The organism is Veillonella parvula, from assembly GCF_040094895.1.
GTDB lineage: Bacteria > Bacillota > Negativicutes > Veillonellales > Veillonellaceae > Veillonella > Veillonella parvula_L.
Window position 1 is genome coordinate 287,867 of record NZ_JBBNGV010000003.1, and the last position, 57,671, is coordinate 345,537.

Consider the following 57,671-nt stretch of genomic DNA (forward strand, 5'->3'; position numbering starts at 1 on the left):
TAGGTCATTTACAGGGAAAATCCGCCTGGATCATCACCACCCACAATACTCCCGCCTTTTTGACGCCGTTTATTCAGGACTATGGCAAGGTGTTAAAAAATCAAGTTCTGAAATCCTGTGGCATTAAACCGGTTACACATACCCAGTTGGCGGGCACAGAAAACAGCTCGGACGAAAAACGCCGGCGCTTCTTAGACAAAATCGCTAATATCGCCGGCAGTATTTAACATTTCTAGTATACTATGATTTTTTACCAAAGATTACTTGGTTACCAAAATCACAAATAAATTTACATTAGACTGCTTACAGTTTGCTCTAAGTCAAAAACAAGCTGTATACGAAAACCTCCCAATTACATAGATATTACTCTTCAAATCTCTCTTCTACATTGTAGAGAACCTCGCAGTCACAACCGCCACCTTCGTTGACGATCCAGTCTAATACGATTTCTACATCTACCTTTTGTTTTTCCAAGAATTCTCTAGTGAAAGTCAAACTATGATCGCAACCGTCATTTTCCTCTAATTTCTCGTCTACATAATCAAAGAGATTCCAAAACAACTCTTCATCCATAGGTAAACTATCTTTAAACGATTGTCTCTGCTTATCTGCATATGATTTTAACAATTCCTTTTTACGTGCTTTATCCATAATAATAATTTCCTTTTATGAACTTAGCAAATCGATACAAGCACGTTCCCATTAGCGTCTAGTACTTGTTTGTAGAAACGTTTCATTTGCTCGAAATCATGAAGAAGTTCGTCTTTGATTTCCTCCTCTTCCTCATCGTAATCCCAAATATCTGGATATAGCTCAGCCTCTTTGCAAGCTGCCATATCAAAAGATTCAAGAGCCTCTTCCATATCAAACTGCTCTAGAGCCGCCACGATATCTGCTAACTTATCGTGTTCCGTATACGCTAAGTAATCCGATAGTTCTTCAACAGCTGTTATGCCAAGCACAGCTTGGCTAAGAGGATTCTTATCGTCCTTATGGTCAGTGCCTACGCCAGTTAGCACAAAGTGAAGTACATCCCACATCTTATCGATATCAAGCAATAATTCATCATCGTCATTCCACTCTTCAACGCTTTCAAGAATTTCCTCTTCTTCTGAGCCCATGGCTTTAATTTCTTTTAAATTCGCATCGCTTAAACAGCTATAATTTGCAATTAGTCCCATAATCTAAAATCTCCATAAACACTTAACAATCTATAATTCCCTTAGATATTTATGACTCTATCTCTGTCAATAATTCTAGCAAAATAGCCTCTTGCTCGTTATTTTTATCTAATAATAGCCTACCTAGTAAAAGCACTTGCAGTGAGTAGTAATAAAAGCTAAAGAATAAATCATCAGGGAATACGTCTTCTTCCTCATATCTAAGAACATCTTCGTCTTCATCGTATTCTTCAGACCAAAGATATTCTTCGTTGAGCATATCCTCAAAACACGGTAGAGGATCAGCATGTTCCAGTAGAAGACCATCTCGGATACACTCAGCAATCACAGAAAATAGGTCTACCAATTGTTCTGCTAAATACTGAGCTACTTTATTCTGAGTTCTCTCTTCCTGGGCTTTCTTAAAAATACGAAACAAGAAAATCATGGCAAATGGTGTAGCATGCCACAACGTCGATTGATGCTCAATATTCTGTGCTAGCTCTTCACCAGCCGCATTAATAGTTTCTATACTTTCCATATTCCACAATACATCAAGCTCTGTAGGAAAGTCTGTAGCACGGCCATAGGTTGTGGTTAACCGGTGCCACGGTATATCACTGACTTGTACAGTTTCTATATATATTTGAGTGGCTACATCCATCACATCTACTCCCTCTTATTGACACAGTAATTATTGATGAACAATGTCTTTCACCAATTCATACGTTTCTATAAGGCGAAGTCTACCTATTCTTGGCTCATCTGTAATCTCCTCATAGATATCCTCTAGCGTTCCCGCTGGTGCTAGTTTCCATAGTTTGCACGGATATAGTTCAACGGTCCCAATAATTTCCAAATTATTCAGTAACAAACCTAAATCCTTATGGTTAAACCAGCAATCTGTATCGATACCGAAATTTGTATTATCTTTCCGGCAGGCAATTTTGCTGTTTAGAAACTGTTCCATTGTAGGTTTTTCTTTTTGTAAAAGCCGCGTACAAGCTAAATGGTACTCAATTTTCCGCGGTGATTGATCCACCTCAGAAACAAAAATAGTACCATACTCGTTTTCAAATTTAACAGCTAATACGTCGCCCACCTTAAAATAAGGTTCTCTCTTTGTTTTAGATTTACGAACCTTAAGCGGCTTTGGATTTTTGCTCTGTAGCTGCAGGGCTAACTTATCTAATACCTTTTGACGCTGTTTAAGGGCCTTACTATCGATGTCTAGCCAAAACTCATGAGGGCCCTTAGCAATTACGTTTAATGCCTTCTCTTTAACGTCATCTGGCAGATGCCCTATCTTCCACAGCGAATAGGCCACAGCAGTCCAATAAATTTCTGTGTAAAACTCATCAGTACAAAAATTTTCTTCCTCACCTAAGATTTCAGAAATTATAGTATCGACACTGATACCATCCTTGTACCGCTCAACAATAGCATTATAAATATCATGACCGTCATCGCTGTCTATGATCTTTACTCCATCAATTGCCATACGATTCTCCTATTACAACACAAAACCTCTTGAAACACTCTTTTATTGCTGATTATTTTCCCATTTTACATATTAAAAGAATAGACCTTCATAAGGCGTAATACTACCATCTTCTTCATGGTAAAAGCCTTGGTATACAGGTTCTCGATGTGCCGCATCGTAAAACTTTTGCAGTACAGCAGCCAAGTTTGCTTCAGAAGGCATGCCTAGCGCCTTAACAACTGTTTCCCATTCGTCCATTTCTGTATAAGATGTAATTTGAGCATATCGCTCCTTAGCATACGATTCAAGAATTCCTACATCCGTATATTGGCTAGAGTCACAATAGTCATGCCAGCAAATGCTATACACCAATAAACAAATTAAATCGTCTATACTTTCAGCTATGCGACCGCATTCACCTTCGCTACTCATATATCCAATTGATCCATCCTCTAGTTGATGATATTCACCGCCTGCACCATCACGAGCAAAGGCTACTCCATCCACGGAAAAGGTACATCGCCCCTCTACCTCATCACGTTTTGTAGGTTCATCAAGCAGAAAGAAATCAAATAGTGCATCAAAATCTGCTGCCAAGTTAGAATCTTCATGTAATATTTTTAAATAATCCATATTGTTACCTCTTATAGATTCGTCTATTCTCTCTATTTCATCTCTTATTTTCTCGTAATTCTAACAACGCAGAAACCTCGCTCATACTGAGATTAAACATGTTGCTTTCTAAATCAATAGGTACAAAATAATAACAAACTATATCTGCACCAAACTCATCTTCTAGCTTTAGCCATTCTGTCCCTGAAAGCACGGTAAATCCGAGCGTATCATCGCCAAGGCTTTCAGCAAACCAGCGCACCTCATAATCAGGTTTAACGAAGTCGTTGAAATATTTGATAGTCACATCCCGGTCTTTCTCATCACCATAGGGAATTAGCAATTTTTTATTGCCCTTTTGTAGTACAATATCGTCACCATACTGCTTTCCATTGCTAACGGTTTGAATGTCGATAGGCTCATCCATCATGTCATTAAAATAGTTCACCACACCTTCGTCATCCTCGCGCCAGTCAATCCAGATGATAGCTTCGGAATCAAATAAATCATCTAAATCCATATCATGACTAAAGAAATCTTTGACTAATTTATACATATCTTCCATAGTCTCTCTCCTGCATATCACTTATATTTTTAGGTAGAATACAACACCAGTATCACCACTTTAAAACAACTCTATAAGGTTTCGTATATCACATCTTGTTGAGCCGTAAAGTTTTCATCAAAAGGAACCAAAACATATAGATGTCCTGCTGGGGATTCTCCCACATCATAGCCTAGTGCAAATGCATCGTAACAACCTGATTTATCCAGCATTATATCCGTTAGCGTTAGTACAACAGACTCTTCTTGCGGTATTCCCTTTTGTATGAGCCCCTTCGCCAGTTGGTCTAATTCATCTAATTGAACATATAATTGCTCCCATATTAATAGTGAAAGTACATCATCTTCAGTATAACCGGTACAACTAATATTAAGTTTTTTAAAGGCTTGTCCTTCATTCTTTAAACGATTAATGCCCAATCGGCGAGATACAAAGTAAACGCCATACGGTTCCTCAGACCAGCTTTCAACATTCCATAATGTCATTAATTCCGATTTTCTCATTAGGACTCTCCATTAATTGGTTATCCTGCAATATCTGCATCAACAGGGGTCCCATCCGCATCAATATGAGCTATGATACAGTGCCCCCAGAAAATATCATCATCGTCATAATAGACCTCTATGGAGCCATCGTTACGAAACGCCAATTCGCTTATCGTAATACGCTTGGCAAATACGTCTGATGTAATCGGATCTTGGTCATCATTGTCGAGCCAATCATTAGCAAGGTCTAGCAATTTTTCACTAATATAGGTACTAATTCGTTGTTCAAATGCTTTGAAATTATCGATTGTATTGAAAGCAGCCAATGCTACGGTGCAGCTTTCATCAGAGCCCTCATCCACATCAAGGGTGAATGCATAATCATCAATTCTGGCTGTGTAATATTGATACTCTCGATTTAAAAGGAAGTCACCCCTGTCGGTATGAAGGTATTTAGGGGTTTTCAAATACGTCGACAACGCCTCTAACTCACTATGTTTAGCATGCTCCTCTAACACCTCAAGCACATAATAGCGATTATTCCAAGAAGGACGCATATAACCCAAGTCCTCTATAGGTTTTGCTTTCTTAACCAACAATTTGTAAACGCCATGGGGCTCAAAACTATACCCCCAACCATTATCAAAACCTTCAATAATCCACGTCAAAATGCCTTCGCTACGGTCAAGCACGCCAGTTCGAGTATCTAAGATAGCATCGGTAGACACTAGTGGTCTATGGTACTTCTCTAAATAAGGACTAGCCCCATTCGCATCACTGCGCGGCAATGCATAGATTTCAAACTCTTCCGGCTCAAACTCTGCTTCATATTCTGGTAGACGTACAATACTCATATGACTCTCTCCTACATTATAATCACGCTACTCATCATAATTTCTGTTATATCATGAGCGTTCAGCTACATCGATTCTATGTAATAATTCTTTCGCTAGTGCTTGGGCTGTTTTGAATTCCTCATATGAAAGCACCATGATCACAAAGCTATCGGTTCCAATATCCATGCCTGCTAACGTATAGTTTTCCCATTTAGAATTAAGATCAGCACACCAGTCCATAATAACTTGATCTTCATCTAATGCTGATAGGTCAATAGTTAGATCTTCGCCGGTATCTAAAGACTTGTTACGTATTAATTTCTGTACATTATAAATAAAATCCTCTAATTCACATTTACAGCTTAACTCTACGGCATACCCTTTAGAGACTAGTTTCTCATAGAGGTTCCACCAGCTATCTTCTAATTCTTCCATGGAACGTAACTTAGCCTTGGTCATAAACGATTTAGCTTGTTTAGCATCGCCTAGCAACAACGTTGCTAACTCTGTAAATGTCAGTTTCATCTGATCGATATCTAGATACGCTGCTTCTACACACAAACTACAATCAGGTACTCTGCGTTTTTTCACAAAGGCCCGCATCATCTTCACTGCATCAGGATAACTTACATCAGCCATACGATACGTCTTACCATCTATGTCTAAGAATATATCTACTGCATCTGGTGTTTTTCCTACACGCGCTTTCATCGCAGTGCAACCATCGATGGCATGAGGTGGATACAATTCTATATACATGAAAAATCCATCATGCATAGCCTTTAGGGTATTATCTATTCCTACTATATTAAAACCATTTCGATTATAATCAGGGCACCTCAAACGCCATTCTTCGTAATCATCAAATAGTTTTTCTTGAATCCAATTGTAAATACTCATATAGACTCTCCACTATACACTGTTGCTTCCATATAATGTTTAACTGAATATGTAACTAAATATGTAACTGAATATATATCTTAATTATATCATTATTAAGGAATACTTATCATAAAACTTATGTTTAATTAGCATATGAATAATTTCCGATAAAAGCAGGTTTTCAAACCTATTCTGCTCTATAGAAACGGTGTTTTAAATTTCAAAACCTAAAAAGAGCCAAGAATTAAATCTTGGCTCTAAAAAAGATCTAAAAGATATATATAAGGTCCATAATATAACGCTAAGATATCTTGCCCCCTTATCATTTACAAGTTCAATTCACTTATAGACATCTTTTTTCTTTGCAAATAATATTCAAACATTCTATGTGCAGGAAGTTCTCGTACTTGAATACTTTCCAAACCCATTTGTCCTAACATCTCTACTTGAACATAGCCTACAGAAATAATGTCATTTTTTTCGGTAGGCATCAAGAAACAATTTTTTACCTGTTGTATTTCATTTAATTCAATAAAGGTTTTATAGGCTAATTGGTATAAATATTGTTTTGTAATATCACCAATACCTGGTTGACCCTCTACCTTATTATTTTTTAAACACATTGTATAATATTTAGCATCTAAAATAACAAAAACACATGCATTCCCATTTCTTTCTATAGAGATCAAATCTGGTATTAAAGTATCTGAAAAAAACGTCTTGCCATCTTTAGACACCCATTTGGGACGTTCTATTATGTCTTTTAACGTCTTAGGGTTATTGTTCATCATATCACTAGGAATTTTTAATGGCTCTAATAATGGTAATGATAACAAAGAGGCCTCTAGCTTATTATCAAAAACATCTGCACAAACAGTTTCCCACACTAAGTTAAAACTAGTTGTTCCAAATAGAGAGATACTATCCGTGTCACTTACTGATGTATTTTCTAGTAGCAAGGCGGACATAAGTTTTAGTACATACTGTTTTCGAGAGTTAAATTCAGTATTAAGTTCATTAGAAATACGATGAAGAAGGTATTCTTTATCGCCAAAGTCATCTAACGAAAAGTCTGTTAAATAAACTCCATGCATGTCCAATAGTTCCATCAAGGATATTTCTTCTAGTTCACGACTACACTTAGTAAGTAAACACTCATGAAGTCTCTGAATAAAATTATCATCATCAATGATATTCTTTCGTGTCCAGAAATTTATATAATAAGGCTCCCCCTCTTGCCAGAGGGGATGAAGAAAGTTAATTGTTCGATTCCAATTAATTTCTCCATTACCATTGAGTTCATGTGTATTCTGTGTATTCGTATAAATCCCATTTTGAAAATAGTCATCTAATAAAGCTATGATTAGTGCTATTCTGTTAAGCGATGACAATTGGTCATTCTCACTATATAGTTGTATGAATTGAGTATTTGTATTATATCGATATAAAACCTTAAGGACTTGTTTTAATAACTTTCTACATTCAATTTTGTCATCTATATTATCATGTGAAAATAAGTATTTAGGATAACAACATAGCAAATACCCCTCAATGATTACAACCCCTACATAGTTAAATACATAACAAGAGTTATCTTGACTATCAATTCCATCGACTAAATTGTCATCTAATGTAACAAGATTTGATAACTCTAAATTCTTAGGCATACCTTTAATCGACTTTAAAATCCCATAAACCTTGAGATTTCTGATAAATACATTTAATTGATTAGTATCTATCTCAGAAAATAATGCCATCAACTCTGACTTTGTATAAGGTTTCCTTTCACGGATATAAACCGATTTCATACCTCTGCGACCTTCGTTTCACTATTTTCCGATATAATTTCTTCTTTATTTTCTAACCATTTAGAATTAACAATACCCTCTGGGAAAATTCCTATCCCAATTTCATCAAAAGCACTGCAAATAGATGAGTACCGGCAATTATCTTCACATTTAAAGAATAGTCGCCGTTTTTGTTTAACTACATCATCAAATAAGTACATTAACACCTTATTTTTAAATACTTCTTTAAAACTATCATTATCTTGTAATGCGGCTTCTTTCAAAAAAAACGGTCCCATTAATTTATCTTCGTTAATATTATAACTTTCTGTAGATAACTCATCATTAATTGCCTTACGTAATCCATTCCAAGAAATCAATTTATCCGATTGTCCAAGTTTGAATCTTGGCTCTATGGCAAGAGTAGATAGTTTATCTTCTCCAGTATCAAGTCCATAATAAGAAAACTCCCAACGCCGTTTAAATGCTGTATCCATAGGGTATACACCTTGGTCTGCGCTATTCATAGTTGCCCATATAAACATATTTGATGGTATCTTGATAGTAGTAACATCTTTATCCTTCCCTAATTCACGCTGTAAATAAACTCTCATATCAGCTGTTGTAGTTATACTATATTCACTTTCTCCATCGTTATTTCTATCTAATAGTTGAAAGACATCACCAAATACCGCTGCAACATTAGCTCGATTAATTTCTTCAATAATCAATACATAAGGTTTATCTGAATTTTGTAACGCTTTGACTAAAAGCCGTATAAATGGTCCTGGTACGTATTCATAAGCAATCTTTTCTTTATAAGGCTCTTCGGATAGTAACTGAACATATTTTCTTAAGGCACGTCCATGGTTACGCTCAACGGAATTATTATTAGAAGTTTTAGTTCCATCTTCTTTTTTAGTCTCAAAACTATCATCAAAATATAATCCTAATATTATTGGTAATCTTGTTAAGCCATCATTACTTTTAAAACTTTCATATAATGCATCGTATTTTGCTTGTGTTGTTTTAGTACTATCGTGTAAAATCGAAAGAACTTCTTTAGAATCATCATCTAAACATGCTATATCACTTTGTTTCATGATTGGTTTATAGGAACCTACAAAATTAGCATATGTATAATCGGGATAAAATGTTACACGTTCAATTTGATTATTTTCATTGCCCACTAAAGATTTAGCCGCTTCATTAAGCGAATACGATTTACCAGTTCCTGGTGCACCAAAGAAAATACGTTGGAGAGGCTCATTGGGAATATCACTCGATGTTATTATGCTCAATTTATTATTTTCCCCAATAAATTGATCACAATAAGTAAAATAGCCCTTCCTTAATGTATTGAAGTCTTCAGATGAAATATTATCTACATCTATTTCACCATATTTCCAATATTCATTAAACATAATGATTTCTAATAAGTCAGCCTTATATTGTAAATCATCTTGTCTCGGGATTACTAATCTTATAACCCCATCCTTATCTATATCAATAAATCCTGACCAAGCCATAATGCCTAAAAAACAGTTTAATTGACGCGACTCATAATTCCAGTCTCGTTCATCTTCTGGCACAATACAAGAGGGTAATTCACTAGATGCTCTATAAGCCTCAATATCATTTATAACTTCAACCCTATTTGGAGTCTTACAGAATGCTATTTTTTCATTAAAAAACACAAAATGCCGAATTTCATCGATAGTCAGATATGCCTTATCCGGAAATATTTGATTATATAAGAATAATATTTTAATGATTTCTCTCATTGGTGCTAACTGGATACCATCTCTTACCGTCGCGATAAAGCTATCTTTTGTCCTAGGGTTAGGGTATTGAAAAGTTTTTATAAAATTCAAAACAACTCTTCTTATATCTCCATTCGCAGCAACTAAAGTAACATTACCTTTATTTATTAAATTAAGATAAAAACCAATCGTATTTGCACTATTATTAAGGCTTTTATTCTCATTAGCAGATGGAACAGTATCATTTAGAAACATACATGCAAACTCTTGAGCTTTCGAATCTAACACTGAGTCTCTCATATCATTTGTAAACAGATAATGTGCTCTTACATCCCCCATATCATATTCCCTCCAAAAAATCTCTTACAGCCAAACCTATTGCATATGCTAGTCTAGGTGGCACTGCGTTTCCAATCATTTGATATACACTTCCTTGTGTACCAATAAAACTAAACTCATCATCAAACGATTGTAGCCTAGCAGCCTCACGTGGAGTTATGCTTCTAGCTTGCTTAGAGTCATAGTGAATAAACCTATTACCATCCTTATACAAATGCGCAATAATTGTCGTACTTGGTTCATCCCTTCGCAATACGTGATATCTATGTATTGGTGACTTAGAGCCAATGGCCTCCTCATAAACCTTTGTTATAGCCTCCGCATTTGTATATTTGCATTCTCCAGTCTCAATATCTTCAGCTAACATTTTATATATCTTCATATCCCTTAGATTATGATATCTAGGAATGTGCCAATCAATTCCAGACTCATAAAGGTATGATTTTTTTCTAGTTCGTTTTGATTCCTCCCATATAGGGCAAATTATAGGCAAATCACCAATTGCCTCTTCCACCGTAATTATAGGCTTTTTATATTGCGGTAGCAGATGATTATAAAATCTATCTATTCTAAGTTGTATATCTTCATTTTTAAATAGATCTTCTCGTACCCCTAAGATAATAACCCTCTTTCTTTTTTGTGGTACCCCATACAAAGAAGAATCAATTAGTCCTATTTTAGCTAAATTATGACTAATAATATATCCATTTCTTCTAAATTCAGATTCAATAATATCAATAATTTTTTTACCACTTGGTTTTGCACTTAAAATTCCTGGCACATTCTCAAAAATGAATATCTTTGGTTGATAGCGATTAACTACTGATAAGTAATGTTCAAAAAGATAATTTCTATAATCATCACGCATTCCATTTTCATCTCTAACTCTTCCGGCAACCGAGTATGCTTGACATGGAGGTCCACCTATAATCAGATCAATTCCATTTGATTGATTTACATGGTAATCTAACCCTTTAGACTTGCCAAATGAGCTATCATCCCAGCCTTCAAATAACTCTTTTTCTCTTTGAATATCAAAGTGCAGTACTTTCTCATCTGCATTTCTCATCTGATACTTATCCATTAAGCGCTTCCTCAATGTTTCAACTTGAGGTTTTAACCATTCCACAGATGCAACACATTCAAAAAAACCGGTTTGCAAAAAACCATCTTCCAAGCCCCCACAGCCAGCAAATAAGTCAATAAACTTATACTTTTTCATATCTATCTACCTTTCTAGGTAACTTTTTAATTTCTTAGCCAGTGCGTATCCAAGCTTTGGTGGGACTGCATTTCCAACTTGCTTATATTGTTCAGATTTATTCCCATAAAAAATAAAATCATCAGGGAACGATTGTAATCGTGCGCTTTCTCGTACTGTGGGAATACGATTATATTTATAATGAAAATGTGATCGATGTCCAGTATTAATAGTCAATGATGGCTTTTTACTATGATACCTTGTAAGAGCCTCATTATATTTATATAAACTTCTATATTCCTCTGGTAATGCCTTATAATTTTTACCTTCAGGTACGAGAGAAATCATTTTCACGGTTTTCTCAGAATGAATAGTTCCTATATGGTTATATATCTTCTTGGAATTTTTCCGCATTTCTTCTTGATACTTTGTCTTAGGTTTTACTTCATAGTCTTGAACATCTTCACCATAAATACCTTCCAAGGCAGGTAAATCACCAATTGCATCTTCACAGGTAATAAATTCCTCTTGTGAAAGTATTGGAGCCGGAAACTCAAAAGGAGCTTCTGCATTTAAAATACCCACAAAAAAAGCTCTTTTACGAATTTGCGGAACTCCATACTCAGGAGCATAAAGTACCTTTACAGACATCTTATAACCCAAATTTTCAAAATCCATAAAAATACGTTTTTTCCCAGCGCCATTATATAAAGACAACATACCTGGAACATTCTCTAATACAACAGCCCTAGGCTTCATAATTTCCGCTAATCTAACCATTGCTTTATATAACTTATTTCGCTCATCATCTGCTTCTCGTTTTCCTGCTAGTGAAAATCCTTGACATGGTGGGCCCCCAATCAAAACATCTAAACTTTGGTATTGCTTAGAAAACTCGTTCACGATATATTCTACATTATTAATATCAAACAAATCTAACTTTAATGCTTTGGTATCACCGTGATTACATTCGAAACTTCTCAACGCACTATCATTAGAATCTATTCCTAATACTACATTATATCCGGCATCCAAAAAACCTTTAGATAAACCACCTGCGCCAGAAAATAAATCTATTACAGTAAACTTAGTCACAAAAACTTCCTCCAGATTCTATAGTAATACGTTTAATAACTACCTAAACTAACAACGTATACTCAAATGAAAACTCTATATTTTACGTAGAAGATAAAAAATCCACAAATCCTATAGGTTAGATTTAACAGATTGAATTCATATCATACTACCACTTTTTTAATTTATTACCTTTATATTATACGAAAATACGACTAATCTTTCTATAATATAGAAAATTTACTATAAATACAAGGTATATTATTCATCTGAAACTGAGTAAAGTAAAGCCGTAGCAGTTGTTTCAATAATAATTCATATAAAACGGAATCCACCATTTTACACCCTTTCAATATATAGTAAAGAGGATGATGATACAGTCTGATAATTTTTTAACAGATTATACATAAAGATATATGCTAGCGTTGTTTTGAGAAATTAGATACCTTATGCGATATAGTATAGCCACAATATACACCATGTAAATCATTAGTAACAATATTTTAGAGGAAATATCTCTTTTTCTTTTTGTTAGATACATTATCCTGTAATGAAATTTGAGTATTAAGGTCAATACTAGTATTCTCTTCAAAATTATTATCTGTAGCAATACAGAAGCCCAATATATAGGCATCTTTTATATCGACTATTTCAAACTTCATGATTGCCTTATCGCAACGGTCTTTTCCAGAACCTATACCGCTAATCTGTACTGATTCACATGACCCTATATCAACAATTGAATTTGTAACACTAATTGTAGAGTACTTATCGATGTCCCCTTTGACTGTTTTTATCTCTTGCTATAACCTCTCAATGAATAGATCATATAAGAATCAATATTATTGAAAATATCTAGCCCCCACCACAAACTAAAACAAAGAATCAATTTAACCAAAAGGTTATTTGCATAATTCAAATGATAGATTAGCATACCTTTTTTTTACTTGTAACAACTTATACTAGCAAACTCTTTTTGCCAACTACTATTTTTTACAAATACAAAAAGGCATAAGGCTCCCAAAAGCCTTATGCCTACTATATTTATACTGGTGCGCCTAGAGGGAATCGAACCCCCAACCTACAGTTTAGGAAACTGACGCTCTCTCCGGTTGAGCTATAGACGCATGTATACTTTATTATATCGTTTTTAATAAAGTATACGCAAGACATCCTTATTGTTGTAGGTATTGGTTATTCACTTGTTTTTGTTCTTCTGGGCTTAGGTTTTGATAGCCTTTCGCTAAAGAACTTACCCAGGATCCATAGGCAGGGTTTGGGAATACGACAAAGGTAGTACCAAAGTCCTCTTTATGATTGTCGATGATGGCATTTCTTTCAGCTAAGGTCTTACCTTTTGTGCCAATAGGGAAATCACCGGCGTTATCGCCCATGTATACAACGACATAATATTTTTTAGCAATCATATCAAAGCGTGGTTGTTTGTCTGAGTCTTTTTCGAATAGTAGTACATGATCTTTATCGACAGATGGGAATCCTAGTTCTTTAAAATTCTGTATCGTTACGTCAAGGTTTACAGGTGCGTAGCGGTTTGAAACATAGAAGATTTCTACCCCTTGTTTATGTACTTCATTTAGGAATTCAACGGCTCCAGGCATGGCTTGCGATTTTCCTTGATGCACGGCTTGACGCCACCAAGGAGCATCAAAACGACCATTACCATTTACAATGCTTTCACCCATCAACTTGGTATTATCCACTACAGTTTCGTCCGCATCAAGAACGATAGCTAAAGGTTTTCTTTGATGAGATGGATCAGTAACGGCCATCTTAACGGCATTCATTGCCACATTGTACCCTTGATACGCCAAAGCCCTGTACTCTGCAGAGGTGCGCATCCATAGCAAGCCCATCGTTTCAGTTTCGGCTTGGTACTGTTGCTTTTGCTTGAGGGCTTCCTGTGCCACTACATCATTAGCTACTACATTATTAGCTACTGCATTATTAGTTACTGTATGATTTGCTGTAGCACTAACCATATCACTCTTAACTGCTGTAACAGGCTGAGCTGCTTTAGCTTGCATTACAATAGCTGCGGGAACAAAGTTATTTGATTTCACCGTCACGGGAGAATTCGCCTGTACTACAGATCCAACACAAAGGCTACCTCCCATGCAAGCCACCGCCACATACCATGCCAAACTACTAGATTTCATAACTGCCTCCTATTCACATGTAACATTTCGTGCAAATTCAACACATCATATATTTCTACATAGTTATACTAAAATCCTTTTAAAATTTGTATATTACTAACACAATAAAAGAGCCTTTGCTACATATCTTTAATAACATTTAGTCTAGATATGATTAGCAAAGGCTCTTTCAAGGGGTTTATTTGTTTGTGTTTATAAGATAATTGGTATCAGTGTATAAAAATTTTGTGTGAATTTAGATTTTTATAGATTAGTATTTTGTATAAATGTGAAAGTGTTATTAGTTAAGAAAGTTCTTTTCAATCGTTAGTATTGTTTAGATAAACTATTTTAATATTGTTTAAATAGTATCGTTAGTTTTATTTTACATCGCTGAAATCGATGTTCATGCCCAAGGCTTTAGCAACGCCTTCACCATAAGCAGGATCGCATTGGTAGCAATGTTTTGCGTGACGTTCTTTGATAAAATCAGGTACGCCATTCATAGCTGCTGCGGTGTTATCAAATAAGACTTGTTGCTGTTCAGGGCTCATGAGGCGGAACAGTTTACCTGGTTGTGTAAAGAAGTCAGAGTCGTCTTCATAGAAGTCATATTGGTAAGCTGGACCAGATACATCGAGAGGAGGATTTTTGAATTCTGGTTGTTCAGCCCATTCACCAAAGCTATTTGGTGCGTACCCAATTGTTGACCCATGGTTTCCATCTATACGACCTTGACCATCGCGATGATAGATATTTACAGGGCATTTAGCGGCATTAACAGGGATTTGATAATAATTTGCCCCTAGACGATAGCGTTGCGCATCGGCATAGGAGAACAAACGACCTTGAAGCATTCTATCAGGAGAGAAAGATACGCCTGGAATGATAGTTGTTGGTGCAAATGCAGCCTGTTCTACATCTTGGAAATAGTTTTCTGGATTCCGATTAAGTTCCATCACACCGACTTCAATCAATGGGAATTCGTCATGATACCATACTTTTGTTAAATCGAATGGATTGTATGGCATATTGTTAGCTTGTTCTTCCGTCATCACTTGGATGCATAATTTCCATTTCGGGAAATCACCTCTTTCAATAGCCTCAAAGAGGTCACGTTGGTGACTTTCACGGTCACTAGCTACCACATTAGCCGCCTCAGCATCGGAAAGATTTTCAATCGGTTGTTGGCAAACCCAATGGAATTTAACCCATACGCGCTCATCGTTTTCGTTAATAAGGCTGTATGTATGACTACCGAAACCATGCATTGTGCGATAGGATTTAGGAATACCACGATCACTCATAACGATTGTTACTTGGTGGATTGCTTCTGGTAAACTAGTCCAGAAATCCCAGTTTGCTGTCGCATCGCGAAGATTTGTTTTCGGATTACGTTTTACAGCACGGTTCAAGTCAGGGAATTGCAATGGATCGCGGATAAAGAATACAGGTGTATTGTTACCTACGAGGTCCCAGTTCCCTTCTTCCGTATAGAACTTTACGGCAAAGCCACGAATATCGCGCTCTGCATCGGCTGCACCGCGTTCACCGGCAACTGTAGAGAAACGCACGAATAATGGCGTTTGCTTGCCCACTTCAGAGAAAATTTTTGCTTTCGTATATTTTGTAATGTCATTGGTTACTGTGAAAGTACCAAATGCACCGGATCCTTTAGCATGCATACGGCGTTCAGGAATCACTTCGCGCTCAAAATGAGCTAATTTCTCCATGAGCCAAACATCTTGCATCAATACAGGACCACGTTTACCTGCTGTAGCAGAATTGCGATTATCTGGTACGGGAGCACCAAAGGCTGTTGTTAGTTTCTTTTCATTATTCATGTTACAAACTCCTACTTAGAGATCCAAATGAAAGTAATTTACTTTACATAATTTTTTAGATTATACATCTCAATTAAGATAAATATTATTAACGGATAATTATTATCCATTAATCTATAATTAGAATAACACAAATTTTTTAACATAACAACCCTAAACCTTTATAAATCTTGTATACACGATATCATTTACAAAAGCCCAAATGAGAATTATGGCATTATATATTTAAATGCTAGCTAAATCTTTCTACCAAAATAAGCAAAAAAACACCTTGTTTCTACTAAGTCGTAGATCACAAGGTGTTTTCATTCAATTTATGCTGGACGACTCCAGTCGACTTGTACGTCGATAGCTTCCCACATACGTGTCAAAGCTAATTTAAAGTTATCCAAAGATTCCAATGGTTTTACGTTCAACCGTTCATACGTATCAAGACCTGTAGCATGTTCGATAGCATGTTCATTATTCAAGTAAGCGATTACCTTATCAACCCACTCTTGTTCAGGTAAATCTACGGACACTGTTTTTGTTTCTGTGTCATAGGACAAGAAACCATTGCTGTTTATGCCATAATGGATGGCCACACGAAATAAACTCATATCTATACCTCTCTTGCGGTAATTTATTAACACTACACCCATATTGTAACATGAACAATTATATTAGTGAAAGTATTCAATATAAACTTTATAAGTCCTTTTTGACGATCTTTTTAGATTCTTCAATAGATGCCTCTGCATCCACGGCCGCTTTCAACTCTGACCGTTTCCTACGTATTCCATTGTCTCCGTGAAAGCGCTGCCATAATGCACCACTCATAACAGCAGTCTCACCAAATTTAGACTCTAACGAATCTAACACGCTAGCAAGCTTATCCTCTGTTTCATCCTGTGGGGAATCAAAGAGACTATCCTGCATAGGAACCTCCTCATCGAGACCACTCACAGTGAGACCTAATAGTCGTATAGGGCCAGGCGGATCCATACAGGTAATCCCTTTAGAACTACTACATTTAAAATTCGTAGAATTTACCTTTGTAGTGGCCCCTAACGGTTCCGTATCTTTCTTAGACTCTTTAGGCCGCTTACTCGTCTTATCCTGCATCAATTTATTCCACAGAATCAATGCTGTTTCAAAAAATACATATTCCTGGTCTGATGGTATATCTAGCCGCTTCTGCCGTGATACGGTGGTAAAATCATCATACCGAACCTTGATAGATACAGTATGTCCATGAAGGTTACGCCTCCGAAGCCGTTTCGATAGACGGTTTGCAAAATACCTAAATTCTAATTCAATAGCACGACCCTCTGTGAGGTCTTCTTCGTAGGTTTCCTCCGCTCCAATCGATTGTATCTTGCGATCTGTTTCAACAGGTCTATCGTCGATACCATTCGCCAGTTCCCATATGCGTTTTGCCTGATTCCCCACGAGAGGAATTAAACTACTTTCATCAGGCAAAGACTGAATATGACGCATCAGGTGAAAGCCACCGGCTTTCAAAATTTTCTCTGTCCGAGGACCAACACCCCAAATACGTTTAATCGGCAAAGGCGCCAGCACCTCTTTTTCACGACCGTATGGGATGACTACAAGACCATCAGGTTTATCTAAATCAGAGGCCAATTTAGCAAGAAATTTATTGGGTGCTAAGCCTGCAGAAATAATAAGTCCTGTTTTCTCGAATACACGATCTTTAATGGCTCGCCCTAGCGCTTTAGGGCCACTATACATGGTAGACATGCCACTCACTTCAAGAAAAGCTTCATCAATAGATAGAGGCTCAATGTAAGGGGTAAATTCGTTCATAATGGAAAAAATTTGGTTCGACACCTCTTTATAGCGATCCATTCGAGGATATACATAGATCCCATCAGGACAGAGTTTCTTAGCCCTCGAGATTGGCATCGCAGAGTGAACACCAAATTTTCGGGCCTCATAGGAACAGGTAGCTACGACACCACGTGAAGAAAGACCACCCACGATTACGGGGTGGCCTTTATACTCTGGATGATCCAGTTGTTCTATGGACGCGAAGAATGCATCCATATCAACATGCATAATCCAACGTCTCATTGTTACGCTTCTTTTTCGTGCTCAGAAATGCGGCAGTATTTAATTTGCGCGCAAATGCACTCATCTTTAGTTTTGTATAATTGAGGGAGAATATCTAAAATATCCGCAAATGTAGCTTCATTAATGGAGTAACGCGTCCATAAACCATTACGTTGAGAGTTAACTACACCTGCATCAATTAAGATTTTCATGTGGTAACTCAACGTAGATTGAGACAAATTGAAGCTCGCTAAAATATCGGCTGCACATAATTCATTGCAAGACAACATATCGATGATGTGTAATCTTGTTTCATCGCTTAATGCCTTAAAAATCGTCGCTAAACGTTCGTAAGAAACTTCAACCATATCTTTAACTCCTCAGATCCTTATCAAAAAATATCAATCTACTTCTTGGTACTATTATATACTATTTCTTAATGTAAATCTATTTTTTTCTTTATATTTGTATCTTAATAATTTATTATGAATACAAAAAAATTATAGATAAGTAAATTTTGCCTCATTGTAAACTAATTTAAGCACGTAGCTATTTGTATAAAATGAATATTTTAAACAAATTTTTATTTGATAGATTTATTTGAATATACATTTTTCTGCATATATAATAATTATACTCTATTATTTGTTATATATTTCTCGATATACTCACACTCTAATAACTATAAAGCATACTTCGATATACCGCACTACTGTAGCAACCTAAAGGATTAGATATAGAGGATCCACGTTTGTATTCTGCATCCATTCAATACAAAAGACCCCTCTGTGAGGGGTCTAATCTGTATAATTCTATAAATCGATTGCATAGCGAAAAATGTTAAAATATATAACACTCTATCAATGCTACCAAATGCAAATTTTCTATTATATCAAATTAGTATAGCTTAGAATACATTTACTAAATCGATAGTTTGGCTGCGGTTAGGACCAACAGATACAATGCCTAAAGGCACGCCTGTTACTTCTGCAATACGTTCTACATATTTACGAGCATTTTCAGGCAATTTATCATATTCACGGATACCAGAAATATCAGTTTCCCAACCTGGCAATGTTTCGTAAACTGCTTCACAAGCTTCAAGATCTTTTAAATTAGCTGGGAACCCTTCTACGTCTTTACCATTCAATTTATAACCTACGCAGATCTTCAATTCTTTAAAGGTATCAAGAATATCCAAACGTGTAATAGCTAAGTAATCAAGGCTGTTAAGACCTGCTGCGTATTTTACAACCATGAGGTCTAACCAACCACAACGACGAGGACGACCCGTTACAGTGCCGAACTCATGACCAAGTTCACGGAGATTATCGCCAGTTTCGTTAAGAAGCTCTGTAGGGAATGGACCTGCACCAACACGTGTAGCATATGCTTTTACAACACCAAAAATATTTTTTAAGTAGTTAGGACCCACACCAGCGCCTGTGGAAGCACCACCTGCAATTGGATGAGAGGATGTTACGAATGGATAGGTACCATGATCAAGGTCGAGCATAGTAGCTTGAGCACCTTCGAATAATACCTTTTTATCCTCTTTTACAGCTTTAAGGACAGCCGCATTAGTATCTGTTACATAAGGTTTCAAGGCTTCAGCGTATTTGATGTAATCCGCTAAGATTTCATCGTAGCTAACAGGTTCAGCATCGTATACCTTAGTAAGCATTTTATTTTTGAACTCTACATTGTACGCTAATTTTTGTTTGAATGTTTCCATATCATACAAATCGCAGATACGGATGCCGATACGATTGATTTTATCAGCGTAGCAAGGACCAATACCATTTTTAGTAGTACCGATTTTAGCATCCCCTTTAGATGCTTCTTCCGCAGTATCTAGAGCGATATGGTATGGCATAATAACATGTGCACGGTCGGAAACTTGAAGGGATTTAGCAGATCTGCCTTGCTTTTCAAGGCCTTCAATTTCTTGTAGCAGAACTTTAGGGTCGATAACAACACCAGTACCCACGATATTTTGTTTGTTATCGTATAAGATACCACTTGGTAAAAGGCGAAGTGCAAACGCTTTATCATCAACTACAACAGTATGACCCGCGTTATTACCACCTTGACTGCGCACCACAACATCCGCACGTTCTGCGATCCAGTCAACAATTTTACCTTTCCCCTCGTCACCCCATTGAGTGCCGATAACCATACTAGTTGCCATATCTATATCCTCCATATGAAAGTCTAAATAATTCAATATCATTATACAACAATGTTCGGATTCTGTGAAAGTATTTATACAAATTCAATCTTTAGTTTCTTCCCAAACGCATGGGCTATTTTGGTTCTTTTAACCAAAAACTCATCAATAAGCCTATAACACCTACCGGTATCAAGGTCATCAATGCCGTTTGTACGTCATAGATATCTGCTAGATGTCCTACATAAGGTGCCACAAGGCCACCTAAGGTAATACCAAGACCTAGCGTAATACCTGATGCAAAGCCTGCATTTTTTGCAAGGTATTTTTGACCTAGTACCGTAATTGGTCCGTATTGTGAGAATACACCAAAGGCCATTGGAATCATGGCACCGAAAAAGCCACAGATGTTAGGCACAAAGATAAATACTAAAACAGAAGGCAAGAAAATCAGATTACCTAAGCGCACAGTTTTAAGAAATCCCAGACGGTCAGATAAGGCCCCGCCCATATAGGTAAGAACGGCACCCATCGCAAAGTACGCAGTAAGGGCCAAACTAGATGCACTGGCTTCACCTTTAATAACGGTAATATACAAAATAGGAATAAAGATAGCCAATACAGAGAAGAGTATAGATCGAGAAGCAATCACAAAAAATAACTTACCGAAGCTCACCCAATCATTTGTACCCGCACTAAGAACCTTAGCACGGCTTTCACGGTTACCAGTATCAGCAGAATCAGCAATATCAGTATCATCGGTATCAGCTTCACCCTCGCCCATAAAGGCATAGAGATATAGCAATACGCCGAGTAGCGCGATAATCGTAAATACCCAAAGGAATTGTCCCCCAAAGACATATACACCCCCAGCGAGGAGAGGTCCAAGTGCAAAGCCAGCGCTACCACCGACTGCAAAGCGCCCCATGGCGTTACCGATTTCATGAGATTGCGTACGATTTACCAGTAGAGCTGCCTCAGGATGGAATAACGCAGCACCTACCCCGGCCAAGAGCGACAAAGCAAGAATCATTTCGTAACTCGTAGCCAATGCCATAGCGCTAATCGACACAAGAGTCACCGTAAACCCAACGGGAATAAACCAGGGTACGCGCCACCGATCTGCCACATAGCCCAATACGGGCTGTGCCACGGAAGCCACCACGGTATTACAGAAAATGATGGAAGCCGATTGATAATAATTAAGGCCAAAGTTAGCGATAAAAAACGGTATGAGGGCCGCCAGCGAACCTTGACCAAAGTCATTAATACAGTGAAAAATAGGCGGTCCGTACTTCCGTATAATACGTTTCATATAACCTCCTAAAACAAATAGATGGTTTCCTAATGTAAGACGAGTATATAAAAGCCTGCTAGAAAACTAATTTATAATTATCTGTTAAAATAATATACTTCTATCTAAAATGGCATATTGCTTTCAAAACCAAAAAGGTAGATATAGCCAACACCTAATGCATGTACCATAGGCTTACTGGTCTATACCTACCCTAGTCTTTCATATGTTATGTGGGAAGTACCCTACAATTATAGGCCAAAGCGAGCCATGATTGTATCTACATGTCTTAGCAATTTATACGGATCAAAGCATGCATCGATTTCCTCATCAGTCATGTACTTCTTAATGTTTTCATCAGCTTTTAAACCTGTTGCGAAATCTTTGCCTTCAAGCCAGCGTTCCATAGCATGTTTTTGAACCCAACGATATGCTTCGTCACGTACCGCACCTTTGTCTACAAGGTGTGTCAAAATTGTTTGGCTAAATACGAGGCCCCCTGTAAGGTTAAGATTTTTAAGCATAGTTTCAGGGTATACCAACAATTTATCAATGGTTCGGATTGTTAGGTGCAACATATAATTTAACGAGATTGTCGCATCCGGCAAGATAACTCGTTCTACAGAGCTATGAGAAATATCGCGTTCATGCCACAATGCTTGATCTTCGTAAGCAGATTGTGCATAGCCACGAAGTAAGCGAGCCATACCGCAAATTCTTTCACATGTGATAGGGTTGCGTTTATGAGGCATCGCAGAGGAACCCTTTTGTTTAGGGCTAAAATATTCTTCTGCTTCGCGCACCTCTGTACGTTGTAAGTGACGGATTTCTAAAGCGATTTTATCCAATGTGCCGCCTACAACAGCAATAGTGGACAACAATTCAGCGTGACGGTCACGTTGCACCACTTGTGTAGCAATTTTAACAGGTTCAAGACCTAATTTTTCACACACATATTGTTCTACGAATGGATCGATATTGGAGTATGTACCAACAGCGCCAGACAATTTACCAACGGCAACGCTTTTACGCGCATGTTCCATGCGTTCAATATCACGTTCTACCTCTGCCATCCACAACGCCAATTTCAAGCCGAATGTAGTTGGTTCGCCGTGGATACCGTGGGTACGGCCAATCATAGGTGTGTATTTGAACTCAGCTGCACGACGACGCAATACTTCGTGCAAACGCTTTAAATCATCAATTAAGATATCACAGGCTTGTTTCATCATATACCCAAGCGCCGTATCTTTCACATCTGTAGAGGTAAGACCAAGATGGATGTATTTAGCCGCTTCAGGACCTACGTATTCGCCCACTGCTGTTACGAAGGAAATGATATCATGATTCGTTTCCTTTTCGATCTCATGAATGCGCTCAACGTCGAAATTGCCCTTTTCCCGAATTGTTTTCGCCGCTTCTTTAGGAATGACGCCCAACTCAGCTTGTGCCTCAGAGGCGAGGGTCTCCACCAATAACATTGTGTCGAATTCGTTGCGTTCGCTCCAAATATGGCCCATTTCTTCTCGTGTATAACGTGGTATCATGATGTCTCCTTTGCATGATAAAAGCTAGATTTATAGGATTATTGTACCATATGTGAAAGCTCCATTCAACGAACGGAACTAAATTTTCCGAATGATAATTATATTAATTTTACTTATTGTTCGTATTTATTAAATTAATTATCACTTTAACGATTTTCTTTAAGACTTTGCTTGAGATTATATACCTCTATCCCTTCATTGATACGTTGTATTCGCTTAATCATTTTTGGATGAGTAATAAACAAGCGACTGAAAAATCCTGTACTTTCACAATCATATAATTCACCATTCTCTAGAATACCAATTTGTTCAGTAGCAAGTCCTAATGAAACTAGACCATCACGCAGCTCCCGCCCCAAACCAATCGAAACGGCATAGGCATCAGCAGCATACTCTCGACGACGGCTATCAAAATAATAGGTAATCCACTTCGGTAATAGAAGTACATATTTCACGATTGCAATCATAACGATAAGAATTAATTGAATAATACGTACTACGATATTAACAATTGGTATAATAGCCAGTATATTTAAAGCAAAATTTAGATATATTACAAGATTTAAAATTAATTGCCCTAGTCGATCCATAGCATAGGTAATGGTTAAATAGATAGTATCACGATGCCGTAAATGGCCTAATTCATGGGCAAGAACACCTAATAAATGCCGTTTATCTAACGAATACAAGGCTCCTATATAAATCGTAATGTGATTTAATCCAGATGCAAAGGCATTAATTTCCTCATCTGTACGCATGCGCAATATCAGTGAGTTACGTGCTACACCGCTAAATGCACATAATTCCTCAAACAGCGGTTCAATATATTCAGATTCTTCTGCATTTGGTTTTCTTTCACCTTGCAATACATGGACAATCCAACTAAAAGGTGGCAAAAATAATCCGATGGCCACAATAATAGGCAACGCAAAGGATATAATAATATATACATCGAGCTTATCCACTAAATGTAGCGGTTTTATAAGCCAGTCCCATGAAAACGGATACACATATTGAACTACAGATTCTAAAATAGGAAAAAATACAAATACAATAATAACATTAACAATATAGGTAAGAATAACTTGAATCATAATCTCTCACTTTGATTTCTCATATAGTTATATAGTAATAAATTAATTTATAATATATCATAGCTATACATTGTGATATATAATAAACATACAGACTAAATGTACTGCGAATAATTGCTCAATCTATACACGAGCTTTATACTAATAGTAACAAACATTTCTACTATGGGGGAGGCTTTCATGGCAACTTTAAATCGTAAGGAACGCCGCGCACAGCGCAACGAATCTAATACTATAGGTATTCTATTACGTCTATTCTTTGGGCTCAGCTTTATCGGCTTGGCGGTAGTCCTTTTTGGCGAGTTTGATTATAACTTTATCTTCTCCATCTTTACGGCAGACATCGTAGTATCTTTAATTTACGTAATGACGAATAAATCGCGTATTACTACATCCTTAGCAGTAAACACAAATGTACGCGTTATCATCGCATTTCTCATCATGTTGATTACCATGTTCTTCTATGCTTTTGCATTGTGGCGAGCTGATCAATTCAGCACTCCTATGCAAGTCACATTATTCATCGGCGGCGCCATCGTATATCTAGCCGTCTTCAACTCCACGAAAACAATACTTACCAATCAAAATTAATACAATACATATAATTAATCCTTGAAATATAACTCAACATGACTCAGATAGAACAAGTATTTCATAGTAATACATAGTATCAATCAATACAATCATTTTTTACAACCATAACAAAGAGGCATATCCCATACTAATGTATGTAAGATATGCCTCTTTATTGTCCTAATACAACAGGAACTGCTAGATATACAGGTTCCCCTCTTCGATTGATAATAGAACCACTGCTTTTAACGATGCGCATTGCTTCCTCTTTGACTGGTTGCGGTACATCCTCTGCGATGAGCGGTGTATGTTCTCCTACGATGACATGTCCATTAACGTCAAAGTTAACGCGCACTACAACCTTACCTGTTACAATTGACCCCTTCCCCTGTTCTTGTACAGTTCGTAAATATTCTTGGGGGTTGATATCCGACTTTTGTAAAAGCGCTTGTTGCCCTGGTGTTAGGAGCCCCCACGCAAGATCAGATAGGAAGGATAAATCACTAGCTTCGGCAAAGCCGTTTCCATTCGCATTCGGATCAGATGTTATATCCTTACCTATAGGAGCATTGTCAGGCTTAGAGGATTTCCCGTCTTTGGAATCATTTCCACCCGTAACTACAGCTTGTTCATTATTAGTCGTTTCCGATTCTATGGCCTTGGGAACGGCCCATTCACGACGAGCATTAGATGTAGTCTTATTGGCATTTAAATTGTGAGCACTTTCATCACCTGTATTTTCCGTTACAAGAGGATCTGCCTTAGGCGCAGGCCCTTCTGGAGTCGGAGGTTCAACCGGTGGCTTATCCTTAGGTATAGGCTCAATAGCGGTAGTTTTCGCATCACTTTCACTATCCTCAGGCAGATGAAAGCTAACCTCTGCGGCATCATAAGCCACACCGGTTCCAACGATACCACGCAAGGAAAGCCCCATGCCAGAGATAAGCATGATGGTAATGCCTAAAGATATAATAAAAGGTTTCAGATAATGTGATTCAAACATGGAATCACTTCCGTTCCGTAGCGACGCTAATATATTTAGCACCGTTCACCTTGAGCATGTCCAAAAGCTCGATAACATCGTTATAATATACATCTTTTGAAGCACGAATCACAAAGGCTTGTTGAGGTGCTTGTGTAACGATAGATTTGACCTCTTGCGCCAAGCGATCCGAAGAGATTTCCTGATTATCGATATACAGCGTGTGCGTTGTGGTCAAGGTAATGGTGATAGGTTCGATAGATTTCGCTGTAGACGTCGATGCAGATGGTAAATTAAGCGGAATTTGTTGCTCTGTATTCATGTACAGCGTGCCTACCATGAAAAATACTAATAAAAAGAATACGATATCAATCATGGGAATAATCATGATGGTAGGCTCTTTTTTAACCCCTAACGTGCGTCGTCTCATATATCATGTTCCTCGTTGTACGCATCAAGAATGTTGCCGCACTCATGTTCTAATGTCGCCACAGAATCATTGACCTTTGCCGCACAGTAACTGTGAAAGCCAAGGGCAATAATGGCCACGGTCAAACCTGTAGCCGTTGCCACTAAGGCTTCAGAAACACCACCTGTAATAATGGTCGGAGCCCCAATGTCGCCACCTACCACAGCAAACGCACGAATCATACCGAGGACCGTCCCTAGCAACCCCAATAACGGAGCCATTGTTACAATCATGCTGAGCCAACTAAGGCCGCGTTTTAAACGTTCATCAGCGTACGACACTACATCTTGAAGGCGGTTTTCCAAGCCATTATAATTCTTTGCATTGCGGATAGCACGGGCAAATAAAGAACCAAGTTCCTCTGTATCCCGTTCCAAAACACTTGGTAACATAATCCAAGATTGATTCTTCTCTAAGACCTTATTAAAACGGCGCAAATCCTTTGTAAACTTGCGATATAGAAAGATACGTTCAATGCCAATCATCAAGGTAAACAGTAAAAAAATCACCAGCGGATACATAACAAATCCACCAGCTACAAATAAATGCGCTATACTACTCATACTAACCTCCAAAAGCCACATACTTTTAGGCTCTATCCGAGTTAATTATACCACGTTTTATCCCACCGAAAACAGATATAGAGCGTAAAACCACAACATAAATAGATATAGGATGACTTGCAAGATAAATATAGACTAATTCGCTAGATAGACATAAGCTAGCTAAAGTCCACAGGATAAAATTAGGGTTATAGGGCAAAACCAACACGTTTTGTCCTATAACCCTAAAATTAAAATACAAAAAGGCTGCACTAGAAATGATATACATTCTAGTACAGCCTTTGATACGTTCCTAAATAGATTAGTCTTTTTTAATAAAGCCTACAATGAAGCCACCTACTGACAGTGCAATGCCTAAACCGCTACAGAACATACCAATAGAATACCACAATGTGTAAGATTGGTTATTCTCAGAAATCGCCTTTGCTGCCGCTTGAGCATTTGTAGCATTTCTCGCAATTTCCAAATTAGCCGCCCCTGGATCTGGATTTAATAATAGAATCGCAATACCAATAATTAGAACGACTACACCTACAGGTAATAATAATTTTTTGTTCATTTGAATGCCCCTCTCGTAACATTAAACGATTAATAAATAATATAACTTAATTATACACTGATTTTTGCATTTTAAAAAGATGAACTTATATATTAATCATCTTTTATTAGACAATTAATAGCAAATAATTAGTCGCAATTAGTTATTATGACATAGAAAAAGGCATAGTATGCAACTACTATTGGTCCAAATCCAACAGTGAACATTGATACTATGCCTTTTACAAATACATCTGTAGTTATATCGAAATGCATACGATTGCTAGTGGAGTGCGTATTAAGATAAGTTATGCCGGCTTATCTAATATATATTTAGCAATACGATTATATTTAATAATACAATATGTATTTACCGATCTACTTATTGTAAAGACTTATCGAAAACGCCAATAAGTTCTTCAACGGCTTGAGATTCGCTCATTTCACCGTCTAAGACAGCGGCTTCGACTTCGCCCATGCGACCTTGAATGACTACATTGTTAAAGAATAGGTTGTGCAAGTGTTCGTCAATCATATCGCGTACCCAACGGAGGGATTGTTCTTGACGACGTTTTAAGAAGACCCCATTTTCTTTGCCTTGTTCAGTAAACTCTTGGATAACATCCCACAATTCATCGAGGCCATCCTTTGTAACAGCTGAACATGTATAGGCTTGAGTCTTCCATTTTTCCGTAGCTGGACGGATATAATGTAACATCCGATCGTAATCACTACGAGCAATGAGTGCTCGTTTGAGATTATCTCCATCAGCCTTGTTGACCACAATAGCATCAGCAAGTTCCATAACGCCTTTTTTGATGCCTTGCAATTCATCGCCTGCCCCCGTTAAAACGATGAGCATAAAGAAGTCTACCATGGAACGCACGGTAACTTCGCTTTGCCCAACCCCAACGGTTTCAACGAGAATAATATCGTACCCAGCAGCCTCACAAAGTAGCATAGTTTCTCTACTTTTACGAGCCACACCGCCTAGTGTACCACCAGCTGGCGATGGACGAATATAAGCCTCTGGGTGTTTCGTCAACGTTTCCATCCGCGTTTTATCACCCAAGATACTGCCTTTTGTGACTTGGCTCGTAGGGTCTACAGCCAGTACGGCAACCTTGTAACCCGCTTCAATGAGCATGTTACCGAAGGCTTCAATAAACGTACTTTTACCAGCCCCAGGCACACCAGTAATACCGATGCGCAATGCCTTGCCCGTGCGAGGCAATACGGCTTGCAACACCTGTTGAGCTAGTTTGAAATGGTCCTTATTATTACTTTCTACTAATGTGATAGCCCGTGAAAGTATAACGCGGTCCCCCTGCTCGATACCGCGTACATAATCAGCGACAGTCAATTTCTTTCGCCGCTGTACGGGACGTACCGCTGGAGCCAGATGAGCTGAACTAGATAAGAGGCCGTCATGCATTTCCTTGACGCCTTTCATTACGTGACACGCGTAAGTATCATCTTTCTTCGCTTCTTCTGGCACCCAGTCGGGACGATAGGTACTACCCTCGGTGCTTGCGTTTTTTACACCTAATTCAGGGGCTTTGCCTTCACCAGTGGTGAAAGTTGCATCCTGTGTATTGCGCAATTCATCCGGAGTAGGCCGTTTGTTATCAGTCATGAGACTCGTCTTGAACGTGACTAGTCAATGTTTCTAGTAATTTTTTCGCCGCTACTGGCAAAACTGTACCAGGGCCAAAGATAGCCACTGCGCCATGTTCGCGTAGGAATTCATAGTCCTGAGCAGGGATTACGCCGCCGATGGCAACTAAAATATCTCCGCGGCCCCGCTTGTTGAGTTCCTCTACAAGTTGAGGCAATAATGTCTTATGCCCCGCCGCAAGAGAACTAAATCCGACAATATGAACGTCATTATCCACCGCATCTTGTGCTGTTTCTTCTGGAGTTTGGAACAAAGGTCCGATATCCACGTCAAAGCCCATGTCCGCGAAGGATGTCGCGATAACTTTGGCACCACGGTCATGACCGTCTTGGCCCATCTTCGCAATCATGATACGAGGACGACGACCTTCGAGTTCTTCAAAGTTATCCGCCATTTGGCGTACTTCTTTGATTACATCGTCATCTTCAAATTCGCTGGAGTATACACCGGAAATAGAGCGAATAACCGCTTTATGACGACCGCATACCTTTTCAACAGCAAAGGAAATTTCACCCAAGGATGCACGAGCACGAGCCGCTTCAAGTGCAAGAGCAAGTAAGTTGCCTTCACCCGATTCTGTAGCCTTTGTGATCGCTTCAAGACAGGATTGAACCTTTTCTTCATCCCGGTTAGCACGCAATTGTTCGAGACGACGAATTTGCGCTTCCCGTACAGCTGTGTTATCTACGTCGAGGATATCCAATGGATCTTCTTTATCTAGACGATATTTATTGATACCAATAATTGCTTCACGACCAGAGTCGATACGAGCTTGGCGACGTGCGGCAGCTTCTTCGATACGCATCTTAGGAAGCCCTGTATCGATAGCTTTCGCCATACCGCCAAGGGATTCGATTTCTTGAATATGACCCCAAGCGCGACGAATCAATTCATCTGTCAACGCTTCTACATAGTAGGAACCGCCCCATGGGTCGATAACCTTACATACCTTAGTTTCATCCTGGATGTAAAGCTGAGTATTACGCGCAATACGTGCAGAGAAGTCCGTAGGCAACGCAATGGCTTCATCAAGCGCATTTGTATGTAGAGATTGCGTATGACCTAACGCAGCACCCATCGCTTCCATACATGTACGAGCCACGTTGTTGAACGGATCTTGTTCTGTAAGAGACCAACCAGATGTTTGGCTATGTGTACGAAGTGCCATGGATTTAGGATTTTCAGAGCCGAAGCTATTGATAATCTTAGCCCACAACATACGAGCTGCACGCATTTTTGCCACTTCCATGAAGTAGTTTTTACCGATTGCCCAGAAGAAGGACAACCGTGGTGCGAACTGGTCAACATGAAGACCTGCATTAACACCGGTACGGATATATTCGAGACCATCGGCCAATGTGTAACCTAATTCAATATCCGCAGTAGCGCCCGCTTCTTGCATATGGTAACCAGAAATGGAGATACTGTTGAACTTAGGCATATACTGGGATGTATACGCAAAGATATCACCGATAATACGCATAGATGTAGCTGGAGGGTAAATATAGGTATTACGTACCATGAACTCTTTCAAGATATCATTTTGGATTGTACCAGCCATAACCTTTTTATCTACGCCTTGTTCTTCACCAGCCAAGATGTAGAACGCCATTACTGGCAATACGGCGCCGTTCATTGTCATGGATACGGACATTTGATCAAGAGGGATACCGGAGAATAGAATTTCCATGTCGAGGATGGAATCTACCGCAACACCCGCTTTACCAACGTCACCTACTACACGAGGATGATCAGAGTCATAACCACGGTGAGTAGCAAGGTCAAAGGCGATAGACAAGCCTTTTTGGCCCGCTGCCAAGTTACGACGATAGAACGCATTGGATTCTTCCGCTGTGGAGAAACCAGCGTACTGACGTACTGTCCAAGGACGAGTAACATACATTGTGGAATAAGGTCCACGCAAGAATGGAGGTACACCTGCCATATAGTCAAGGTGTGTCATTCCTTCATAATCCATCTCTGTATAGAGAGGCTTTAGTTGGATTTGCTCCATTGTTGTATTATATAAATCTTCAAAGCTTTTTCCTGTTTCTTTTTGAAGTTCAGCAAGCCATGCATCGCGAGATGTTGCTGTCTGAGATCCCAAGCCAAGAGAGGAGAAGTCTGGATTTTTAAACATGAGCTCACATCCCTTTCTTATCTTGTAACGTATTCAAGATTTCGTAACAATTTGCACGAACAGAAATGAAGTCGTCCACGCCAGCTTCACGGTATACAGGTTCTAAGTCCTTAGGAGGTGCCCCTGCTAAAATAACCGTTACATGCGGCATAGTTTCTTTCAATTCCTTAGCGAGTGGTGGTACCAATTCTGGATAGGTATCATCTGTAGAACAGATAACAACTACATCAGCACCACTTTCACGAGCAGCTTTCGCCGCATCAGCCGTTGTTTCATGGCCATCATTTTTGATAACTTCAAAAGCCCCTACTTCGAAGAAGCCTGTGGAGAAGTCCGCACGAGGTTTATGTTGAGGGATTGGGCCCATGTTAGCCAAGAATACCTTCACATTATCTTTCGTACGTTGTTTATAATTCTCAGTGCGCATGCGAAGTGCTTCAAACTGTTCAGTCCAGCGATGAGCTGCAATAGATTCAATCGTTTCGGAAGCAATATCGCCAGCATCTAAAGCCTTCCGGATTTGACGTATTGTTAATTTTTGTAATGCACCGAGTTCAATAAGGCCAATCAAAGCGCCTGGCTCTGTCGTACCTGCTTCTAGGGTAGCCTGTGCTTTCACAACAGCATCTGGCTCCGCACTCGCCAAGTACTCTTCGATTTGAGCAACCCGTTTTTGACGCAATGTTTCTTGATTTTCTGGTTTTGGATCAAGCAATTCTTCAGTCATGTTCGCATACATGTTGTTACCTACAGCCACATCTTTGCGGAATGCAAGGTTTTTGAAGCGTTCATCAAGAACTGCTTTAACTTGAGCTTGTGGATAGCCTTCTTTCAAAGCTGCTATGATACCACCTTTAGCCTCAATAGTTTGGAATTCAGCCCAAATTTTTTCGCATAATTCAGCAGCTAATGTTTCCACATACCAAGAACCACCTACAGGGTCCACTGGTTGACGCAACTCGAATTCAGTTTGCAACATAACTTGAATATTACGGGCAATACGACGAGAGAAATCGTCAGCTTTGCGAATTGGTTGGTCGAATGGGGATACTTCAAGGCTATTCAAACCGCCTACAACGCCAGAGAATGCTTGTGTTGTATTGCGCAACAAGTTTACATATGGGTCGTATACAGTTTTTGTGAAAGCCGATGTTCTGCCGTGTACATGAACGGCACGGTCAGCTTCTTCTGCACCGAAGGCCTCCATAATGCGCGCCCAAAGCACACGTAATGCACGTAATTTAGCAATTTCCATGAAGAAGTTTGCACCCAAGGAGAATGTAAACATCATGCTGTTAGCAATAGTGTGAATATCGATGTTACGTTGTGCTAATTGACGAACATAACAAACTGCTGTTGCCAATGCATACGCAACCTCTTGCACATCATTAGCGCCACCATTAGCGTATACATCGCCAGATACGAGTACAGTTTTAAGCTCTGGAGCTTGTTCTTTAGCCCATACAACAGTATGTGCCATTTCATCAAAGGCTGTATCTAAAGACATATGCAATGTACCATCTTTAGCCCAAACACCAATAGGGTCTGCACCAACGAGACCTTTTAAGTCAGAGGTTTGTTTTTTAGAGCCTTTCACCGTAGCAGCTAACATACCGAGCAAGATAGCTGCAGAAGCACCTGTTTCAATGTATAAAGGGTTTTCCTTCAAATTAAAACGCTCAATCAATTGGCTACAATCATCCATAGTAGACAGAGATGTACCGCCGATACCAACAGCTGCGCCTACTTGCACATCTTGATCATGGCGTGTTGCTTCATCAAGGCGAATATTGTGAATAGTGCCACCTTTTACAATTTCGTATAAACTTGCATGGTTAGCATCCTTAGGAAAGGATTCGTCTACATATTGGGATACGCCCCAAGAGTCTTTAATATAACCACTTGCCTTTGTGCCACGTAGGAACTCACCTGCTCCAGGGTATACACCCTTTGGAATTTTTTCTCCATGCAATGCAGGCGTGTAAATTGGTTGTAACGTAATTCCCTCATAGGTTTTAGTGAACATCTTCTTATGGAAGTCGCCACCTTTTAACGCTTTTTCAACCTCGGCCTGCCATTGTTCATACGTAGGTTTCTTAAACTCATCAAAAGATACAGGTGCTAATAAATCGCGTTCAGCATCCTTTGAAGTCTTTTTGTCAGACATATATGTGCCTCCTTTTCAACTCGAAACCATACCGAGAAACAGCGCACCGTACCTGCGAATTGTTAGATATATGAATCACTCGAGCTTTATCTTATTGGACCACATCAACCTCAAAATGTGTCCATCTGTTTAATATCTATAAAACCTGATTCCTATACTCAACATCCACTCTAAGGGCAATAAAAAACGTGCCACCTAAAGTGACACGTAAGGTTTCTTATTGAAAGGTACACTAAAAAATACTGTAGCCAGCATACCCCAATCCCCTTCCTATCGCTCGTAGGTACATAACGGTGATTATCAAATAGGCAGTTCTCCTGGCTCGGGATCATCACCTCGCTTTCGCCTTCCCAGATTACTCCAGTGACATGTATGAAAGCAGGCTCATCCTTACAGTGGCGGGACCGCATCGGCTTATACCGATTTCTCTATTAAGTCTTGCGACACCTATTCTCTATATTCGTTGTTCTAAGTCCAATATAGTGTAACAATATGCACAAAGTCAATGAACATAACATTTAATCATAAGTGCCAAAATCAAAGTTATAACTGAAAATCATATGCAATAACTAAAACGCATGACTTGAGTATTAGTGATATAATAAGTACTATCACGAGGAGGCATTATGGAACATACAAGTAAAAAAGGGTTAATCACAGCCCTTAGTTGTTATATAATTTGGGGCTTACTCCCTCTATATTGGGCATTATTAAACCATGTTTCACCGTATAATATACTGGCACAGCGCATTATCTGGTCAGGTGTTTGCATGGCTATCGTTGTATTTGGCCTACACTTTAAACAATTCAAAAAGGACTTTCAATTACTAAAAGAACAACGTTCACAATTATTCCTACTTTTAGTTGCGGCAGTCATCATCAGTGTAAACTGGTTCACCTACATTTGGGCCATCGCCAATAATCAAGTTATGAACACGAGCCTTGGCTATTACATCAACCCACTCTTCAATGTAGTATTAGGTGTCATCCTATTTAAAGAGGTTCTATCGATACCAAAAAAGCTGAGTGTCCTTATCGCTACCATCGGCATCGCCTTACTCACCTATCAGGTAGGATCCTTGCCATTAGTATCGATGATCCTCGCCGTTTCCTTCGGTCTCTATGGGGCTGTAAAAAAGAAACTGCTCATCTCTCCCTTTACGAGCATCGCCTTTGAGGCCTGGCTATTAACACCGCTAGCCTTACTATATACGACCATGGTCGATAATACAGTGTGGTCCTATTTCGGCACAGACTGGTATACAACCATGTTGCTCATAGCCTGCGGTCTAACTACATCTGTCCCATTAGTGCTATTCTCCTATGGTGCACAGCTATTACCGCTCAATCTACTAGGCTTCTTGCAATATGTATCCCCTACCATTGCCTTGTTGCTAGCCATCTTTTACTTTGGTGAAAGCTTTGGCACACCGCAGATGATTGCCTTCAGTTGTATCTGGATAGCCTTAGTATTATTCTCCTTATCAAGCCAAATTACAACGCGCATTAGCCTTAAAAAGTAATACATCTACTAATCAACTAAAAAGCTGTATCAAATGACATTCTCATTTGATACAGCTTTCTTTTATATAGACGTATTAATCTAACTCATGTTAATCTAACTCATTCATATTAGTCGTATTCAGATTAGAAATGTAATGGTTATAGGCCTCAATCATACGATTATAGTCATTATCTTGTTTTGAACCCATATAGGTACGGATTGCCCCAATTGTAGAGTTTACAGAGGTTTTAACAGAATCATACTTAGGACTAGTAATACCATTTGATACATCACCAATAGCTTGCAACTCTTGATTGATAGCATTTACATCTAATTGTTTTTCACTATCGATCTTTTCTAGGACCGCAGTAAGTCGCAAATGAACCTCTTGTGCTGCAGCTGCATTTTTCTTGCCTGCATCACGCAATTGTTGTAACCGTTGTTGCAAGCGGTCCGTATTAATTTTATGCATAACATTATCAAAATCAGCATAAATAGGAACAAATTGTTCATACAATTGAACATATTTAGGGCCTAACTGTTGCTCCTTAGCATAGTTATCTGTGGTATACCCTTTAGATTTATAGTATGCATCGAGCTCTTCCGCCACCGGTGTAATTTCATTCAATTTTGAAAGCAACTTATCTAAAGGCTCCTTCATTTCATCATACGGAATACCGACTTGCTTAGCCTCTTCTAATTCTTTTTGTAGTTGCTTAAAGTTCGGTGCATTAAATACAGTTAAATGCTGCCCAGCTTTTAACTCATTAAGAGTTGGCGTATTCGCATAATCAAACATTACAGCCATGCGATTGTATCGACTTACAGCTTTCACATATTGATTAAATAACTGCACCTGATCTTGCTCAGACCGTTGCGCAATTTCCTTGCGGCTCTGTTCAGTACCCTGCCATAGTTCTGACATACTACAACCACTCAAAAAAAATGGGGATGTCAATGTCGCCGCACACAACACAGCCATTGCTACCCTTTTACCGAATGGTTTCATGATGAATCCTCTCCTTTCATCAATACACAACCTAATTTATACATATTAATTATATACTAATATGATTTTTATGAATAGGATTAATATATAAAGGTCATGTATCAATTTTGTCAAGTGACTAATAGAATCAGGGGTGACCATTGGTCACCCCTATTTTCCTTTATATACTGTTAGACTATAAATAAGAATGTATAACTCCTAATAATTGTTTTATACGTATACACGTGTTACTATAAAAGGAGAGAATATGAAGGATAAGAATTTACTTAAATTATTACTGCAAAATGGCTGGAAGGATGTACGGCAACGAGGTAGTCATCATCGTTTAAAAAAGGATGATCAAGTTGAAGTTATTGCCGTGCATGGAAAAGATGTACCTATCGTTTTATTAAATGCCATTTTGAAACGTGCGGGACTAAAATAAGGAGGACCTATGAAATTTATATACCCTGCTATAATCCATGATGATGCCGTTGGTTTCTGGGCCGAATTTCCAGATCTCGAATACACTAGTAGCACCGGCTCAACACTAACAGAATTAATAACCAATGCACAAGAGGCTATGGAACTCTATATATTAGGCGCTTTAGAAGATGGACAAACTCTACCTACCCCCACATCTATTCGCAGCTTACCATGTACCGAAACAGCATATCCTACATTAGTTCAAACAGATATTGATTTAGCTAAAAACAGTAAATCCGTAAAGAAAACTCTAACGATTCCTGCCTGGCTAAACGATAGAGCATTAGCTAAAGGAATTAACTTTTCTCAACTTTTACAAGAAGCATTAGTAGAGAAAACAATGTAATTTAAATCATCAATTGCTCAGCAAAAATGGAGCTTTCACATTAGGATTTAGCTTCTTCCAGTACAGCATAATATACGGCGTTACAAAACAACCTATAAACACCAAATATGTAAGGAATAGGGATATTTCTATATTATGTTGAGACATAAACCCTGACCAGTCTACGACCATTAGACCACCAAGGTATAGAAAAATAAGCCAATATATAAATCCTATCACCTTTATAATAAGGCGAATCATCTGTTTCACATCCATATCTATAATTCTACCAATGTTTTAAATCGCCTATTATTGTGAAAGCGTTCAAAATGATCTTGTTCGGCTGCAACAGTTTTTACAGAAGGATCAATTTTTATAGCCTTTTCTAGCCAATCAAGGGCCTTAGTATCATCCCCTTGGTCTGCATAAATGGTAGCAATACCATACACAGACCAAGTGTTACTAGGGTCCTTTTCCAATACCTTTTCAAACCATTGTTTAGAATCATTTAACTGACCTTGCAATTTATAGACCATGGCCATGTTATAGTAATTAGCCACATTGCTAGGATCTAAATCATAAGCCTTTTTAGTATCTGTCAACCCTTTAGCCGCATCACCATTTAATGCTGTTGCAAAGCCGCGTACAGAATAGGCGTCTCCGTTGTTAGCATCTTGTTTAATAGACGCAGTGGCTTCCTCTATGGCTTTCGAATACTCACCAGCAGATAAGGCTTGCTTTGCTGTAATTAGATGGTCATCTTGCTTGGTAGTCGCTTGGCTGTTTCCCGCAGCAGATGTAGAGGAACCAGTTGCAGTAGCAGAACTAGTTGCATTTGATTCTGTTTTATTACTATTCGTATTTTGATTCAATCCACATCCCGTAAGAGCTATTATTAAAAGAAAGAAAAGCACAAATTTCTTCATTAAGAATTCTCCGATCATTAATTATATACAAGACTCCTTAGCATGATGATATAATATAAAATACCTCCCGAAAGGAGGTGGTATATTGCAGGAGCTGTTTTATGCACTCTGGGGCACCTTGCTTGCCCCTATTATTGTTGCCTTAGTTGTAACTACCTACAGCTACTGGCTTAACAATAAAAACAAAAAATAAGCAAGAAAAAGGACGAGCTGCCACTCGTCCTTTTTTTTGGTTATATTGCAGGTAATTTCATACACTCTACTACCTACGTTTAGTATACCACATTTCTTAGAAAAATAAAGAATTAGCAATAAATCTCATAAAACCCCTAAAAAACTATTACTAGTTTTAACATAATTTGCGAGCAATATTAAAGCAACATTAATATAAACTACCAGTTACTTTAACATAAACTACTAGCAACGTTAAGTAAATAGCAATAGATATACAAGACTTATTTCTTAGCCTTAGAGCAACGGTCTAGTAGGAATGCAACACCAACGAATGGGATGCCACCGCTTTCGCCAAGACCGATTTCACAGGTAGAGCTGGAGCTTACGCCTAATGTTGCGCCGTATTCAGCGATTTCACTAGCGAGGTCTTTGGTAGCACATTTATTGAGTTCTGGTGTGAAGAAGCCTTTTTGACCAGCAAAGCCATCGCATGCAAAAGATTTAATGTTAAATACATGGTCTGTGCATAGACGAGCCAAATCTTCAATATATTGAGATTTATTCAAGGATTTAATCTTACATTGTTTGTGTACGATGACCCGTTCATCACATTTTTCAATATCGAGATGAGGCACAACGTATTTACACAAGAATTCAGAAATATCGTTGATTTCTAAGTCTGGCATGTGTTTGAAAGCATGGTTGAAACATGCACTATGATCGATCACGATTGGATATCTACCGTTTTGAGATGCTTGCATCAATGCATCGTGTAAGTCCTTAACAGCACGCTCATGAACGTCATCATAGTTTTCAAAACTCAAGCCACAGCAGAGGTTTTCGATATGTTGAGGGTAGATAATATCGATATGGGCCTTGTTGCAAAGGCTTTCCACTACTTGTTGCAAGCTGCGTTCATCGTCGTAACCTTGATTAGGTTTGAAGGCGCGGTTCGCACAAGTACTAAAGTATACAACCTTTTCAAAATTAGTCGGTTTAATACGGCTTCTCAATCTGTAACGATTGGCCTTAGGTGTAGTCTTAGGAATGTACGGAGTAATACCTGTTACACCATGTAAGCCTTCTGTAATCTTGGAAATCGCTTTTTGTGTAACGATAGAACCTGCAATACCTTCGAGACTTACTCCGGCACGAGCCATTTGAAGTGTAGTAGGGAAATTATCGTAAATCTTCTTAGCTAATTCCGGTACAGGTGGATCGATGCGACGCATGGATAATGCAATTTGAGCAGTATCGATGCTGAGAGGGCAAAGACCTTTACACATGGAGCACGCAGCACAAGTATCTACACCAAAGTATTCATAGCCTTTTTTAAGTTCCGCAGCCAATGTGAAATTGCCTTCGTTTTCAAGGCGTTTTGTTTCACGCAACAATGCAATACGTTGACGAGGAGTCAATGTTAAATTGCGGCTTGGACAATGTTTTTCACAGAAACCACATTCCATACAGATTGTAAAAGCATCATCGATAACGCATTGAGCTTTAAGATTTTTCTTATACACATCTGGATCATCTGTGATGATAACATCAGGATTCAAGATGCGTTCAGGGTCAAAGATGGCTTTGATGCGACGATTGATTTCGTACGCTTTGCGGCCCCATTCCATTTCAACAAATGGTGCCACCATGCGACCTGTACCATGTTCGGCTTTCAAAGAACCACCGAAACCAGATACGCGTTCGGACATTTCTTCTACCAAATCAGCAAAATTCTTAGTATCTTTAGGGTCACTGAAGTCAGGTGTGATGTTAAAGTGAACATTACCAGACAAAGCATGACCAAAGATTACACCACCGTCTACAAAATCGTATTTGTGGAACAATTCGGTAATCATTTCGATACCCTTAGTGAAATCTTCGATTTGGAAGCACACGTCCTCTGTAATAACAGTGGTGCCTTTTCTACGTTGACCACCAACGATTGGCAAGATGCCTTTACGGATAGCCCACCAAGAATCGTATTCTACAGGGTCTTGAGAGTAAAGACTTGGGAGGGCTGTTGGGATATCTTTCAACTTGTCTTTAATGAAAGCCAAGTTTTGATCAACCGTTTCTTTCGTGTAGCTTTCAGTTTGGAACAAGATGGCACTCGTGCCTTCAGGCACTTCACGAACGAAGTCAGGCACATTATCTAAGGCTTGAACAGCGCGCAAGGACTGATAGTCCATCATTTCCGCAGCAATAACCTTTTCACGGCCCATATTAGCCAAAGCTACAACCGCTAGGGATGCATCATTCAATGTACTAAAGAACATGAGTCCACAGCCTTTATGAGGCACGTCTTCAACCGTGTTATATACAACTTCGGACACGAAGCCCAATGTACCTTCAGAACCGATGAACAAGTGGTTGATGATATCGATAATATCTTCAAAATCAACAAGGGAGTTCAAGCCGTAACCCGTGGTATTTTTGATTTTGTACTTATGGTGAATCAAGTGTGTCAATTCTTCATCGGCTAAAATATCCTTACGCAATTGTAAGATATCCTCTACCATTTGAGGTTTTTCTTTAAGGAATTGATCAATACTCTTTTGGTCAGACGTATCAAGGATGGAGCCATCTAATAACACAACGCGAATGGATCGAATTGTTTTATACGAGTTTTGCGCCGTACCACAGCACATACCAGAGGAGTTATTATTCAAGATACCACCTACTAATGCTGTGGCAAGCGTTGCAGGATCTGGACCAATTTTACGATTGTACGGTTTCAATAAATCATTCGCATCGGAACCGATAACACCGCATTCACATTTCAAGGCTTTTCCATCATCAATAACTTCCATTTTCTTGAAGCCATCATTACATACGATGAGCACATCTTCACTGGAGCATTGACCAGACAAGGAGGAGCCGGCCGCACGGAATGTAAATGGTGTCCCACATTGTTGACACAAACGAATAAGCCGTCTTACTTCTCGTTCATCTTCAGCTTTAACAACTACCTTTGGTAAATAGCTATAGCAAGACGCATCAACGCCATATGCATAACGACGTAAATGATCGGTGTATACGCGACCTTTACAAATCTCATTTGCCTCTTTGGCAAAACGTTCATAATCTCTAATAAGTGTACTCACTTCTATTTCCTCCTATCCTTTCTTAAGGAATCTATTACTTTTAGTATACGCCGTTCTCATTCTCCTCACTATAATTATGCATAATTTATATCTCTTCTAATAAAAATCGATATGCATTACCCTTTTATTCCCTCAGTTGAAAGTACATCTCATTAGCATTATCATGTACCCATTTTTCCTCATATACAATCAAGAATCCTTATTTATTAAGCATGTATAGATATAGTCAGTAATTATATGCTAAAACCTCTCTAAACAACGATTCGTACTACCTATAATTCTATAGTAAATACATTACCAACATTATGCATAAAAATAGTATGATTTATATATTTTAAATTTTTCATTCTCATTTATAGTTCTCTATGACTTTTAGTCATACCCTTTTATAAAATGCTGAAAATACAGAAAGCTCTCTAATGATAAACGCTTACGAATCACCATTAGAGAGCTTTACTAAATTATGCTTATTAAAGATAGATTAATTATAAAACCATATTATCCCAAAATACCAGATTTAAGAATGAGGCGTACCGCCAATGCAAAGACAACTATGCTCATGAGGGCGAGGATAGCTTTTGCTTTGAGACGTTTTGCAATACGAGCACCTACTTGAGCACCAAAGATAGCGCCAATACTAGTAGGGATAGCAATACTAAAAATGATATGGCTTTCAATTAAATGTGTAATAACCCCCACCGTTGTTGATACGGCGAGAATAGATTGACTTGTAGCCGTTGCCATATGGGTAGGAAAGCCCATGAGATAAATCAAAGCCGGCACATGGATGAGGCCACCACCGATACCAAAGATACTCGAAATAAAGCCAACAAAAAAGCTAATACTAATACCGATAGATTTACTATAGCTCAACTGCTCAAGAGTAAGGCTTTCTTCCTTTCTTTCCCCTTTTCTAAAATTTTTAAAACCAATCAATACGGATGCACACAGCATAAAGCATCCAAAGGCAAACATAAAGCCTTTACCAGAGAACCATCCAGACATTTGGGCACCTAAAATAGCCCCCGGAAAGGTAGCAAGACTAAAGATGATAGCAGCGTTAATGTATACCTTTTTTTGCTTAAGATAAGCTATAGATCCAGAAATGGCGTTACACATAACAGAAAAAAGCGATGTTCCTACGACCATAGATGGAGACCACTCTGGGAACCAGTACATAAAGAGAGGCACAAACACAAGGCCCCCACCGGCACCGATGATGGTGCCAATCATAGCTGCTAAAAAGCCAACTATGGTAAAGAATATATAAAATATCACTATATTATCAAGCACATTAAGACCTCCCATGCCGTTTGAATTATTGTTTTTCCATATATACAAAGGATAATCCCGTGTCATCTACTAACACTCCTAATTAGATTGAAAATACGCCTTCGCGGCTTTTAATCGGCCACGCTCACAAGAGACTTGTAATTCATCCCCTGGTTCGAGTTTTACATCGCCTAATGGCACAATGTAGGTACCATTACGGCGAATACTTACGATCAATGTACCATCTGGTAATGCCAAGTCTTGTAACTGTACATCCGTATAGTTTGCCACCACAGGCACCTTCGTTTGAAAGAAGGTTTGCACCGATTCTAGATTGTTTTGACCACTCATGGCTTGCAACAAGGAATCGTAAATCGGCGGTTCTTTTAAAAGCTCCGCCACAAGATAGGCCACGAGCGTAACGGTACCGATAGCATAAATATTAGAGAAACTATTCGTCATTTCAAGGACGAGCAAAATCGCCAAGATGGGAGTACGCATAGCTGCGGCCAACATCCCTCCCATGGCACAGATAACGAACTGTGGTACAAAATCAGGAGAAATAAGTCCTAAGGTTGAAAGTAAGCTTTCACAAAAAGCACCTGTTGCAGCACCAATCACGAGCATGGGCAAAAATATGCCCCCTTGAGCACCACTGCCATAGCAGAAGGTGGTAAGTAAAATCTTGCCTAATACGATGCCACCTAAGAGCAATACGCCATGAGATTGAAAGGCAAGCTGACCCACAAGGTCATTGCCCCCACCCAAGAGGAGCTGCGAATCAAAGCCAATGGCTGCCACTGCCACAAAGGTAAGGGATAATTTCAAGAACCGAGAACATTTGAGCCAATCAAAAAATTTCTTGAAGGCGAAAATCATACGGCAAAAGAAAACGCCACAAAGACCCATGATAACACCAACCATGAGCAATATTGGAAAATATTCAATAGGAACCCCTGAGGTCACCGTAAAGCCTAACGCTGGTGTAAGTCCAAATATACTAACCGTAATATAGTTAGAAATCAAGGTCGCCACAAAGGTTGGCACAACAAGATACGGATAAAAACTTTTGTGCACCTCTTCAAAGACGAACATCGCCCCCGATACGGGCGCGCTAAAGGCAGCTGTTAAGCCTGCCCCAGCACCTGCGGATGTCAAAATACGCTGTTCTCGTAGTCCCGAATTCATCCAGTAGGACACAATCTTCCCAGCAGAGCCGCCAATCTGTACGGCTGGCCCTTCACGACCTACGGAAAATCCTGCAAAGCCGGTCAGTACGCCACCAATCATTTTAGATACTAGTGTCCGATAGGGCTTCATATCAAAGAGACCTAACATCTCCCCTTCAATTTGCGGGATACCAGAACCACCAGACAATGGGGCCCATGCGAGCAATCGATCTACAATAAACGCAAAAATGACCATCACCACAAGCCAACCTATGGCCCATTCCATAGTAATATCATCCATCAAATGCCACCTGATATGCTCTGATTCAAGTATCAAATAGCGGTATGATGCCCCAAAAAAACCTGCAATCACTCCAACAAGAGCACCCTTTGCAATGAGCTCCGTTAAGAGCACTCGATTCATGGACATATCTGCCAAGGTAGAACTACGCTTATTAAATTTCCATAATTTCATAACATCCTCCTTAGCAGTGACAAAAACCAACCGTTCCTCTGCCGACATAGGTCTACACGAACTATGCATTCATATCCTTAGTATACTTATGTAAACCACCATTTTCAAGAAAGGATTACGTATAAAAATAGCTTTCTTACGGAACACGAGATCAAAGGTCCGAATCACAAAACAATAGATAGCGCTTTAAACACAAAGCTAGCCACCTCTAAAAAGAGATGGCTAGTTTTGTTAAGCAAGTGTGTAAATGTATTTTCTTTACACATTCGGAGGCATTTGAAATATGTAAAGACGCTAATTAGAATATGGATTCATAGATGCCGATTATTTCTTCTAAAGAGGCATCCCGTGGGTTACCAGGTGTACATGCATCGTTGAAAGCAGATTCAGCGAGGAATGGAATGTCTTCCCGTTTTACGCCTGCTTCGCTAAGAGATTTAGGAATACCTACGTCATCAGCTAATTTCTGAATTACGTCGATAGCCGCTTGACGATAGGTTGCTTCATCCATAGCGTCTACATTCGGAACGCCCATAACGCGAGCAATTTCACGATATTTTTCACCTGTAGCAGGGGCATTGAATTTCAATACTGCTGTTAACAACATCGCACAAGCCTTACCATGAGGGATATCGTACACAGCACTTAATGGATGAGCCATGGAGTGAACAATGCCGAGACCTACGTTGGAGAAGCCCATACCCGCGATGTATTGACCTAAAGACATAGCTTCACGGCCTGCATAATCGCCAGCCACAGCGCTACGCAAGGAACGACCAATGATTTCGATAGCTTTCAAATGGAGCATATCAGTTAGCTCCCACGCACCTTTTGTGATATAACCTTCTACGGCGTGTACGAGGGCATCCATACCTGTGGCAGCGCAAAGGCCTGTTGGCATAGACGCGGACATATCAGGATCCACGATGGCAACGATTGGGATGTCATGAGGATCAACGCAAACGAATTTGCGGTTCTTTTCAACATCTGTAATAACGTAGTTGATAGTAACCTCTGCAGCCGTACCAGATGTAGTAGTAACAGCGATGATTGGCAAGCACGGATTCTTAGTAGGCGCTAAACCTTCAAGGCTGCGTACATCGGCGAACTCAGGGTTCGTAATAATAGTAGCAATCGCCTTGCTTGTATCGATCGGGCTACCGCCACCAACAGCAACGATAACATCGGCGCCAGCCGCTTTACAAGCCTCAACACCAGCCGTTACGTTTTCGATGGTAGGATTTGGTTTGATACCGTCGTAGACTTCATAAGCAATACCTGCCGCATCAAGCAAATCCGTAACCTTTGTAGCCACTTTAAATTCAAATAAATCTGGCGTAGATGTAACGAGGGCTTTTTTGAAATGGCGATTCTTAATTTCGTTCACAATCTCCTGAATCGCGCCTTGTCCAAAATAGGACGTACCGTTCAACATTATTCTCCGAGCCATATACTTCACTCCTAACGAAAAAATAAACCGATAGAGAATCACTTTACCTATTAATTCTCTATCGGTTTAATAAAATCCTTGATAGCACGTTATGTATACACTATATATTTTTCTATTGTAACGATTCTAAAGTTTGTCTCCATTAAGTGTCAACTCAGATGCGATTTCAATGAATAGTATTTCCACTGTCTATATTCGTTATACGCTTAATTAATTCCTGCTAATAAAACTAAATAGCCTAAGAAATTTTGCTCATTTTCATAAGCAAAATCCGTTTCACCGATTCGTCGAGTCGTTCTTTCGAGATACGACCGTCTTTCACGGCTTTCATAAGGCCGTTATAAGCCTCTTGCATGTGTTCGTATTCGTGACATACGAGCAAGATATCACTGCCGGCGAGGATGGATTGTACCGCCATATCGCCAAAAGTATAGTGATTTGCAAGGGCCCCCATGTCCATATCGTCCGTTACCACAACGCCATTATAGCCTATGTCCTTGCGCAACCAATCGGTAATGATTGCTTTCGATAAACTAGCTGGATGGTCTGGATCAATTTGTGGGTACATCGCATGAGACACCATGATTGTATAGGTATTCGGTTTGGACTGTTTGATAAGGTCTATAAATACCTTTGTGTCCTCTGAAAGCAATGTTTCTTTAGAGGCAGGAACGATACTTGTGTCTGCGTGCAAGTCTACATCGGTCTTACCAATGCCTGGGAAGTGCTTATAGGAATACCACAAGCCCGCTTCATCGTAAGCCTTGCCAACGGCCCCTGCATAGCGAACGACCTCATCAGGGCTCGTACTATAAGAGCGACCATAGGTTAATCCTAAGTCCGCCACAGGAGCAAAATTAATGTTAAAGCCCAAGTCTTTTAGTTCTGCACCAGACTGTTTTGCCAAGGATACAGCTTGCTCAACGGGCATTTTGCCTACCTCCTCAGCGGGAGGAACCTTGATGAGCTTATCATCCATGCGCGCTACTGCACCGCCCTCTTGGTCGATGCCGAGGAACAATGGCGTTAAACCGGCGCTTTTACCAGCCTTATTAATATCTGCAATGAGCGTTTTAACTTGATCCTTGGACTCCATATTTCGATCAAACAAAATGATGCCCCCCACGCGGTACTCGTTGAGCATGAATTTAGCATCATCATTCAACATCTTGCCGTGAATGCCAATCATCAACAATTGGCCCACCTTGTCTGCATCGGACATATTAGCCACTAACTTGTCCACCTTTTGCTCTGGTGAAAGCTCGCTTTGTGCCACAGACTCATAGGTCACAGGCTCTGCTTTTGAAGTAAATGGATTATGTAAGCCACAACCCGTTGTGACTGCTAATGCACCAATCATAGTGGCTGCTACGAAACGTCGAAACATGCATACCTCCCTTAAATCTCTAAAAAGTAATATGTATAGTATATCAAAAAATATAAACGAGCCCAACATAATCAATACACGACAAGCAGCAGTATAGTACATGCATCTTACAAAACAAAAAGATTGTTACTCGAAAACCCAACGGGTATATCCATTGAGAGAATCAAATAACAATCTTTATATGTTTCATTTTTGTTGTGTAAACATTATAGTTTACATTTTGGAGTGTAAACTATGTATCTTACATTTTGGATGTATAAAATGTGTATGTTACATTTCGCAAATTAAATTTTGCCTTGCTCTTTCATTTCCGCTAAGAGCTTTACGATACGAGGCCCACAGCCTTTGCCACCGCAAGCGCCCGTGCCAGCACGAGTTGCTTCTTTTACTTGTGGAAATGTATGAGCACCATCTAAAATGGCTTTTTTAATCGTTTTGCGCGTAATGCTACGGCAAGTGCACACCTTTATGAGCTTGTCCAGAATCGCCTCTGGCACTTGATTTTCTTCAAAATTCATATGTAATTCCTCATTTATTCACTTGAATATCTATATACTGTATCGATTTAATATATCAATTTAATATATCGATTTAATATATCGATTTACGTGTCGATTTAGTGTATTAATTTACATATCGATGTAGTGGATCAATTTACTCTATCAATAGTATCTAATAATACACTGTAATATTAATATATCGAAAATTTACGATTTCTGTATTTATTATAACACAATTGAGGAACTGCATCGATAGTTTTTAATATAAAATCCAAAGAATAGTCAAAAGTAAAATTGTTACTATAAAAAACGAAAAAAAATTTACAAATACATTATATGTAAAGATAAGTTAAATCTATCTATAAACTATAAAAAACTACCATAAAGATATTATCTTTATGGTAGAAACTTTCACAAAATATAATTATAGTATGAGCCCAATAATGGCAAAGTAGATTTTAAATATCGTTTGTTGTAATGGACGAATAACCATGGAAATAATGGGTGTGTTAATAAGGATGATAAAGAATAATAAATTAAGCATCCCTAATTGGTAATATCTCATCTGCCACTCTGTAGGCAACCACGGCAAGATAATATTAAAACCAGGCAATGGTGGGAACGGAATCAAACAGAAAATTGATAAGCCAATACTATATAAAATAATATATTGCATAACCATAGCAAGACCTTGGGACTCCATGAGGCCTAATTTTCCAAGGAGCATATATATAAAGGTGAATATAAAGCCTGCTATAAGACCTGCCACAGGACCTGCAAAGGCAAGCAAGCTTATATCACGTCGTGGATCTTTAAAGTAAGATGGATTAATTGACATAGGTTTTGCCCAACCAAAGCCAACAAGAATAATACAGATGGTACCAATTAGATCAAGGTGTGCCATTGGTGACAATGTGAGGCGTCCCGCCAGACGTGGCGTTGGATCACCAAACCAAGTTGCTACCTTTGCCTCTGCATATCCAAAGATAGAGAAAACGATCATAATAGCAGGAATACTTGCTAATATCTGAACCGGATTTAAATCAAACATAGAACTCCTTTATTGTTTGGCTTCCCATGCGGTAAAGCCCTCTTGAATGCAACGAAGGGCATTTAAGGTACGGGGATAGCCGATATACGGCACGCATTGGGATGCGATATTAATCAAATATTGTTTGCTGTTTCCTACGTTCAAATTGCCTTCTACATGAGCCTTGAGTTGAGACTCACAGCCTCCTTGAGCCGCCAAGAAACAGAAGGTAATCATTTCACGATGAGCCACGCTAAGGCCTTTACGCGTATAGTAATCGCCGAACATATTGGCAAGCCATTTGTTGATATGACGAATATCTTCTGGCCCTTCTTGGTAAGAATTGCGCATAGACTCCCCAAAGATTTCCACTTGTTTTTCTACGCCCTTTTCTAGACGAGACTCACTAGTAATAGTGCTGCGAGAGGAATCAACAATAGCCTCTCCTCGATAGTCAAAAATCTTATTGGTCACCTTAAAGAATGGGCGCACACGTCCGATGCCAAGATAGGGCACCGCTTGATAAATGAGCTCTACCACTTCATCAGGAATAAGGCCAAAGTTTAATCCTGCCGGTAGCATTAATGCATATTCATCAACAGCGGAGGCGCCTACTAATGTAGCGAGAATGGCTAAGAAGCGATCCTTTGCCGGTACATTACGGCCTTCTTCGGTGATGACTTCATCAAAGGCAAAATTATCAAACAATATTTCAAACTCTGGATCAATATAACCTGCTGGGGCTGCAATATCAGGGAACATACGCTCCGTATAGGCTTGAGCAAATTCAGATTTAGACATAAAAAACCTCCATAAACAACACTGGTGAAAGCCCAAAAGGAGCTTTCACCAGCAATAGTTATGTAATTATTACGGCACGGGCCATCAGATTATAACGCTGGGAATTCGAAAGTTGTGCCGTATACTTCTTTCCAAGCAGCCATAAACATATTGAACTCATTTGTTCCAGGTTGAATTTGGTAAACTTGACCATCTGGAGCGTAACGATATACAGTATGTAAGCTTGGATTAACAAGATATTTGAACAATGTAGCTTCCCCGTATTGGTTATTATGCATGTTAATTACATTAACACCAAATACGTGGTTACGGCTGCTATCAATACCTTTAAACTCAGATGCTTTATCAAAGAAATACGTTTCTGTACCATTTGCACTATTTGGAACCTCTGGGTAGTTAGCTAACCCATTCCAGTTTTCTGCGTTTGCAACACCACCTACTAATAATGTACCGGCTAATACAAATGCACCTAATAAATTTTTATTCATAATGATCTCCTTTGTGCCACGAGGGCAAATCACGAATCAGTCATACTCTCACATGACTTGAATACAATACGCTATATGTATAGTATATCACATTTTTAATAAAATTTTTAGATTTCCAAGGTTACAGAATATATGCATATGAGGTTGTATCAAATTAGCCCTTCATGTTCTCTGCTGTTTTTGCATTTGCGTTATCGATTGCTTCTAGCAATTTATTAAGCAACATACGCAATTGACGTGTCTCTTCTACGTCAAATATAGGACCTGACGATTCAGCCAAGCGGCGTGGTATATGAACCGCTACATCACGTAATGCTTTGCCCGTATCAGTAAGGGTTACCATAACTACGCGTTCATCTTGACGACTGCGTTTGCGTTTCAAGAATGCTTTGGCTTCTAATTTCTTTAAAAGCGGTGTTAATGTACCGGAATCAAGGCGCAATACTTGTCCCAATTCCTTAACGGATAAATCACCATATTGCCACAATGCCATCATTACGATGTATTGAGTATATGTCAAATTTAAAGGATCTAAGTGACTACGATATGCATTAACAATTTCCTTTGCCACTACATAGAGTGGAAAGCTCAATTGATTTTCCAATCTTAAATATTCTGAATCAGGAACATCTTCTTTATGTTTGTACCCTTCGAGTACACCAATTTCTGCCATATTCTACCTCCATATGCACACAATTATCTACTAATTAATTGTACACAATTTTACGGTAAACAGTCAACGCAAAAAGCCTACTTTGAACAGATATTTTTAAATTTGTCAATTAATTAATATTTATTTTCTTATTCGTTAAGAATTAGGTGCTTCTATAGAATTTATGGGTAAAAATCATACCATAAAGTTGTTACTTTATTTATAAATTTATCTGATATTAGATTAGAAAGTTATAACTTCTGTTTTCAAGGAAATCTCCTTTCGTTACAGGACCCTCTCCTAATAAATAACTTAGTAAAAATACGTCCTTTTCTAGGTTCTTCCTTGTAGTATAATAAAAGAAACTCTATATCAAATCCCATTTGTCATAGGAGGACCACATGAATACCTTAGAATGTATTAAAACTCGTCATAGTACGCGAAAATTTAAAGCTGATCAATTATCTAGAAAGCTCATCGATCAAGTGCTCGACGCAGGTCGTCGTGCTCCATCTGGTGGCAACACACAATTAACACATTTCATGGTTATCACAAACCAAGATGTACTCAACGAATTAGTAACTCTTGTTCAAGAAGAGTACGGCAAAATGCCGATTACAGAGAATACTTTACCTTACATGGTGAATATCATTAAGATGTCCGCCGAAGGCAAATTTGTATTCCACTATAATGCGCCTGTACTCATCGTATTGGCTAGTAAACCAAGTTATGCCAACAACTTTGCTGACGTGTCATGTGCTATGCAAAACATGATGCTTGCTTGCAATGAACTTGACCTTGGTAGTTGCTGGGTTAACCAAATTCGTCATCTTCAAGATAATGAACGCATCCAAGCCAAAATGCGTGAACTAGGTCTTAGCGAAGACGAAAAAGTCTACGCTAGCCTCGCTATCGGCTACCCAGATCTACCAAATGGTCTTAACCGCCGTGAAATCAAAGCAAAAGGCTATCCTGTAACATATATTGATTAAAGATACTATTAGTTTCTTAGCTATTCCTATAAGATAATTAGGTCAATACAAAAGCGCTATCTATCCCACAACTCTATTTGAGTTTCCTTAGGGATAGATAGCGCTTTTTATTGACTATATTATTTTTTAACGCTCATCGATTTAGTAATCAAATCGATACACACACTCCATACTTATATTTATAATGAACTACTATTAAGCCTCAAACACGCGTTTACGAGCTGCGTTCATGAGAACGGAATGATCATCATCTACTATGTAATTAGATTTGTAAGCCCAACGCAACAGTAATGCAGAGTTTGCAACTACGAGAAGGCTCCCTCCGTTATGAACAAGGGGCCCCCACACTGGAGATAAAGTACCAACCATTGCCAAGATGATGGCCACAAAGTTCAAGAGCAAGGAGAAGGAAAGGTTTACCTTAATTGTGGTCATCATGCGTTTAGATAAGGCTACGAGATGAGGAATTTCTGTAATATTGTCGTTTACGAGAACGATATCTGCTGCCTCTACTGCGATATCGCTACCAACACCGCCCATAGCGATGCCCACATCAGATTTTTTTAGAGCTGGTGCATCGTTTACACCATCGCCAACCATAGCTACAATATTGCCGTCTTGTTGTAATTGAGCCACTGTATCCATTTTGTCTTCTGGCAAGCAGTCTGCAATCACATTGGATACGTTCAATCGTTTACCAATCGTTTTTGCTGTTGCCACATGGTCACCTGTTAAAAGAACAGGCATTACATCAAGATCGTTTAAAGACTCTACTACGGCGCGACTTTCACGGCGAACACGGTCAGCCAAAGCCACATAGCCAGCCAATACGCCATCAACGGCAACATATACAATGGATGCACCTCGGTTCAAATGCTCATGGACAGCCTCTTTCACAGAGTCAGCAATAGAAATATTAGACAAGGTCATCATCGCTTCGTTACCAACCAAGACGGCTTTATCTTGTACAGTCGCCTCTAAGCCTTTACCTGGAACCATACGGAAGGAATCTACCGAATCAAAGCTTTCACCATGATGGGATGTAAAGCCATTCACGATAGCCTTGCCCAATGGATGCTCAGATTTAGTTTCTACAGAAGCCACCAAGCGATACAACTCATCAGTAGGCATGGAACCCACACTTTCAACGGCTGTCACCTCAGGCGTACCATAGGTCAAGGTACCTGTTTTATCAAAGGTCATCGTATCAACCTTCGCCAAGCGTTCCATAATATTGCCACGACGCACGAGGAAACCGTGTTGGCTCGCATTAGAAATAGCTGCCATAATCGCTGCCGGCGTTGCCAATACAAGCGCACAAGGACAGAACACAACGAGGATAGTTACGGCACGAATGATTTCACCGGTTACCACATAGGTGCCAACCGCTGCCAATAACGCAATCACTACGATCCACGTAGCCCAGCGGTCTGCAAGACTAACGATTTTCGCATTGCCTGGGTCCGTAGATTTAACGAGCTTAATCATGCGTTGAATAGAGCTATCTTCGCCCTCTTTGGTAGCAGTCATATCGAAGGCGCCGAATTGGTTCACCGTACCAGAGAACACTTCATCACCCGTTGTTTTATCTACCGGCATAGACTCGCCAGTCATAACGGATTGATCAATCGCTGTATCACCAGACAAAATCGTACCGTCCACAGGGATAACCTCGCCTGGCAACACGCGGATTACGTCGCCTACCATTACGATATCTGCAGGCAATACCTCTTCCTTGCCGTTACGAACAATGCGCGCTGTTGTAGGCGTCAATTTAACGAGACGTTCGATACCCGCTTGCGCTTTAGATACGGTGAACTCTTCGAGCATGGCCCCCAGTTGCATGATGAAAGCAATTTCTGCGGCCGCAAATACTTCACCGATAGCAACAGCTGCAATAAGCGCCAAGGACACAAGTAAGTCTGCTTTTACATCAAACTCTTCGTACATGGCAACCGCTGCGCCCCACACGATAGGAAGGCCACACAATACTATTGTGAACCAAGCCCAGTCGAAAGGCAAACCTAAACGAACACCTAATAAACTAAATACTACGCCGATACCGCCGGCTACTAATGTAATCTTTTCACGATTCAAATCGAACCATTCTGCTATTTTGCTCCACCGTTCCATAATTACCTCCTGTGAAAGCTTATATAATGATATGTACACATTGATTACGGTCTACATACATGCGTCCATGTATATAACACCTTAAGGGCAAACATGTTATTTATCGTTCTGTTTACCATTTTTATTGTTTATATACCCATAGGGGTATACCTTATGATTATGTTATACCCCTATGGGTATATTTGTGTCAACAACAAAATATGTACAAATATTCATATATAATCAAAAGCACAGGTAAATACTGGATCTATTGAGATTATATTATTCTTGCATAGCCTCATTACGCAAATGAATGAACAGTTATTCATATATATATTTGCAAATCTAATAATTTTTACATAGAAGATATTTTGATGATTTTCAACCTATTCAATACTATTTCACCCTAATCAATACTATCTATAATTCAATTTTCTAATAACTATTTATTATAATAGAAAATTAAGTATAGTCGACTACATACCCTACATGGTATTATTACAAATGACATGTTGTAGAAAGGATGTGTAACGATGTCGATTTTCTCTCCTGCTCCTCATATTGAACGTTTACCAGAGGCGCAAATCGATTCCACCTACAAACGTCTTCGTCGCGAAGTCTTTGCAGGTACATTTATTGGTTATGCTACATTCTATTTGATCCGCCAAAACTTTAGTTTGGCTGTTCCGTACATGATTGCTGAGTACGGCTACACCAAAGCGGATCTCGGTATAGTTATGACCATCTTATCCGTAGCTTACGGCGTAAGTAAATTTGTTATGGGTAATGCGTCTGACCGCTCTAACCCAAAATACTTCTCCACAGTAGGTCTATTGCTGAGTGCTTTAGTTATGTTATTATTCGGCACCTTACCAGGTGTTATGAGCAGTATTCCTATCATGTGCGTTCTTGCCTTATTAAACGGTTGGTTCCAAGGTATGGGCTACCCTCCATATGCAAAAAACATGGTAACTTGGTTCTCCCGTTCCGAACGCGGTGCTTGGTGGTCTTGGTGGAACGTTTCCCACAACCTAGGTGGCGGCATTATCGCTCCTCTTGCTACGCTTGGCATCTACCTATTCGGTACATGGCATAGTATCTTCTTCTTCCCTGCCCTTATCTCTATCGTGTTAGCGATTATTACCTTTGTATTGTTGAAAGATACGCCTCAATCCTGTGGCTTACCTCCTATCGAAGAATACAAACACGAAGTAGTTCATACACATACAGAAAATGAAGAAAAAAGTACTTTCAAAGAAATCTTCTACAAATATATTTTGCATAATAAATACTTATGGTATCTTGCGATTGCAAATATCTTTGTATACTTCATCCGTTACGGCGTAGTTAGCTGGGCACCGACCTATTTAACCGCTGTGAAAGGCTTCACAAAAGAAGGTTCCCGTTGGGCTTACTTCTTATACGAATGGGCTGGTATTCCAGGCATGCTTGTAAGTGGTTACTTAAGTGACCGCGTATTCCGCGGCCGCCGTGCTCCAGCTACGATTTGCTTCATGTTATTCGTTATCTTAGCGATCCTTGTATACTGGTTTAACCCTGCCGGCAATGTCCTCATCGATAACTTAGCACTCATTGCTATCGGCTTCCTCATCTACGGTCCTGTTATGATGATTGGCCTTCAAGCTGCAGACATGGTACCACGCGTAGCAACAGGTGGTGCTACTGGTCTTACAGGCCTTCTTGGTTACCTCATCGGTTCTGCTGGTGCTGGTGCTTTCATGGGTCTCATGGTTGACCTCTACGGTTGGGATGGTGGTTTCATTGCCCTCGTTGGTGCATGTATCCTATCCATCGTATTCCTACTCCTCACCCTTGGAGACAAAGGACAACAATAGAATACGTACTGTATAATACGTACTATATAATACGTTACGTACTATATAATACGTAATGTAAAATACATACTGTGCAACTCACTGTTGTATATACAAAACTCCCCTAGTAATCTTAGGATTACTAGGGGAGTTTAATTTTTTATGCGACGCACAAGGAGCCGTTTAATACTTTCAAATTATACACGAGACCGAGTCGCGCCAAGCCGTGCAATGCAGCAGCTGTTACAGGATTAATAGATCCTAACACGCCAGCACCGATGATAGCAACGTGGAACAAAATGGACACGATGAGTAGGCCCAAATGGCATTGTTTCGCCTCTTTTGAAAGCCCCGCCGTCGGAGAGTTTTCATCTACAAGGGATCCCATCATGAGTGCCACAAGAACGAGTTCCAAAGAGCATGGGCAAAGGATAACTAGCAATGTAATGGTATGCATAAAGTTCTGTGTCAATGCATAGGAACCCATGGAAAGTAACATAACGGCCACAACGATGACGGATGAATAATTGTTGATGCCCTGACGCAAGGCTACAAGCTGTGTAGGCATGGTCGGCAACATGTCATCATCCAATGTATAGTGTACGTCGCCCGTAATAAGCTGCTCTAAGAAAAAGCCACCATGTACGATGAGACCTACATAAGCCGCCGTATGGTAATCTCCAATCGCAATAAGCGCGACCATGGCTATCACGATTAGAAAATTAGCGTGAATCTCTAAATGATTCAAAATACTTTGCACGCTGTTGATGAGCAATGGCAAGCCACAAATGATGACCGTTACCCACGCCAAATCAATAGCTGGATTCATAGGCTCCGTAAGCGCATCTAATATAATAAATAACAAGCCGAGCGCCAAAATAGCCCCCTGCGTACGCAGAGACACCTGCGCTGATAAAGACTGTAAAAACTTCATATAGACCTCTCTATAATTCAGATACCGGCCTTACTTAATCCGGAAATACCTTTTACTTCTATAAATAATACTATTAACACTTATATTGCTAACGCCTAAAATACCCATAGGGGTATTACTATGATGTAATTATTATACAAAACATAAAAGAAATATACAAATCAAATTTTTTAATAAATGAAAACCCCTATCTTTAAAAATGGCTTAGCCGTTAAAAGGTCCTAGTTGTGAGCTCTAATTTCTTTATTAAAACGTAGAAAGAACAGGTCCCTAAAAACGACTTAGCTCGCTATGGAGCTCATTTTAATAGGCACTAGTTGAAGATCCTAATTTCATATAAAAGGAAAAGCCCCTATCTCTAAAAATGACTTAGCTCGCTATGGAGGCTTTTAGAGATAGGGGCTTTGACCAAGGTTATGAAATTAGAGCTTCAACGCCTCAATCCATTCTGCTTCTTTAAATCCAACGAGTACTTTGTCTTCAAGAACCAAGATAGGACGTTTTACAAGCATGCCATTAGATGCTAATAAAGCTAGTTTTTCTTCTTCACTAAGGTTCGGCAATTTATCCTTTAATTGTTGTTCACGGTAGATCATACCAGAAGTATTAAAGAATGCTTTCAAATCCTTACCAGATTGTGGATACCAAGCAGCAATTTCCTCGGCTGTAGGGTTTTCGGACTTGATATCACGATCTGTGTACTTAATGTTGTGATCATCTAAAAATTTCTTTGCTTTTTTGCATGTTGTGCATTTAGGATATTCAACGAATAACATAGGTTCTCCTTATATCAATATTCAATGTTGTAACAACTTACTAATTTAAGATAATTGTACCAAATACATCGAAAACTATCAATCTCTCATTGACAGTCTACGGGTTCTAATGAAGCACAATGTGCAATAGAGGATAATACTTCATCCATCCCCTCACTAAGTTTTGCTGTACGCAAATCAACATCCATCTGTAAACGCAAGAAATACCCTTCCGAAACATCAAAGTATTTCGCTAAACGCAACGATGTATCTGCTGAAATAGATCGTGTACCATTCAATATTTCTTGAATCCGTGAAACAGGCACATGTATATCCTTAGCCAATCGATATGCAGATAGTCCTAATGGATCCATAAACTCTTCTTTTAATATTTCACTAATGGTAGGTGTAGGAATAAACTTTTCCATATTAATTTCCTCTCTATTAATGATAATCTACAATTTCTACATCATAAAAACTACTACTATCTTTCACTTTAAAACACAGTCTATATTGACCATTAATCCGCAAACTATACTGACCAAATCGATCTCCTTGCAACAACTCCAAGCGATTACCTGGTGGCCAACGTAAATCTTGTAATGATTCAGCATTATCTAACAATAGTAATTTACGAAGAGCTAACCTTTGTATAAACGGAGAAAAGCGTTTAGAAAAGCTTTGATAGTAAACTTTTTCTGTTTCCTTATCCTTAAATCCGATAATCATAGAATCTCTCTTTCAATTATACCTGTTAAACAGGTATAATTCAATAACATATACTTGATGAAAAACTATACATAGAATTAAAATTATTCTACAAATAATTTTAATAAAGAGATTCTATAAAACATCA

55 protein-coding genes, 1 tRNA gene and 1 riboswitch (1 of these 57 cut by a window edge) are annotated in these 57,671 nt (G+C 39.0%); of the genes, 8 read left to right on the top strand and 48 right to left on the bottom strand.

The annotated features are described in order from the left end of the window. Positions 1-227, top strand: partial view of an NAD(P)H-dependent oxidoreductase gene (locus AAAT26_RS07330; protein WP_004694596.1) — the final stretch only. It extends 340 nt beyond the left edge of the window; 227 of the gene's 567 nt are visible here — the last part of the coding sequence; the start codon falls outside the window, past its left edge; the stop codon is at positions 225-227. A gap of 136 nt (positions 228-363) precedes the next feature. Here the strand turns inward: AAAT26_RS07330 and AAAT26_RS07335 are convergent, their stop codons facing one another. The 24 genes from AAAT26_RS07335 to AAAT26_RS07450 form a co-directional block, all read right to left on the bottom strand. Further along, positions 364-651: a DUF2695 domain-containing protein gene (locus AAAT26_RS07335; RefSeq protein WP_227037253.1), complete on the bottom strand. Its 288-nt coding sequence runs from the start codon at positions 649-651 to the stop codon at positions 364-366. Positions 652-674: 23 nt separating this feature from the next. After that, positions 675-1,181, bottom strand: coding sequence for a YfbM family protein (locus AAAT26_RS07340; protein WP_004698303.1), 507 nt, complete (start codon positions 1,179-1,181; stop codon positions 675-677). A 49-nt stretch (positions 1,182-1,230) separates the two neighbouring features. After that, a complete protein-coding gene (locus AAAT26_RS07345; RefSeq protein WP_227037252.1) occupies positions 1,231-1,824 on the bottom strand; it encodes a hypothetical protein in 594 nt (197 codons plus the stop codon). A 30-nt stretch (positions 1,825-1,854) separates the two neighbouring features. Beyond that, positions 1,855-2,661, bottom strand: coding sequence for a hypothetical protein (locus tag AAAT26_RS07350; RefSeq protein ID WP_287501462.1), 807 nt, complete (start codon positions 2,659-2,661; stop codon positions 1,855-1,857). Positions 2,662-2,733: 72 nt separating this feature from the next. Then, positions 2,734-3,276 carry a hypothetical protein gene (locus tag AAAT26_RS07355; protein WP_316581393.1) on the bottom strand — a complete coding sequence of 181 codons (543 nt, stop codon included), beginning with the start codon at positions 3,274-3,276 and terminating at the stop codon, positions 2,734-2,736. Between the two features lie 37 nt (positions 3,277-3,313). Further along, on the bottom strand, positions 3,314-3,820 hold the full coding sequence (locus AAAT26_RS07360; RefSeq protein ID WP_039965197.1) for a hypothetical protein: 507 nt from the start codon (positions 3,818-3,820) through the stop codon (positions 3,314-3,316). 71 nt (positions 3,821-3,891) lie between these two features. Continuing rightward, positions 3,892-4,323 carry a hypothetical protein gene (locus AAAT26_RS07365; RefSeq protein ID WP_004694583.1) on the bottom strand — a complete coding sequence of 144 codons (432 nt, stop codon included), beginning with the start codon at positions 4,321-4,323 and terminating at the stop codon, positions 3,892-3,894. A 20-nt stretch (positions 4,324-4,343) separates the two neighbouring features. Further along, positions 4,344-5,159: a DUF2262 domain-containing protein gene (locus AAAT26_RS07370; RefSeq protein WP_316581392.1), complete on the bottom strand. Its 816-nt coding sequence runs from the start codon at positions 5,157-5,159 to the stop codon at positions 4,344-4,346. A 51-nt stretch (positions 5,160-5,210) separates the two neighbouring features. After that, positions 5,211-6,041, bottom strand: a complete 831-nt coding sequence (locus tag AAAT26_RS07375) for a DUF6630 family protein (protein ID WP_349209046.1) — start codon at positions 6,039-6,041, stop codon at positions 5,211-5,213. 308 nt (positions 6,042-6,349) lie between these two features. Then, on the bottom strand, positions 6,350-7,831 hold the full coding sequence (locus AAAT26_RS07380) for an LlaJI family restriction endonuclease (protein WP_278618293.1): 1,482 nt from the start codon (positions 7,829-7,831) through the stop codon (positions 6,350-6,352). Then, on the bottom strand, positions 7,828-9,912 hold the full coding sequence (locus AAAT26_RS07385) for a hypothetical protein (protein ID WP_278618294.1): 2,085 nt from the start codon (positions 9,910-9,912) through the stop codon (positions 7,828-7,830). The genes AAAT26_RS07380 and AAAT26_RS07385 overlap by 4 nt, the downstream gene beginning before the upstream one ends. 1 nt (position 9,913) lies before the next feature. Beyond that, positions 9,914-11,134, bottom strand: a complete 1,221-nt coding sequence (locus AAAT26_RS07390) for a DNA cytosine methyltransferase (RefSeq protein ID WP_278618295.1) — start codon at positions 11,132-11,134, stop codon at positions 9,914-9,916. Between the two features lie 6 nt (positions 11,135-11,140). Next, positions 11,141-12,208 carry a DNA cytosine methyltransferase gene (locus AAAT26_RS07395; RefSeq protein ID WP_278618296.1) on the bottom strand — a complete coding sequence of 356 codons (1,068 nt, stop codon included), beginning with the start codon at positions 12,206-12,208 and terminating at the stop codon, positions 11,141-11,143. Positions 12,209-12,690: 482 nt separating this feature from the next. Further along, on the bottom strand, positions 12,691-12,849 hold the full coding sequence (locus tag AAAT26_RS07400) for a hypothetical protein (protein WP_278618297.1): 159 nt from the start codon (positions 12,847-12,849) through the stop codon (positions 12,691-12,693). A 388-nt stretch (positions 12,850-13,237) separates the two neighbouring features. Beyond that, positions 13,238-13,314: transfer RNA gene (locus AAAT26_RS07405), tRNA-Arg, on the bottom strand. 48 nt (positions 13,315-13,362) lie between these two features. After that, on the bottom strand, positions 13,363-14,364 hold the full coding sequence (locus AAAT26_RS07410; protein ID WP_316581390.1) for a 5'-nucleotidase, lipoprotein e(P4) family: 1,002 nt from the start codon (positions 14,362-14,364) through the stop codon (positions 13,363-13,365). 359 nt (positions 14,365-14,723) lie between these two features. After that, positions 14,724-16,187 carry a catalase gene (locus AAAT26_RS07415; RefSeq protein ID WP_174892399.1) on the bottom strand — a complete coding sequence of 488 codons (1,464 nt, stop codon included), beginning with the start codon at positions 16,185-16,187 and terminating at the stop codon, positions 14,724-14,726. A 314-nt stretch (positions 16,188-16,501) separates the two neighbouring features. Then, on the bottom strand, positions 16,502-16,786 hold the full coding sequence (locus AAAT26_RS07420) for a hypothetical protein (protein WP_174892400.1): 285 nt from the start codon (positions 16,784-16,786) through the stop codon (positions 16,502-16,504). 88 nt (positions 16,787-16,874) lie between these two features. Beyond that, on the bottom strand, positions 16,875-18,263 hold the full coding sequence (gene dinB, locus AAAT26_RS07425; protein ID WP_349209047.1) for a DNA polymerase IV: 1,389 nt from the start codon (positions 18,261-18,263) through the stop codon (positions 16,875-16,877). Positions 18,264-18,265: 2 nt separating this feature from the next. Beyond that, positions 18,266-18,610, bottom strand: coding sequence for an ArsR/SmtB family transcription factor (locus AAAT26_RS07430; protein WP_004694570.1), 345 nt, complete (start codon positions 18,608-18,610; stop codon positions 18,266-18,268). A gap of 539 nt (positions 18,611-19,149) precedes the next feature. Next, positions 19,150-20,433, bottom strand: a complete 1,284-nt coding sequence (locus AAAT26_RS07435) for an adenylosuccinate synthase (RefSeq protein WP_004694568.1) — start codon at positions 20,431-20,433, stop codon at positions 19,150-19,152. A 115-nt stretch (positions 20,434-20,548) separates the two neighbouring features. Further along, positions 20,549-21,727 (bottom strand): MFS transporter, encoded by a 1,179-nt coding sequence (locus AAAT26_RS07440; RefSeq protein WP_174892402.1) that lies wholly within the window; start codon positions 21,725-21,727, stop codon positions 20,549-20,551. A 230-nt stretch (positions 21,728-21,957) separates the two neighbouring features. Further along, positions 21,958-23,253 (bottom strand): adenylosuccinate lyase, encoded by a 1,296-nt coding sequence (gene purB, locus AAAT26_RS07445; protein ID WP_008714679.1) that lies wholly within the window; start codon positions 23,251-23,253, stop codon positions 21,958-21,960. A 146-nt stretch (positions 23,254-23,399) separates the two neighbouring features. Continuing rightward, positions 23,400-24,347 carry a zinc metalloprotease HtpX gene (locus tag AAAT26_RS07450; protein ID WP_349209048.1) on the bottom strand — a complete coding sequence of 316 codons (948 nt, stop codon included), beginning with the start codon at positions 24,345-24,347 and terminating at the stop codon, positions 23,400-23,402. Positions 24,348-24,527: 180 nt separating this feature from the next. Here AAAT26_RS07450 and AAAT26_RS07455 point away from each other — a divergent pair, with 180 nt between their 5' ends. After that, the gene (locus tag AAAT26_RS07455; protein ID WP_004698294.1) at positions 24,528-24,938 is read left to right on the top strand and encodes a hypothetical protein; all 411 of its coding nucleotides are present in this window, start codon (positions 24,528-24,530) and stop codon (positions 24,936-24,938) included. A 154-nt stretch (positions 24,939-25,092) separates the two neighbouring features. On the opposite strand, the gene AAAT26_RS07460 is transcribed toward AAAT26_RS07455, so the two are convergent. The 7 genes from AAAT26_RS07460 to AAAT26_RS07490 form a co-directional block, all read right to left on the bottom strand. Then, a complete protein-coding gene (locus tag AAAT26_RS07460) occupies positions 25,093-25,923 on the bottom strand; it encodes a hypothetical protein (RefSeq protein ID WP_058948289.1) in 831 nt (276 codons plus the stop codon). Positions 25,924-25,927: 4 nt separating this feature from the next. Then, positions 25,928-26,332, bottom strand: a complete 405-nt coding sequence (locus AAAT26_RS07465; protein ID WP_004694558.1) for an ExbD/TolR family protein — start codon at positions 26,330-26,332, stop codon at positions 25,928-25,930. Continuing rightward, the gene (locus AAAT26_RS07470) at positions 26,329-26,934 is read right to left on the bottom strand and encodes a MotA/TolQ/ExbB proton channel family protein (RefSeq protein WP_038125655.1); all 606 of its coding nucleotides are present in this window, start codon (positions 26,932-26,934) and stop codon (positions 26,329-26,331) included. Before AAAT26_RS07470 ends, AAAT26_RS07465 begins: the two co-directional genes overlap by 4 nt. A 301-nt stretch (positions 26,935-27,235) precedes the next feature. Beyond that, a complete protein-coding gene (locus AAAT26_RS07475) occupies positions 27,236-27,493 on the bottom strand; it encodes a hypothetical protein (RefSeq protein WP_004698152.1) in 258 nt (85 codons plus the stop codon). A 360-nt stretch (positions 27,494-27,853) separates the two neighbouring features. Continuing rightward, a complete protein-coding gene (meaB, locus tag AAAT26_RS07480; RefSeq protein WP_004694551.1) occupies positions 27,854-29,107 on the bottom strand; it encodes a methylmalonyl Co-A mutase-associated GTPase MeaB in 1,254 nt (417 codons plus the stop codon). Continuing rightward, positions 29,100-31,289 carry a methylmalonyl-CoA mutase gene (scpA, locus tag AAAT26_RS07485; protein WP_004694550.1) on the bottom strand — a complete coding sequence of 730 codons (2,190 nt, stop codon included), beginning with the start codon at positions 31,287-31,289 and terminating at the stop codon, positions 29,100-29,102. The genes meaB and scpA overlap by 8 nt, the downstream gene beginning before the upstream one ends. Positions 31,290-31,293: 4 nt before the next feature. Then, entirely contained in the window at positions 31,294-33,456 is a 2,163-nt protein-coding gene (locus AAAT26_RS07490; protein ID WP_105087260.1) for a methylmalonyl-CoA mutase family protein, read from the bottom strand. 290 nt (positions 33,457-33,746) lie between these two features. Next, a riboswitch (cobalamin riboswitch) is annotated at positions 33,747-33,922 on the bottom strand. 160 nt (positions 33,923-34,082) lie between these two features. Between AAAT26_RS07490 and rarD the strand changes: the two genes are divergently transcribed. Beyond that, positions 34,083-34,979: an EamA family transporter RarD gene (gene rarD, locus AAAT26_RS07495; protein ID WP_278467430.1), complete on the top strand. Its 897-nt coding sequence runs from the start codon at positions 34,083-34,085 to the stop codon at positions 34,977-34,979. Between the two features lie 90 nt (positions 34,980-35,069). Here the strand turns inward: rarD and AAAT26_RS07500 are convergent, their stop codons facing one another. After that, positions 35,070-35,969 (bottom strand): DUF3829 domain-containing protein, encoded by a 900-nt coding sequence (locus AAAT26_RS07500; RefSeq protein WP_287531311.1) that lies wholly within the window; start codon positions 35,967-35,969, stop codon positions 35,070-35,072. A gap of 247 nt (positions 35,970-36,216) precedes the next feature. Between AAAT26_RS07500 and AAAT26_RS07505 the strand changes: the two genes are divergently transcribed. Beyond that, positions 36,217-36,393, top strand: coding sequence for a type II toxin-antitoxin system HicA family toxin (locus AAAT26_RS07505; RefSeq protein WP_287531313.1), 177 nt, complete (start codon positions 36,217-36,219; stop codon positions 36,391-36,393). Positions 36,394-36,402: 9 nt separating this feature from the next. Next, on the top strand, positions 36,403-36,780 hold the full coding sequence (locus tag AAAT26_RS07510) for a type II toxin-antitoxin system HicB family antitoxin (RefSeq protein ID WP_287531314.1): 378 nt from the start codon (positions 36,403-36,405) through the stop codon (positions 36,778-36,780). Positions 36,781-37,037: 257 nt separating this feature from the next. Here AAAT26_RS07510 and AAAT26_RS07515 read toward each other — a convergent pair whose 3' ends face one another. Then, positions 37,038-37,685, bottom strand: coding sequence for a tetratricopeptide repeat protein (locus tag AAAT26_RS07515; RefSeq protein ID WP_349209049.1), 648 nt, complete (start codon positions 37,683-37,685; stop codon positions 37,038-37,040). A 118-nt stretch (positions 37,686-37,803) separates the two neighbouring features. On the opposite strand from AAAT26_RS07515, the gene AAAT26_RS07520 reads away from it, so the two are divergent. Continuing rightward, positions 37,804-37,878: a type I toxin-antitoxin system Fst family toxin gene (locus AAAT26_RS07520; RefSeq protein ID WP_229039624.1), complete on the top strand. Its 75-nt coding sequence runs from the start codon at positions 37,804-37,806 to the stop codon at positions 37,876-37,878. A 262-nt stretch (positions 37,879-38,140) separates the two neighbouring features. Here AAAT26_RS07520 and AAAT26_RS07525 read toward each other — a convergent pair whose 3' ends face one another. The 10 genes from AAAT26_RS07525 to AAAT26_RS07570 form a co-directional block, all read right to left on the bottom strand. Next, positions 38,141-40,963 (bottom strand): FAD-binding and (Fe-S)-binding domain-containing protein, encoded by a 2,823-nt coding sequence (locus tag AAAT26_RS07525; protein ID WP_349209050.1) that lies wholly within the window; start codon positions 40,961-40,963, stop codon positions 38,141-38,143. Between the two features lie 498 nt (positions 40,964-41,461). Next, entirely contained in the window at positions 41,462-42,256 is a 795-nt protein-coding gene (locus AAAT26_RS07530; RefSeq protein WP_349209074.1) for a sulfite exporter TauE/SafE family protein, read from the bottom strand. A 78-nt stretch (positions 42,257-42,334) separates the two neighbouring features. Next, positions 42,335-43,879: a ClC family H(+)/Cl(-) exchange transporter gene (locus AAAT26_RS07535; RefSeq protein WP_349209051.1), complete on the bottom strand. Its 1,545-nt coding sequence runs from the start codon at positions 43,877-43,879 to the stop codon at positions 42,335-42,337. Positions 43,880-44,177: 298 nt separating this feature from the next. Beyond that, entirely contained in the window at positions 44,178-45,329 is a 1,152-nt protein-coding gene (fucO, locus tag AAAT26_RS07540; protein WP_004694531.1) for a lactaldehyde reductase, read from the bottom strand. A 238-nt stretch (positions 45,330-45,567) separates the two neighbouring features. After that, a complete protein-coding gene (locus AAAT26_RS07545) occupies positions 45,568-46,716 on the bottom strand; it encodes a glycoside hydrolase family 3 N-terminal domain-containing protein (RefSeq protein ID WP_349209052.1) in 1,149 nt (382 codons plus the stop codon). Between the two features lie 284 nt (positions 46,717-47,000). Then, positions 47,001-47,234, bottom strand: a complete 234-nt coding sequence (locus AAAT26_RS07550; protein ID WP_349209053.1) for a (2Fe-2S)-binding protein — start codon at positions 47,232-47,234, stop codon at positions 47,001-47,003. 406 nt (positions 47,235-47,640) lie between these two features. Then, positions 47,641-48,267, bottom strand: coding sequence for a site-2 protease family protein (locus AAAT26_RS07555; protein ID WP_004698228.1), 627 nt, complete (start codon positions 48,265-48,267; stop codon positions 47,641-47,643). Positions 48,268-48,276: 9 nt separating this feature from the next. Further along, complete coding sequence (locus AAAT26_RS07560; RefSeq protein ID WP_316581177.1) at positions 48,277-49,047, bottom strand: carboxymuconolactone decarboxylase family protein; 771 nt, start codon at positions 49,045-49,047, stop codon at positions 48,277-48,279. Between the two features lie 89 nt (positions 49,048-49,136). Then, a complete protein-coding gene (locus tag AAAT26_RS07565) occupies positions 49,137-49,535 on the bottom strand; it encodes a hypothetical protein (RefSeq protein WP_101928874.1) in 399 nt (132 codons plus the stop codon). A 154-nt stretch (positions 49,536-49,689) separates the two neighbouring features. After that, positions 49,690-50,208, bottom strand: coding sequence for a MarR family winged helix-turn-helix transcriptional regulator (locus AAAT26_RS07570; RefSeq protein WP_004694519.1), 519 nt, complete (start codon positions 50,206-50,208; stop codon positions 49,690-49,692). A gap of 380 nt (positions 50,209-50,588) precedes the next feature. On the opposite strand from AAAT26_RS07570, the gene AAAT26_RS07575 reads away from it, so the two are divergent. Continuing rightward, the gene (locus AAAT26_RS07575) at positions 50,589-51,179 is read left to right on the top strand and encodes a nitroreductase (RefSeq protein WP_349209054.1); all 591 of its coding nucleotides are present in this window, start codon (positions 50,589-50,591) and stop codon (positions 51,177-51,179) included. Between the two features lie 195 nt (positions 51,180-51,374). On the opposite strand, the gene AAAT26_RS07580 is transcribed toward AAAT26_RS07575, so the two are convergent. Further along, positions 51,375-53,312, bottom strand: a complete 1,938-nt coding sequence (locus AAAT26_RS07580; RefSeq protein ID WP_349209055.1) for a heavy metal translocating P-type ATPase — start codon at positions 53,310-53,312, stop codon at positions 51,375-51,377. Between the two features lie 512 nt (positions 53,313-53,824). On the opposite strand from AAAT26_RS07580, the gene pgtP reads away from it, so the two are divergent. Then, positions 53,825-55,147 carry a phosphoglycerate transporter protein PgtP gene (gene pgtP, locus AAAT26_RS07585; protein WP_021148764.1) on the top strand — a complete coding sequence of 441 codons (1,323 nt, stop codon included), beginning with the start codon at positions 53,825-53,827 and terminating at the stop codon, positions 55,145-55,147. Positions 55,148-55,286: 139 nt separating this feature from the next. On the opposite strand, the gene AAAT26_RS07590 is transcribed toward pgtP, so the two are convergent. From AAAT26_RS07590 to AAAT26_RS07605, 4 genes are all read right to left on the bottom strand, one after another. Then, on the bottom strand, positions 55,287-56,060 hold the full coding sequence (locus tag AAAT26_RS07590) for a hypothetical protein (protein WP_349209056.1): 774 nt from the start codon (positions 56,058-56,060) through the stop codon (positions 55,287-55,289). 422 nt (positions 56,061-56,482) lie between these two features. Beyond that, entirely contained in the window at positions 56,483-56,836 is a 354-nt protein-coding gene (locus AAAT26_RS07595; protein ID WP_005384960.1) for a Spx/MgsR family RNA polymerase-binding regulatory protein, read from the bottom strand. An 86-nt stretch (positions 56,837-56,922) separates the two neighbouring features. Continuing rightward, a complete protein-coding gene (locus AAAT26_RS07600) occupies positions 56,923-57,243 on the bottom strand; it encodes a HigA family addiction module antitoxin (protein ID WP_058948305.1) in 321 nt (106 codons plus the stop codon). A gap of 16 nt (positions 57,244-57,259) precedes the next feature. Beyond that, entirely contained in the window at positions 57,260-57,544 is a 285-nt protein-coding gene (locus tag AAAT26_RS07605) for a type II toxin-antitoxin system RelE/ParE family toxin (protein WP_004694505.1), read from the bottom strand. Between the last annotated feature and the right edge of the window lie 127 nt (positions 57,545-57,671).

What these genes read in the sequence shown, in the direction of transcription:
- AAAT26_RS07335 (WP_227037253.1), bottom strand. Translation starts at nt 651, where the DNA reads ATGGATAAAGCACGTAAAAAGGAATTGTTAAAATCATATGCAGATAAG.
- AAAT26_RS07340 (WP_004698303.1), bottom strand. Translation starts at nt 1,181, where the DNA reads ATGGGACTAATTGCAAATTATAGCTGTTTAAGCGATGCGAATTTAAAA.
- AAAT26_RS07345 (WP_227037252.1), bottom strand. Translation starts at nt 1,824, where the DNA reads ATGGATGTAGCCACTCAAATATATATAGAAACTGTACAAGTCAGTGAT.
- AAAT26_RS07350 (WP_287501462.1), bottom strand. Translation starts at nt 2,661, where the DNA reads ATGGCAATTGATGGAGTAAAGATCATAGACAGCGATGACGGTCATGAT.
- AAAT26_RS07355 (WP_316581393.1), bottom strand. Translation starts at nt 3,276, where the DNA reads ATGGATTATTTAAAAATATTACATGAAGATTCTAACTTGGCAGCAGAT.
- AAAT26_RS07360 (WP_039965197.1), bottom strand. Translation starts at nt 3,820, where the DNA reads ATGGAAGATATGTATAAATTAGTCAAAGATTTCTTTAGTCATGATATG.
- AAAT26_RS07365 (WP_004694583.1), bottom strand. Translation starts at nt 4,323, where the DNA reads ATGAGAAAATCGGAATTAATGACATTATGGAATGTTGAAAGCTGGTCT.
- AAAT26_RS07370 (WP_316581392.1), bottom strand. Translation starts at nt 5,159, where the DNA reads ATGAGTATTGTACGTCTACCAGAATATGAAGCAGAGTTTGAGCCGGAA.
- AAAT26_RS07375 (WP_349209046.1), bottom strand. Translation starts at nt 6,041, where the DNA reads ATGAGTATTTACAATTGGATTCAAGAAAAACTATTTGATGATTACGAA.
- AAAT26_RS07380 (WP_278618293.1), bottom strand. Translation starts at nt 7,831, where the DNA reads ATGAAATCGGTTTATATCCGTGAAAGGAAACCTTATACAAAGTCAGAG.
- AAAT26_RS07385 (WP_278618294.1), bottom strand. Translation starts at nt 9,912, where the DNA reads ATGGGGGATGTAAGAGCACATTATCTGTTTACAAATGATATGAGAGAC.
- AAAT26_RS07390 (WP_278618295.1), bottom strand. Translation starts at nt 11,134, where the DNA reads ATGAAAAAGTATAAGTTTATTGACTTATTTGCTGGCTGTGGGGGCTTG.
- AAAT26_RS07400 (WP_278618297.1), bottom strand. Translation starts at nt 12,849, where the DNA reads ATGAAGTTTGAAATAGTCGATATAAAAGATGCCTATATATTGGGCTTC.
- AAAT26_RS07410 (WP_316581390.1), bottom strand. Translation starts at nt 14,364, where the DNA reads ATGAAATCTAGTAGTTTGGCATGGTATGTGGCGGTGGCTTGCATGGGA.
- AAAT26_RS07415 (WP_174892399.1), bottom strand. Translation starts at nt 16,187, where the DNA reads ATGAATAATGAAAAGAAACTAACAACAGCCTTTGGTGCTCCCGTACCA.
- AAAT26_RS07420 (WP_174892400.1), bottom strand. Translation starts at nt 16,786, where the DNA reads ATGAGTTTATTTCGTGTGGCCATCCATTATGGCATAAACAGCAATGGT.
- dinB (WP_349209047.1), bottom strand. Translation starts at nt 18,263, where the DNA reads ATGAGACGTTGGATTATGCATGTTGATATGGATGCATTCTTCGCGTCC.
- AAAT26_RS07430 (WP_004694570.1), bottom strand. Translation starts at nt 18,610, where the DNA reads ATGGTTGAAGTTTCTTACGAACGTTTAGCGACGATTTTTAAGGCATTA.
- AAAT26_RS07435 (WP_004694568.1), bottom strand. Translation starts at nt 20,433, where the DNA reads ATGGCAACTAGTATGGTTATCGGCACTCAATGGGGTGACGAGGGGAAA.
- AAAT26_RS07440 (WP_174892402.1), bottom strand. Translation starts at nt 21,727, where the DNA reads ATGAAACGTATTATACGGAAGTACGGACCGCCTATTTTTCACTGTATT.
- purB (WP_008714679.1), bottom strand. Translation starts at nt 23,253, where the DNA reads ATGATACCACGTTATACACGAGAAGAAATGGGCCATATTTGGAGCGAA.
- AAAT26_RS07450 (WP_349209048.1), bottom strand. Translation starts at nt 24,347, where the DNA reads ATGATTCAAGTTATTCTTACCTATATTGTTAATGTTATTATTGTATTT.
- AAAT26_RS07455 (WP_004698294.1), top strand. Translation starts at nt 24,528, where the DNA reads ATGGCAACTTTAAATCGTAAGGAACGCCGCGCACAGCGCAACGAATCT.
- AAAT26_RS07460 (WP_058948289.1), bottom strand. Translation starts at nt 25,923, where the DNA reads ATGTTTGAATCACATTATCTGAAACCTTTTATTATATCTTTAGGCATT.
- AAAT26_RS07465 (WP_004694558.1), bottom strand. Translation starts at nt 26,332, where the DNA reads ATGAGACGACGCACGTTAGGGGTTAAAAAAGAGCCTACCATCATGATT.
- AAAT26_RS07470 (WP_038125655.1), bottom strand. Translation starts at nt 26,934, where the DNA reads ATGAGTAGTATAGCGCATTTATTTGTAGCTGGTGGATTTGTTATGTAT.
- AAAT26_RS07475 (WP_004698152.1), bottom strand. Translation starts at nt 27,493, where the DNA reads ATGAACAAAAAATTATTATTACCTGTAGGTGTAGTCGTTCTAATTATT.
- meaB (WP_004694551.1), bottom strand. Translation starts at nt 29,107, where the DNA reads ATGACTGATAACAAACGGCCTACTCCGGATGAATTGCGCAATACACAG.
- scpA (WP_004694550.1), bottom strand. Translation starts at nt 31,289, where the DNA reads ATGTTTAAAAATCCAGACTTCTCCTCTCTTGGCTTGGGATCTCAGACA.
- AAAT26_RS07490 (WP_105087260.1), bottom strand. Translation starts at nt 33,456, where the DNA reads ATGTCTGACAAAAAGACTTCAAAGGATGCTGAACGCGATTTATTAGCA.
- rarD (WP_278467430.1), top strand. Translation starts at nt 34,083, where the DNA reads ATGGAACATACAAGTAAAAAAGGGTTAATCACAGCCCTTAGTTGTTAT.
- AAAT26_RS07500 (WP_287531311.1), bottom strand. Translation starts at nt 35,969, where the DNA reads ATGAAACCATTCGGTAAAAGGGTAGCAATGGCTGTGTTGTGTGCGGCG.
- AAAT26_RS07505 (WP_287531313.1), top strand. Translation starts at nt 36,217, where the DNA reads ATGAAGGATAAGAATTTACTTAAATTATTACTGCAAAATGGCTGGAAG.
- AAAT26_RS07510 (WP_287531314.1), top strand. Translation starts at nt 36,403, where the DNA reads ATGAAATTTATATACCCTGCTATAATCCATGATGATGCCGTTGGTTTC.
- AAAT26_RS07515 (WP_349209049.1), bottom strand. Translation starts at nt 37,685, where the DNA reads ATGAAGAAATTTGTGCTTTTCTTTCTTTTAATAATAGCTCTTACGGGA.
- AAAT26_RS07535 (WP_349209051.1), bottom strand. Translation starts at nt 43,879, where the DNA reads ATGAAATTATGGAAATTTAATAAGCGTAGTTCTACCTTGGCAGATATG.
- fucO (WP_004694531.1), bottom strand. Translation starts at nt 45,329, where the DNA reads ATGGCTCGGAGAATAATGTTGAACGGTACGTCCTATTTTGGACAAGGC.
- AAAT26_RS07545 (WP_349209052.1), bottom strand. Translation starts at nt 46,716, where the DNA reads ATGTTTCGACGTTTCGTAGCAGCCACTATGATTGGTGCATTAGCAGTC.
- AAAT26_RS07550 (WP_349209053.1), bottom strand. Translation starts at nt 47,234, where the DNA reads ATGAATTTTGAAGAAAATCAAGTGCCAGAGGCGATTCTGGACAAGCTC.
- AAAT26_RS07555 (WP_004698228.1), bottom strand. Translation starts at nt 48,267, where the DNA reads ATGTTTGATTTAAATCCGGTTCAGATATTAGCAAGTATTCCTGCTATT.
- AAAT26_RS07560 (WP_316581177.1), bottom strand. Translation starts at nt 49,047, where the DNA reads ATGTCTAAATCTGAATTTGCTCAAGCCTATACGGAGCGTATGTTCCCT.
- AAAT26_RS07565 (WP_101928874.1), bottom strand. Translation starts at nt 49,535, where the DNA reads ATGAATAAAAATTTATTAGGTGCATTTGTATTAGCCGGTACATTATTA.
- AAAT26_RS07570 (WP_004694519.1), bottom strand. Translation starts at nt 50,208, where the DNA reads ATGGCAGAAATTGGTGTACTCGAAGGGTACAAACATAAAGAAGATGTT.
- AAAT26_RS07575 (WP_349209054.1), top strand. Translation starts at nt 50,589, where the DNA reads ATGAATACCTTAGAATGTATTAAAACTCGTCATAGTACGCGAAAATTT.
- AAAT26_RS07580 (WP_349209055.1), bottom strand. Translation starts at nt 53,312, where the DNA reads ATGGAACGGTGGAGCAAAATAGCAGAATGGTTCGATTTGAATCGTGAA.
- pgtP (WP_021148764.1), top strand. Translation starts at nt 53,825, where the DNA reads ATGTCGATTTTCTCTCCTGCTCCTCATATTGAACGTTTACCAGAGGCG.
- AAAT26_RS07590 (WP_349209056.1), bottom strand. Translation starts at nt 56,060, where the DNA reads ATGAAGTTTTTACAGTCTTTATCAGCGCAGGTGTCTCTGCGTACGCAG.
- AAAT26_RS07595 (WP_005384960.1), bottom strand. Translation starts at nt 56,836, where the DNA reads ATGTTATTCGTTGAATATCCTAAATGCACAACATGCAAAAAAGCAAAG.
- AAAT26_RS07600 (WP_058948305.1), bottom strand. Translation starts at nt 57,243, where the DNA reads ATGGAAAAGTTTATTCCTACACCTACCATTAGTGAAATATTAAAAGAA.
- AAAT26_RS07605 (WP_004694505.1), bottom strand. Translation starts at nt 57,544, where the DNA reads ATGATTATCGGATTTAAGGATAAGGAAACAGAAAAAGTTTACTATCAA.